At 40.1% G+C, this 57671-nt stretch carries 52 protein-coding genes and 1 pseudogene; 26 read left to right on the top strand and 27 right to left on the bottom strand.

Annotated elements, in window-relative coordinates; genetic code table 11:
• Positions 1-1369 (top strand): IS1634 family transposase (locus tag MTBBW1_RS22520; RefSeq protein WP_186441645.1); only part of this gene is annotated, 1369 nt, incomplete at its 5' end.
• Positions 1370-1475: 106 nt separating this feature from the next.
• Here the strand turns inward: MTBBW1_RS22520 and MTBBW1_RS22525 are convergent.
• The 8 genes from MTBBW1_RS22525 to MTBBW1_RS22560 all read right to left on the bottom strand — a co-directional run bounded on the left by MTBBW1_RS22525 (position 1476) and on the right by MTBBW1_RS22560 (position 11750).
• Entirely contained in the window at positions 1476-2657 is a 1182-nt protein-coding gene (locus MTBBW1_RS22525; RefSeq protein ID WP_080807586.1) for a glycosyltransferase, read from the bottom strand.
• A 23-nt stretch (positions 2658-2680) separates the two neighbouring features.
• Positions 2681-3856: an RNA-binding domain-containing protein gene (locus MTBBW1_RS22530; protein WP_080807891.1), complete on the bottom strand. Its 1176-nt coding sequence runs from the start codon at positions 3854-3856 to the stop codon at positions 2681-2683.
• Between the two features lie 8 nt (positions 3857-3864).
• The gene (locus tag MTBBW1_RS22535; RefSeq protein ID WP_080807589.1) at positions 3865-4971 is read right to left on the bottom strand and encodes a sialidase family protein; all 1107 of its coding nucleotides are present in this window, start codon (positions 4969-4971) and stop codon (positions 3865-3867) included.
• A gap of 16 nt (positions 4972-4987) precedes the next feature.
• A complete protein-coding gene (locus MTBBW1_RS22540; protein ID WP_080807595.1) occupies positions 4988-6859 on the bottom strand; it encodes an N-acetylneuraminate synthase family protein in 1872 nt (623 codons plus the stop codon).
• Positions 6860-6936: 77 nt separating this feature from the next.
• Entirely contained in the window at positions 6937-7563 is a 627-nt protein-coding gene (locus MTBBW1_RS22545; protein WP_080807598.1) for a winged helix-turn-helix transcriptional regulator, read from the bottom strand.
• A gap of 329 nt (positions 7564-7892) precedes the next feature.
• A complete protein-coding gene (locus MTBBW1_RS22550) occupies positions 7893-9017 on the bottom strand; it encodes a glycoside hydrolase family 3 N-terminal domain-containing protein (protein WP_080807601.1) in 1125 nt (374 codons plus the stop codon).
• A gap of 31 nt (positions 9018-9048) precedes the next feature.
• Positions 9049-10260, bottom strand: coding sequence for a THUMP domain-containing class I SAM-dependent RNA methyltransferase (locus MTBBW1_RS22555; RefSeq protein WP_080807604.1), 1212 nt, complete (start codon positions 10258-10260; stop codon positions 9049-9051).
• The gene (locus tag MTBBW1_RS22560; RefSeq protein ID WP_186441646.1) at positions 10257-11750 is read right to left on the bottom strand and encodes a 3-deoxy-D-manno-octulosonic acid transferase; all 1494 of its coding nucleotides are present in this window, start codon (positions 11748-11750) and stop codon (positions 10257-10259) included. Before MTBBW1_RS22560 ends, MTBBW1_RS22555 begins: the two co-directional genes overlap by 4 nt.
• 130 nt (positions 11751-11880) lie before the next feature.
• On the opposite strand from MTBBW1_RS22560, the gene MTBBW1_RS22565 reads away from it, so the two are divergent.
• The 14 genes from MTBBW1_RS22565 (at position 11881) to atpE (ending at position 21986) form a co-directional block, all read left to right on the top strand.
• Positions 11881-13593, top strand: coding sequence for an ABC transporter ATP-binding protein (locus tag MTBBW1_RS22565; RefSeq protein ID WP_245809523.1), 1713 nt, complete (start codon positions 11881-11883; stop codon positions 13591-13593).
• A gap of 158 nt (positions 13594-13751) precedes the next feature.
• On the top strand, positions 13752-13925 hold the full coding sequence (locus MTBBW1_RS22570; RefSeq protein WP_080807614.1) for a Trm112 family protein: 174 nt from the start codon (positions 13752-13754) through the stop codon (positions 13923-13925).
• Complete coding sequence (locus MTBBW1_RS22575) at positions 13922-14464, top strand: DUF4416 family protein (RefSeq protein WP_080807617.1); 543 nt, start codon at positions 13922-13924, stop codon at positions 14462-14464. The genes MTBBW1_RS22570 and MTBBW1_RS22575 overlap by 4 nt, the downstream gene beginning before the upstream one ends.
• Before the next feature lie 144 nt (positions 14465-14608).
• The gene (locus MTBBW1_RS22580) at positions 14609-15490 is read left to right on the top strand and encodes a YicC/YloC family endoribonuclease (protein ID WP_080807620.1); all 882 of its coding nucleotides are present in this window, start codon (positions 14609-14611) and stop codon (positions 15488-15490) included.
• A gap of 59 nt (positions 15491-15549) precedes the next feature.
• Positions 15550-15816, top strand: a complete 267-nt coding sequence (locus MTBBW1_RS22585) for a DUF370 domain-containing protein (protein ID WP_080807623.1) — start codon at positions 15550-15552, stop codon at positions 15814-15816.
• Positions 15813-16394: a guanylate kinase gene (gene gmk, locus MTBBW1_RS22590; RefSeq protein ID WP_080807626.1), complete on the top strand. Its 582-nt coding sequence runs from the start codon at positions 15813-15815 to the stop codon at positions 16392-16394. Before MTBBW1_RS22585 ends, gmk begins: the two co-directional genes overlap by 4 nt.
• A 249-nt stretch (positions 16395-16643) precedes the next feature.
• Positions 16644-17471 (top strand): 23S rRNA (guanosine(2251)-2'-O)-methyltransferase RlmB, encoded by an 828-nt coding sequence (rlmB, locus tag MTBBW1_RS22595; protein WP_245809524.1) that lies wholly within the window; start codon positions 16644-16646, stop codon positions 17469-17471.
• 17 nt (positions 17472-17488) lie between these two features.
• A complete protein-coding gene (locus MTBBW1_RS22600; protein WP_139786871.1) occupies positions 17489-18301 on the top strand; it encodes a ComF family protein in 813 nt (270 codons plus the stop codon).
• 111 nt (positions 18302-18412) lie between these two features.
• Positions 18413-18898 (top strand): D-glycero-beta-D-manno-heptose 1-phosphate adenylyltransferase, encoded by a 486-nt coding sequence (gene rfaE2 / locus MTBBW1_RS22605; RefSeq protein ID WP_080807635.1) that lies wholly within the window; start codon positions 18413-18415, stop codon positions 18896-18898.
• A gap of 35 nt (positions 18899-18933) precedes the next feature.
• Entirely contained in the window at positions 18934-19749 is an 816-nt protein-coding gene (gene pgeF / locus MTBBW1_RS22610; RefSeq protein ID WP_080807639.1) for a peptidoglycan editing factor PgeF, read from the top strand.
• Positions 19750-20219: 470 nt separating this feature from the next.
• Positions 20220-20438, top strand: a complete 219-nt coding sequence (locus MTBBW1_RS22620) for an AtpZ/AtpI family protein (protein ID WP_080807644.1) — start codon at positions 20220-20222, stop codon at positions 20436-20438.
• 31 nt (positions 20439-20469) lie between these two features.
• Complete coding sequence (locus MTBBW1_RS22625) at positions 20470-20874, top strand: ATP synthase subunit I (protein ID WP_080807647.1); 405 nt, start codon at positions 20470-20472, stop codon at positions 20872-20874.
• Between the two features lies 1 nt (position 20875).
• Positions 20876-21565, top strand: coding sequence for a F0F1 ATP synthase subunit A (atpB, locus tag MTBBW1_RS22630; RefSeq protein ID WP_080807652.1), 690 nt, complete (start codon positions 20876-20878; stop codon positions 21563-21565).
• Between the two features lie 151 nt (positions 21566-21716).
• Positions 21717-21986 carry an ATP synthase F0 subunit C gene (gene atpE / locus MTBBW1_RS22635; RefSeq protein WP_080807655.1) on the top strand — a complete coding sequence of 90 codons (270 nt, stop codon included), beginning with the start codon at positions 21717-21719 and terminating at the stop codon, positions 21984-21986.
• Positions 21987-22177: 191 nt separating this feature from the next.
• On the opposite strand, the gene MTBBW1_RS22640 is transcribed toward atpE, so the two are convergent.
• Complete coding sequence (locus MTBBW1_RS22640) at positions 22178-23293, bottom strand: aminopeptidase P family protein (RefSeq protein WP_186441647.1); 1116 nt, start codon at positions 23291-23293, stop codon at positions 22178-22180.
• Between the two features lie 147 nt (positions 23294-23440).
• Positions 23441-26020 carry a formylglycine-generating enzyme family protein gene (locus MTBBW1_RS22645; RefSeq protein WP_080807661.1) on the bottom strand — a complete coding sequence of 860 codons (2580 nt, stop codon included), beginning with the start codon at positions 26018-26020 and terminating at the stop codon, positions 23441-23443.
• 259 nt (positions 26021-26279) lie between these two features.
• Between MTBBW1_RS22645 and MTBBW1_RS22650 the strand changes: the two genes are divergently transcribed.
• From MTBBW1_RS22650 to MTBBW1_RS22675, 6 genes are all read left to right on the top strand, one after another.
• Entirely contained in the window at positions 26280-26822 is a 543-nt protein-coding gene (locus MTBBW1_RS22650) for a hypothetical protein (protein WP_080807665.1), read from the top strand.
• The gene (locus MTBBW1_RS22655; protein WP_087881829.1) at positions 26819-28423 is read left to right on the top strand and encodes a DNA topoisomerase I; all 1605 of its coding nucleotides are present in this window, start codon (positions 26819-26821) and stop codon (positions 28421-28423) included. Before MTBBW1_RS22650 ends, MTBBW1_RS22655 begins: the two co-directional genes overlap by 4 nt.
• Before the next feature lies 1 nt (position 28424).
• A complete protein-coding gene (mqnE, locus tag MTBBW1_RS22660) occupies positions 28425-29540 on the top strand; it encodes an aminofutalosine synthase MqnE (RefSeq protein ID WP_080807668.1) in 1116 nt (371 codons plus the stop codon).
• Positions 29541-29707: 167 nt separating this feature from the next.
• Positions 29708-30766 carry a cyclic dehypoxanthinyl futalosine synthase gene (mqnC, locus tag MTBBW1_RS22665; RefSeq protein ID WP_080807671.1) on the top strand — a complete coding sequence of 353 codons (1059 nt, stop codon included), beginning with the start codon at positions 29708-29710 and terminating at the stop codon, positions 30764-30766.
• 363 nt (positions 30767-31129) lie between these two features.
• On the top strand, positions 31130-32629 hold the full coding sequence (locus MTBBW1_RS22670; RefSeq protein ID WP_080807675.1) for an amidohydrolase family protein: 1500 nt from the start codon (positions 31130-31132) through the stop codon (positions 32627-32629).
• A complete protein-coding gene (locus MTBBW1_RS22675) occupies positions 32619-33455 on the top strand; it encodes a menaquinone biosynthetic enzyme MqnA/MqnD family protein (protein ID WP_080807678.1) in 837 nt (278 codons plus the stop codon). Before MTBBW1_RS22670 ends, MTBBW1_RS22675 begins: the two co-directional genes overlap by 11 nt.
• On the opposite strand, the pseudogene MTBBW1_RS30455 reads toward MTBBW1_RS22675, so the two are convergent.
• The 3 genes and pseudogenes from MTBBW1_RS30455 to MTBBW1_RS30460 form a co-directional block, all read right to left on the bottom strand.
• A pseudogene (locus MTBBW1_RS30455) lies at positions 33446-33613 on the bottom strand (toxin-antitoxin system TumE family protein); the annotation flags it as partial. The gene MTBBW1_RS22675 and the pseudogene MTBBW1_RS30455 overlap by 10 nt on opposite strands.
• The gene (locus MTBBW1_RS30235) at positions 33607-33798 is read right to left on the bottom strand and encodes an N-6 DNA methylase (RefSeq protein ID WP_342743954.1); all 192 of its coding nucleotides are present in this window, start codon (positions 33796-33798) and stop codon (positions 33607-33609) included. The pseudogene MTBBW1_RS30455 and the gene MTBBW1_RS30235, both read right to left, overlap by 7 nt.
• 77 nt (positions 33799-33875) lie before the next feature.
• The gene (locus MTBBW1_RS30460) at positions 33876-34079 is read right to left on the bottom strand and encodes a HepT-like ribonuclease domain-containing protein (RefSeq protein WP_080807683.1); all 204 of its coding nucleotides are present in this window, start codon (positions 34077-34079) and stop codon (positions 33876-33878) included.
• Between the two features lie 115 nt (positions 34080-34194).
• Between MTBBW1_RS30460 and MTBBW1_RS30090 the strand changes: the two genes are divergently transcribed.
• Positions 34195-34326, top strand: coding sequence for a hypothetical protein (locus MTBBW1_RS30090; protein ID WP_281255674.1), 132 nt, complete (start codon positions 34195-34197; stop codon positions 34324-34326).
• A 36-nt stretch (positions 34327-34362) separates the two neighbouring features.
• Here MTBBW1_RS30090 and MTBBW1_RS22695 read toward each other — a convergent pair whose 3' ends face one another.
• The 9 genes from MTBBW1_RS22695 to MTBBW1_RS22735 all read right to left on the bottom strand — a co-directional run bounded on the left by MTBBW1_RS22695 (position 34363) and on the right by MTBBW1_RS22735 (position 47571).
• Positions 34363-34653 carry a nucleotidyltransferase family protein gene (locus tag MTBBW1_RS22695; protein WP_080807901.1) on the bottom strand — a complete coding sequence of 97 codons (291 nt, stop codon included), beginning with the start codon at positions 34651-34653 and terminating at the stop codon, positions 34363-34365.
• Positions 34654-34999: 346 nt separating this feature from the next.
• A complete protein-coding gene (locus tag MTBBW1_RS22705; protein ID WP_080807692.1) occupies positions 35000-35257 on the bottom strand; it encodes a hypothetical protein in 258 nt (85 codons plus the stop codon).
• Positions 35257-35382, bottom strand: coding sequence for a hypothetical protein (locus MTBBW1_RS30095; protein WP_281255675.1), 126 nt, complete (start codon positions 35380-35382; stop codon positions 35257-35259). The genes MTBBW1_RS22705 and MTBBW1_RS30095 overlap by 1 nt, the downstream gene beginning before the upstream one ends.
• A gap of 45 nt (positions 35383-35427) precedes the next feature.
• Positions 35428-35529: a type II toxin-antitoxin system HicB family antitoxin gene (locus tag MTBBW1_RS30465; protein ID WP_425430024.1), complete on the bottom strand. Its 102-nt coding sequence runs from the start codon at positions 35527-35529 to the stop codon at positions 35428-35430.
• A gap of 44 nt (positions 35530-35573) precedes the next feature.
• Positions 35574-36068 (bottom strand): cyclic nucleotide-binding domain-containing protein, encoded by a 495-nt coding sequence (locus MTBBW1_RS22715; protein ID WP_080807695.1) that lies wholly within the window; start codon positions 36066-36068, stop codon positions 35574-35576.
• Positions 36069-36389: 321 nt separating this feature from the next.
• Entirely contained in the window at positions 36390-38348 is a 1959-nt protein-coding gene (locus MTBBW1_RS22720; RefSeq protein WP_080807698.1) for a peptide transporter, read from the bottom strand.
• A 33-nt stretch (positions 38349-38381) separates the two neighbouring features.
• Entirely contained in the window at positions 38382-40694 is a 2313-nt protein-coding gene (locus MTBBW1_RS22725; protein WP_245809525.1) for a DUF6785 family protein, read from the bottom strand.
• Positions 40691-46030 carry an ABC transporter permease gene (locus MTBBW1_RS22730; protein ID WP_186441648.1) on the bottom strand — a complete coding sequence of 1780 codons (5340 nt, stop codon included), beginning with the start codon at positions 46028-46030 and terminating at the stop codon, positions 40691-40693. Before MTBBW1_RS22730 ends, MTBBW1_RS22725 begins: the two co-directional genes overlap by 4 nt.
• Positions 46027-47571: a hybrid sensor histidine kinase/response regulator gene (locus MTBBW1_RS22735; protein WP_080807705.1), complete on the bottom strand. Its 1545-nt coding sequence runs from the start codon at positions 47569-47571 to the stop codon at positions 46027-46029. The genes MTBBW1_RS22730 and MTBBW1_RS22735 overlap by 4 nt, the downstream gene beginning before the upstream one ends.
• A gap of 95 nt (positions 47572-47666) precedes the next feature.
• On the opposite strand from MTBBW1_RS22735, the gene MTBBW1_RS28670 reads away from it, so the two are divergent.
• The gene (locus MTBBW1_RS28670) at positions 47667-47810 is read left to right on the top strand and encodes a hypothetical protein (RefSeq protein ID WP_186441649.1); all 144 of its coding nucleotides are present in this window, start codon (positions 47667-47669) and stop codon (positions 47808-47810) included.
• Positions 47811-47830: 20 nt separating this feature from the next.
• Here the strand turns inward: MTBBW1_RS28670 and MTBBW1_RS22740 are convergent, their stop codons facing one another.
• The 4 genes from MTBBW1_RS22740 to pgi form a co-directional block, all read right to left on the bottom strand.
• On the bottom strand, positions 47831-48463 hold the full coding sequence (locus MTBBW1_RS22740; RefSeq protein WP_080807708.1) for a response regulator: 633 nt from the start codon (positions 48461-48463) through the stop codon (positions 47831-47833).
• Between the two features lie 251 nt (positions 48464-48714).
• Positions 48715-49467: an ABC transporter ATP-binding protein gene (locus MTBBW1_RS22745; protein WP_245809526.1), complete on the bottom strand. Its 753-nt coding sequence runs from the start codon at positions 49465-49467 to the stop codon at positions 48715-48717.
• A gap of 145 nt (positions 49468-49612) precedes the next feature.
• Entirely contained in the window at positions 49613-50332 is a 720-nt protein-coding gene (locus MTBBW1_RS22750) for an ABC transporter permease (RefSeq protein WP_245809527.1), read from the bottom strand.
• A gap of 237 nt (positions 50333-50569) precedes the next feature.
• Positions 50570-52222, bottom strand: coding sequence for a glucose-6-phosphate isomerase (pgi, locus tag MTBBW1_RS22755; RefSeq protein ID WP_080807711.1), 1653 nt, complete (start codon positions 52220-52222; stop codon positions 50570-50572).
• Positions 52223-52581: 359 nt separating this feature from the next.
• Between pgi and MTBBW1_RS22760 the strand changes: the two genes are divergently transcribed.
• From MTBBW1_RS22760 to MTBBW1_RS22770, 3 genes are all read left to right on the top strand, one after another.
• Positions 52582-52959, top strand: a complete 378-nt coding sequence (locus MTBBW1_RS22760) for a 4Fe-4S binding protein (protein WP_080807714.1) — start codon at positions 52582-52584, stop codon at positions 52957-52959.
• Between the two features lie 459 nt (positions 52960-53418).
• Entirely contained in the window at positions 53419-55329 is a 1911-nt protein-coding gene (locus MTBBW1_RS22765; protein WP_087881831.1) for an aldehyde ferredoxin oxidoreductase family protein, read from the top strand.
• A gap of 2 nt (positions 55330-55331) precedes the next feature.
• Complete coding sequence (locus MTBBW1_RS22770; protein ID WP_080807719.1) at positions 55332-55580, top strand: MoaD/ThiS family protein; 249 nt, start codon at positions 55332-55334, stop codon at positions 55578-55580.
• Here the strand turns inward: MTBBW1_RS22770 and MTBBW1_RS22775 are convergent.
• The gene (locus MTBBW1_RS22775) at positions 55541-57052 is read right to left on the bottom strand and encodes a sigma-54 interaction domain-containing protein (RefSeq protein ID WP_080807722.1); all 1512 of its coding nucleotides are present in this window, start codon (positions 57050-57052) and stop codon (positions 55541-55543) included. The genes MTBBW1_RS22770 and MTBBW1_RS22775 overlap by 40 nt on opposite strands.
• Between the last annotated feature and the right edge of the window lie 619 nt (positions 57053-57671).

Genomic DNA, 57671 nt, shown 5'->3' on the forward strand with positions numbered 1-57671 from the left:
CATCCAAGTATATGAAATAGAGCCGGAAGTAATAAGATGTGACGCGACGACAGTCTCTGCAGATCAGGAAGTAACAGAGGCTGGCCTGGTTCAATTCGGACACAGCAAAGACAACGCAAAGTTACCACAAATTAAATTGATGTGCGCTTCATTGGATCCCATGGGTATGCCCTTAGCCTCAGATGTTGTTTCCGGGGAGAAAGCGGATGATGGCTTGTATATTCCCGTGATTGATCGTATCAATGAAAGTTTGAAAAAACCTGGATTGTTGTTCTCCGGTGATTGCAAAATGAGCTCGCTGGGAATCCGGTACCATTTGGTCTCTACCGGACATCACTATTTGTGTCCATTACCTTTGACTGGCAAGACAGCAGACGAAATGGAACAGTGGATTACCCAAGGCATTGAAAAAAATGAAGGGGACATTTTGACTTCCGTCTTCAGAGAAAACGATAAGGGAGAGCAGCTTCTTACCGCCAATGGGTACGAATTGGATCGTTTGCAGCTATTTGAAAAAGACGGTAAGGAAATACAATGGGAAGAGCGTGTTTTGGTCATTCACTCTCCCGCCCATGCCGACAGACAATCAGCAGGACTTGAAACACGTCTTGGCAAAGCCAAAACTAAAATTGAAGCATTGACGCCCCAGCGAGGTCGTGGCAAAAGACAGATAACGAATGAAACAGATCTTTTGCAGGCGATTACCAAAGTTCTAAAAGAATACCGGGTCGAGGATTTTTTGCATGTTGAATATGAAAAGCAGGTCGAGAGCACAACAAAGTTTGTTGGTAAAGGCCGGGGCTCAAATGATCGAGAGAAAAGGGTTCAAGAGAAGATTCGGTACCAGATAATCGCGGTTGTGAGAGATGAAGAAAAAATCGATGGGCAAAAAAAGAGATTCGGATGGAAAGCTTTCGTAACTGATTTATCAGCAGACAAACTCAGTTTAGAAGATGCGGTGTTATCCTATAGAAATGAATATCGGGTTGAGCGGATTTTCAACCGACTAAAAAGCAGATTCAATATTGCTCCGCTGTTTGTCAGAAAAGATGATCAGATTAAAGGGTTGACTTATTTGTTGACCCTGGGGGTCAGGGTGTTGACTTTGATTGAGTTTGTCATTCACCGGTCATTGAAACAGGACAATACCGGATTGGCTGGTATGCACCCAGAGAACCGTAGAAAGCTTGCAAGCAAACCTTCTGCAGAGAGGATTCTGAAAGCCTTTTCGAAAATCAATCTAACAATCATTCGAGATATGGCCGGGAACGTTATCCTCCGTTCTTTAACACCTCTCACCTCTTTACAAGAAGAGATCATGCAAAGGTTGAAAATCCATCCATCTGTTTATCATCAACTTGAAAATTAAAAATACTCTATCAAAAATGAGCGAATGGAGAGTTTTATCTAAATAAAATTCGGAATTTCTTTTTAATGTTTCAAAATCCTGTGTTCCGATGGGAAATTTCTTTCTCTCAGCCATGGATGGAGTTCCAAAAGATTAGTGAATTAGCCTTTTCCCTGCGGGAATTGTAAACAATATCATGAAGGGTTTTATTGAAAAAATGAGAAACAGCATCCTGTGTTAACAGATTGGACTGACGCCCTGGAAAATCAGAGTCCGAGCTTTCAAGAAGATCTGAATATGCCCTTGTAAAATGCTGAATGAGTTTTTTTCCATTCCAATTATCAAGTATCCACATTCGTCCAGCATTGCCAATGTCTCTGCATGTCTCTGGGTTGTCAAGTAGCCACGTAAGTACCTTCTCAGCATCTTCAAGGCGTACATTTATAAAAGGGCAATGATCTGAGCCGGAAATATACCTTAAAAGCTGTAACGATCTTTGATCCAGGAAACTGAGAACCGCCTTGCCCTGGGAAAGCCCTTCAAGACCCGTAAGGTGGTAACTGCCTGTTACAAGGTCATCCACTACAATATTTGATTGTTGTTTATGCTTTAGTACGTCACCAAGGGGTTTCCCCGTTACGGTGGTGCAGGTGCATCCTGTTTTTTCCACAACTCTTTCAAGAATTGCAATGGTTTCTGGAGCACCCTTGGTATCCCACCTTCTCTCAAAGGCTCCTACTGTTTTTGTATAGCTAAAAAAAATATCACAGTTTTCTTTTCTTGTAATATTTTTTACTTTGTCCATCTTAACATTTGAACCACCATCATGATTTTCTGAACCTGTATGGTAAGCAGGAAGATATAGCATGTCTGAATGGGGAATCAAGTTTGGAACCACCCTTGAATTTATGAAAAAACGCTCCGGATACTGGGCAATGACAAGGGAGGGCAGGGTACAGGCACAAAGCTCATCTTCTGATATGCCCATCACTTCAGCAATCCAGTCCGGTGTTGAATGGAAGTGGCGTACAATACGTTTTCCCTTTTTACGCAGTGTGGCAAAATCAATGGGATGAAACTGGGTTGAATTACAATCAAGGTAGTTGTGAAGATGGATAATATCTGATTCTTCTGCAAGATCCTTTGCCAGATCAGGTGTTTCTGAAAAAACCACATCGTGATCATAAAGATCATAACGATTAAGATCCACAAGTCTTGCATTGATTGAGGTTAAACGGTTCAAAGCCTGCACAAGGCGAATGGGTGCCCCCGCAAGGGGGGTTATGGAAAAGTGAATGACTTTTATCATTATTTCATGAGGAACAATTTTGTTTATGCTTCAGCTTTGAGTTTATGATATCTTTGAAAGATAACTCTAAACTCTTCGCTTGAAGTGTCATTGATCAGATCAACGTCGGGGCACAGCTTGACAATTCTGTCGATTCCGGTACCAAAGCCACTGTAATTTAGAACAAATGGTGCCAGAGAGTGAAATACAGGGTTGCGGGCGATGGATAAGCCGTTTTTTATCTTGTCCACTGTCAGGGAGTTGGCAAGTTTGCCCGGGTTTATGATTTCCACACGATCGGAATGGATCATGATTTTTATTGGGGCGTTTATGTAGTAATCTCTGTGTATCAATGCGTTTATTATGGCTTCTTCAAGTGCAGGGGGCGGAATTTCAAGGGTACCTGGTGTGTTAAATGTTTCCTTGTCCTGTCTGGTTAAAAGACTGGATTGCAGAAACATCATTGCCTGTTCATAAAGTGCCCGGAGATTGCCTGAAAAATATTTTTTGTTAATATAGCCTGACGTTGTGGTGTCGGTTCCGGAGGAGTGCAATGCCTGAAGCGTAAAAATTGGATAAAACTTCTGGGGATTGAAAGCAAAAAACATAATTCCGGCAAGGGTAAGGTACCCATCTGCATAAAGATTCATATTTTCAAGAACTGTGGTTAGATCAAGTCCGGTTTCTGCAAAATCCCTGTTTTTTTTATTAAGAAAGAAACGGTGGAACTCTCCCTGATCCAAATCCTTTATCGAGCTTTTGGTATGTATTATCTCATCTGGTGATAAAGCAGCACTTTCAGCAAAAAGTCTTCTAAGCTCTTCAGGGGATACCTTTCTTTTATCTGCACCTGATTTAGTAATATAAATACCTGAACTTGTAGCATATGGTTTGTTAAATCCCTTTTTGACATGAACCAGCATCACCTCTTTGTCATAGATGGTACTCACTTCAACCAGAGGATAAACAGGTGGTTTTACATTGTCATTGGCAGTATTGGATACAAGCTGGTTTAATCTGCCGATATCTTTCCTTGAAAGTCCGGAAACAGACCCGTCATCCCTCACTCCTATGATAAGTGTACCACCGTCTGCGTTGGAGAAAGCCACAAGCTCCTCTGCCAGTTTTTTAGAATCAAAGATGTTCTCTTTGAACTGGGTGTAGCTGTCTTCCCCATTTATTATGCGTTCTTCTATTTCAAGTAGTTGATTTCTTTTCATGCTGGGTTTTAAGAATTGTTTTCCATGAGCCATCCAAGGTCAAACCTTGCAATTGCCATGGAGCAGCATTCATCTGAAGAGTTGGGAATTCCTTCCATGGAAGGAGTTGTTTTGTACATAAGTAAAATCGTTCCATCATTTGCAACGGTCATGGAAGAGTAATCAAACCACTGGCCATAATCTGTTACTGCCCTTGAATATTTCCATGTTTCTCCACCATCAATACTTAAACGTACAACTCCATGCTCCCTGTTTGAGCCTTCTGTGTCAGGGTTGGCAAATAAAACAATGTCATTGCTTGGTATCCCATGGTTTGTATCCATGTTCAATAAATGCTGGGGATAACGTATCATTGAAGCATTGCAACCTTGAGGCACTTCTCTTAACTCTACATCCTCTGGTGCTTCCATAAAAGAGGTTCCCCCATCATGACTTAAAGCAACCCTTCGTTTCCCATCATTATAGTAGGCACGGGCATTAAAATATATATCACCGTTTATCCTTTCAATTAAGCAAGCCTCGCCTGTGCCTTGATGGAAAGAATTGGATCTGTATAGATTTTGGCCATGGTCATCGCTATAGATAACTGTGCTGTAGCACTTTTCACGGCGATCAGATATGCTTTTGTCATTGTATCCACTATCTGATATTATTATTCTTGCAGGCCAGACAAGACGATTTTTGTGTTTGCCATATTGAAGCTGAATGCCTGGAGTGCTGCCATGGGTACTCCCTATACCGTATTTAACACCTTCTGTTGTTTTATCTGCATGAAGGGCTGGTTTCCAGTCAAGCCAGGTATCGCCATTGTCAATGCTTTGCAGCCATCCACCGCCGCACATGAGAAGCACTTTACCCTCTGCCATGTCTGTGATGGCACTGCCCATATGCCATTTGGCTCCATCTTTTCTGCGAAGTTCTTGCATAGGAGACCAGGTTTTGCCATGGTCGATGCTTTTTGTCATAACAATGTGACACTCTCCCACGTCATCACATGGAGATTGCCATCTTTGCTCACAAAATGCCAGTATGGAACCATCAGGAGCTGTCACAATTGAGGGAATGTGGTAAAAAGAATTTTCCCTCTGGTTTATTATAATTGAACGTTTAAACATTTTTTTGATTTTTTGCCTATTTTATATATTGGGCGAGAATTGAGATGGCTTTTAAAAATCCACGGCCATTGTTAAGATGACCCCTCCAGATTTCCGGAACCCATGAGCCCCTGTAGCTTGAGAAAACCGGCATAACTTTGTCAAGATCAATATCCCCCTCTCCAAACTGAACTCCTTCACCGTCAAGGCCGTAGGCATCGGCAAGGTGAAGATGGCGTGTAAAGGGAAGAACGGTTTCAATATACTTATAAAGATCCAGATCCTTGGCATTGCAGTACATGGCAGCGTGTGAGAGATCAAAAACAATATTAAGCCCTGTCTCTTTGCATATTGATACAATTTCTTCAGCGGCCATGAAATAGTTTCCCTTCCATTCTCCGCCAAAAAACCAAGGGTAGGGGGGCATATTTTCCAGGAGAAGTTCAACACCGTTGTGATCTATTTCAGAGACAGATTTTAAAAGAGCTTCCCTAAGCTGGGATTTGTTGAGCTTTTCCTTCATACTCATGGCACCAGGGTGAGCAACAATTTTGGGAGTTCCTTTAAAAAATGGTGCAAGTTCCCTTGCAAGTATTATGGTCTCTTGAACCAGGGCCACAGATTTTTTTCTGAGATCTTCATCAAAGGAGCATAGATTCATCAATTCTTCATGGATATACTCAGGTGCATGTACTATGAGTTCCTGCTCATATTTTTTTGTGGGAATGAATTTTGTTCCAAAATCTTTTTCCGCAAGGTGAATCTCTATAATTTCAGGATCATAGGCAATTATATCTTCAAAGTCTGAGAAACGAGTAATAAGCCCCCATTTACTTTTAAAGGATAATCTTGATGGCTCAAGAAGTTCATCATTTTGATCTTCTTCAAGATCATCTTCATAGAACAATGAATTTTTATGGATATGGCGATTTGCCCTTTTTCCAACCAGTTCATCCTGCCTTGAAGTGGGAAGTCCCTTGCCAGGGCCTCTTATTGCTATTTTGTCTTCTGTAATCACAGAGCCTTTGGGGATATCCTCTGATGCTGCAAGGCTTTTTCCAAAAACTTCACGATTGACAACCTCTCCTCTTAAGAGAAAGCGTTTCTCATGCCCCATGGCCTGGTCTGCAATCTCAATATCCCGTACAAGGCGTTTAAAGGAATATGGGTCAAGGCTTATTTTATGGTCAGTTCCCTCCATTGTGGGATCAAGGGTAAGGTGTTTTTCAATTATACATGCTCCCATGGATGCTGCCACAAGGGGAATGATAAGTCCTATATCATGGCCTGAATAACCCACAGGTTTGTTGAATTGTTTCAACCAGTTGATCATTTTAAGATTCACATCCCTTGGCCACACAGGATATGCACTTCTACAGTGAAGTATGGCAAATTCTGCTCTTCGTTCATTCAGGAAATGGACAGTTTTTTTAATCTCATCCTTATATGACATTCCTGTGGAGATTATTATGGGTAGATCCTTTGAGGCTACAAAGTCAAGTAGAGGGTAGTTTGTAAGGTCTGCCGAGGCTATTTTAAAGGCGTGAATTCCTGCTTCATATATAAGCTTGGCACTTTTGATATCAAAGGGGGTACATATGAAATCTATGGGTTTTTCTTCTGCATATGCCCGAAGGTTAACATAATCCTCTTCTGAAAGTTCAAATCGCTGAAGCAGAGGAAGCATATATTGAAAACTCTGCTCATACTTTTCAGGATGAAGGAGCATATCTTCAGGGTAAAGGCTTGGGAGGTCTCTTTTTTGAAATTTTACGGCATGTGCCCCTGCATCTACGGCTGCATCCACAAGTTTTTTTGCCAGATCCAGGGAGCCGTTGTGATTAATACCAGCCTCTGCAATCACATAGGTGGAAAAGCTCTCTCCAATATTCCTGTTTCCGATTTTCATTTTCTTGATCTTTACCTGTGGTGTATGAATAGGACAATTCGGTTTATTATAAAAAACTGAATTCAATTAATTGGCTCTCATATGTTGGCAAGTTTAAGGATTTTGATATCCGGAGAACCGAGTTTTTCAATGTTTTCGTGAATTTCGTTTTGGCGGGCAAATGATGTGATCAGAACTGCGTCAGGTGCTATGTGGGAAAGGTTTTCAGGCGATTGTATGATGGTTCCATTGTTAAAAAGCTGCCCCTGTTTGGCAGGGTCACTGTCTATAACGCCTATTACAACAAGTCTTGTCTGCTGGATTGCAGCATTCACAATTTCAGCTGTATCAGATGCTCCGTAAAGCACAAGGGTACGAATGCCCCTGGATTCAAACTGCTTTAAAAGCCTTGTTATCTCTCTTTTTACAGAGGCATAAATCTGAACTGTTTCTGCAGAAAAAGCCAGAAAGTGTTTGTAGAGATATTTATTGCCCTTTTCAGTCAGATGATAGGAAATAGTTCTGTTTGAATTGCCGGAAACAGTAAGAAGTTCTTCTTCTGTCATCTCTCGAATATAGACGTTCACCATTGAGCTGCTTAGGTGGCTTCTGTCTGCAAGGGTATGTTGACTGATATTTGAGTTCTCTTTTATCTGAAGAAGAAGAGAAAGTCTTCGGAATTCTTTGCTAGGAGAAAGATATTTTGCGTTGTAGGGTTCAATCAAGAGGGCATAGCTCCGCTCCTTGGATTACATTGGGAGACTTTTGATATAACATAATAGTTGTTTGTCTCTTTGCCTTTTTCCATGAAACCTCTTTTGGGATGTTCATGGTGAATGGTGGTCTGCGAAAAACCATGTCTGTTTATACTGTTATTTTTCCTTATCGTCAACAACTATCCATACATTAAATGGTTTTTTCTTTTTTTAAAAAAATATTTATTACAAGTTAGTTAATCTGTAAAAACAACAGCTCAAAACAAAGATGTATGTCTCTGTTATTACTGATAATTATCGTAATAATAATTAATATGGTGCTTAGAAGAATTAAAAAATCAATGTAGATATTTTTTTTTCAAGGAGTAGATTCTTTGCCATGATTCAGTTGCTTTTTCCAGAAGAAGTTCATTTTTTGATATCAACTTCTTAATTAACATAAAGGCCTTTTCTATGTCCGGGCCTTTGTGGCAGATAAGGGCAAGATCCACCTCTGCATCAAGAATCTGGGTTATGCTGGTTCTGATGTCACACTTGATGGCTTTCATATCGAGATCATCGGTCATTACAAGGCCGTTGTATCCAAGTTCATCCCTTAAAAGCTTTTTGGCAATCTTTCTGGATAGGCTTGCCGGCCATTTTGGGTCAATTTTCGAATACAGGATATGGGAGAGCATTATGCCGGATACACCAGCTTTGACGGCTGTCTTAAACGGAATTATATCCGAGGATGCCAGAAGTTCCGGTGCAGCATCAAGTACTGGAAGATCAAGATGGGAATCCAGGGTGGTTCTGCCAATGCCTGGAAAATGTTTGGCAACAGCCATTACCCCATTATTCTGCAGAGTCGTTATAACCTGTGCGCCAAGTTCGCCTACCTGGCGAGGGCTGCCTTTGAATGCCCTCTCTTTCATGATGCTTTCAAAGGGCTTTTTTTCCTGAAGGTGGTTGAACTTTTTGGTCTCTTCAAATGTTTGTCCCTTGATACAATTCCCTTCTCCATTCTTTTCTCCATTACCTTCATCTTTTTCTCTCTTTATCTCTTCATTAAAGCAGGGAATAGAGTCCATGACAGGCGCAAAATCCATATTGATATGTACTTCTTGCAACTCTTGGGCTGTTATTGTGGCAAAATGAATTGCATCATCAAGGTTTTTTATATGAGGGTTGCCCGGAAATGATGTGAAATCCGGTGGTTTTAGCCTTGCAACAACGCCTCCCTCCTGATCAACTGCAATAAAAAGAGGAGGAAGTCCGCATGATGCTGCATAATCCTGTGCATCCCTGCAAAGTTTTTTGACCTGTAAGGCAGATTCTATATTGCCTGCAAAAAGGATGATGCCACCAACCTTAAGATCATTTATCAGATATTGAAGCTCGGAATTGAACTCTGTTCCATCAAACCCCACCATGAGGCGTTGGCCGGCAAGAATATTTATGTCAGGTGTTTCCTGTTTTTTCATGGAGATATTTTTAAACCTTTAAACTAATGTTTTAATAAAGTTCATATTTGGCAAGTTTGCCATCCAGCCCGCCTGCCTTAATGGGTATTTTCCAGGATGCCTTAAGCCCCATATGTTTGGAGTACTCAGGATCACCAAAATATATATAGGCTGTTGAGCCCTGGCATCTCTGCTTGAGAAAATCTCCAAGATTTTTATGGAACAGATTTAAATCCATGTTTTTGCCGATTCTTATACCATAGGGAGGATTTGCAACAATTACGCTGTTTTCAATGGCTGGAATATCCTGAAAATCAATCTGTTTTACTGTGACCTGGGCACCGTGATGCAGCCCCATTAGGTTGGTTTTTGCAGCATCAACAGATTCCTTTGATATGTCGCTTCCTGAGATTAATCCTGAATCAAGTTCCATTATGTTTGAGTCTGCCTCTTTTTTTACCTGTGCCCAAATTTCCGGATTGTAATCAGGAAGCATCTCAAACCCAAATTTTTCCCTGAAAACAGCAGCAGGGATGCGGCATTGCAGCATTAGCGCCTCGCACAAAAGTGTTCCTGAACCGCACATTGGGTCATAAAGGGGAACCTTACCGTTCCACTCTGAGAATTTTATTATGGCAGCAGCAACCGTCTCCTGCATGGGAGCTGTAACGGACTCTTCACGATACCCTCTTTTATGAAGCGCACCACCTGATGCATCAACACTGATATCTGCCAGGTTTTCACGGATATGAAGATTTATGATAATGTCAGGATTGAGGGTATCAACATTTGGGCGCTTGCCTGTTCTCTCCCTGAAGTAATCCACAATTGCATCTTTTACGCGTAACCCTGCAAACTGGGAGTGGTCGATATCGCTGTCAGAGACATTGGATACAATGCTAAAGGTCTCTTTGATACTCATCAGGTTAGCCCAGTTTATTTTTTTTGAAAACTTATATAGAGTATCTCCATCCTGACAGGGAAACGATTCAAGGGGAGCAAGTACCCTTGATATAACTCTTGTCATATAATTTATTTTGTAAAATACTGGTTTTTCTGCATTAAAATATATCCCACTATGTGATGGCTCTATGCATGTGGCTCCAAGTGACTGCAGTTCTTCTATGCCCTGATCACGGAGATTTTCTGCAATCTGGGCAAAATATCGGCTCTCCTTCTGATATCTGAATCCTGAAGCATATCGTTTGTGTTCACCGGCTTTTTTCCGTATAACCCTTTGATGGGTATTGTCTCGGTTGTTCATGATTTTCCATTCTTTTGTAGATATGTGTTGATCATTTGACAGGCCAATGTGCTGCCACCCTGTTTCTCACGGAGAGATTTGATTCCTTTTCTGATAACAGTATGTCTGTCCATAGGATGTTTTAGGTAATCAAGCATTTTATTAATTACTTCATTATTGTTAAAGGCTTTGCATATTATGTTTGTTTCAAAAATTTCATCTCCTGTCCAGGCAAAATCATCCAGAAAACTTCCTGTTACAGTAGGAACGCCTGAGATAATGGATTCAATGAAATTATGCCCGCCAAGGGGTTTGAGGCTGCCACCTACAAATGCTGCTGTGGCAATAGTATATGCATCTTTAAGGTCTCCAAACCTGTCCCATAATATAATGGTGCCAGGAGATACCTGTTTTGTGATTTCTGATCTTGGTTCCCATTTGATTTTTTTGTCAGGTCTTCCAAGGGCTTTTTTCCAGGCATCGTTTCTGTGCATGTGACGCGGAAAAAGAAGAATGACCTGTTCCGGCAATTTTGTTATCATATTCTCCATAATATTGAGAATATCTTTCTCTTCTTCCTTGTGGATGGATGCAAATATCGAAATTGGTACATCTAATGGGAGAAATTTGAAATCTTGGGAGATATTTTCCTCGTAAGTGGTGTTTTTGGCGTTACAGATCTTTTCTTCGTGAGGGGGATTATCATTGCTGGGGGTATCTTCATGTTTTACTGAAGATAAAATTGTGTCAAATTTCATATTGGGCATGAGGTCAATATGGGCTTCAGGAAAGATAGCTCTGAATTTTTCACAATCATTCGAGCTTGTTGCAAGTATAGCATCAGGGGCAACTGTCCGCCACAGCCATTTTGTCAATTTGTAATGTCTGTGGCTTTTTCTTGACAATCGGCCATTTATAATTAATACCCTGCATTGCTTTTTTCGGGCAGCAGCAAGAAGTCCAGGCCACAGTTCTGTTTCAATCAGTACAATGAGTCGTGGTTTTATACGGTCAATAACCTCTGTCATGAGCCTGGGGATATCAAAAGGAAACCATGCAGTTTTGATCTGTTCTGAAGAGCAGTAAGCGTTGGGTTGTGATAAAGGTTCTGTGGTTTTTATAAATTCCGGAAGTTTTGACTTCTCCTGCTCAGGCTGCCTCAACTTCTGCATGGTGTCTGTATTGCTCGGGGGATGAGCGTTTGTAGTGCTGGAAAATTGCATGGAGGTGTTCAGAATGTCAATTCCCTGGGAAGTGGTTGCAGTAAGAAGTATTTTGCCAGGTAGTTTACCATTGGATTTAACGAGGGCTTTGATAAGTGTTAATGAAAGATATGCTTCCCCTGCAGATGCGCCATGTATCCATATGTCACTTTGCTGAAGGTGAGAGCAGGATGTGCGCTGGATGATACCATGACTCAGCCGTGCATTTCTTTTAAGTAAAGGCAGCACAAGCTTCCAGACCATGTTGTAAATTTTTAAAAATAAAAATAGTATTGTACTCTGTTTCATATTAAAGTATGGTCTCATATTTTTGGAATATTGACAATACTTGTTGTGGGGGATGACCATAAAAATTTCAGCTTCGCACCGGGACCTGCTTAAACTTTTGGGGCAACATTGGCAGAGGCTTTTTTTTGCAATGATTTGCATGCTGCTTGTGGCAGCTACAACTGCTGCATCTGCGTATCTTGTTAAGCCTATGCTTGATGATATTTTTGTAAATCGCAACAGATCCGGTCTTTTAATTATTCCGGTCGCAGCAATCCTTATATTTTTTATAAAGGGAATTGCTGCTTACGGACAGCAGTACTGGATGAGTTATGTGGGTGAGCAGATTATAAAGGAACTTAGAAATTCCCTTTATGATCACATTATAGAGCTTCCAATATCATTTTTCCACAAGGAAAAAACAGGTGTATTGATGTCACGTATTACCAATGATGTCAATATTGTCAAAGCAATGGTCTCCACTGCTGTTACAAGCCTTCTGCTTGACCTTTTTACTGTGGTAGGTTTGACTTGCGTGATTTTTTATATGGACTGGAAGCTTGCAGTGGGTGCTTTTTTGATTCTTCCTGCTGCATTTTATCCTGTTGTGGCATTTGGCAGGCGTGTGCGCAGATTCAGTACAGGCTGTCAGGAGGCAATGGCTGACCTCAGCGTTTTTTTGCACGAGACCTTTTCCGGCAGTAAAGTTGTTAAAATATTTACCAGAGAAGCATATGAAAAAGATCGTTTCAGGTGCAAGACCGAAACTCTTTTTCGTCTTGAGATGAAATCGGTTATATCAAAGTCCCTATCTTCTCCTGTTATGGAGTTTTTTGGAGGTCTTGGTATTGCTTTTATCATCTGGTTCGGGGGTTCACGCGTTATAAGTGGCGAATCAACAACTGGTACTTTTTTCTCTTTTCTTACTGCTGTGATGATGCTCTATGACCCTGTAAAAAAATTGACAAAACTTAACAATACACTTCAGGAAGGGCTTGCTGCTGTTACACGTATTTATGATATAGTGGAACGCGAGTCTGAAATTGTGGATAATGAAGACGCTTGTACGCTTGAAAATGGGCCTGTTGGTGTAAAGTTTGACAATGTATCCTTTTCATATGATGGGAGAAGAACAGATTGTTCTCTATCTGACAAAGGGGATTCCCTTGTACTTCGTGGGATTAATCTTCATGCTAATCCAGGTGAAGTCATTGCACTGGCTGGTATGAGCGGTGGAGGCAAAACATCCCTTGTGAATCTGATACCCAGATTTTATGATGTAACAGAAGGGCGTATTGTGATAGAAAAGGGTGGGGTTGAGATTGATATTCGTAATATTTCTCTTCACTCTCTTAGAAGCAATATTTCCATTGTAACCCAAGAACCCATTCTTTTTAATGAAACTGTAATGGAAAATATTCGTTACGGAAGAGAGAGTGCTTCAAATGAAGAGGTTGTAGCTGCTGCCAGGGCAGCATTTGCCCATGATTTTATCATGGGGTTTCCCAAAGGTTATGATACTGTTACAGGGGAGCTTGGCAGTCGCCTTTCCGGAGGAGAAAAGCAGAGATTGTGCATTGCAAGGGCACTTATAAAGGATGCCCCAATTCTCATCCTTGATGAGGCAACATCCGCCCTTGATGCCGAGGCTGAAAAAATTGTACAAAAAGCCCTTGGTAATCTTATGAAGGGAAGAACATCATTTGTAATTGCTCACAGGCTTTCAACCATTCAGCATGCCAACAGGGTTATTCTCATTAATAAAGGCCAAATAGTTGAGCAGGGTACCCATGATGAGCTTATGCTGTTAAAGGGTGACTACTTCAAGCTTCAAAATATGCAGCACAATCCTTCTGATGATTGATAAAAAATAAACAGGCATGATTGATTACGTATCAATCACCTCTAAATATAAAAATAATGGTCATTGTCACGGTAAACGGGCATGATTGACTACGTATCAACCACGCCCAAGTATAAAAATGATAGTCATTTCCACGGTAAAAATAAGGAGAAATCTAAATGTCTGTTTCTCAGGAGCTTCTTGATATTTTGGCATGCCCTAAATGCAAGGGAGATATCTATCTGAACGAAAAAAAAGATGGTTTGATCTGTGATTCCTGTCAGCTTGAATATGAAATTAGGGATGATATTCCTATTATGCTTATTGAAGAAGCAAAGCCATTAACAAAATGAGTAAACCCGGAAAACCTGATCCTGCAAAACTTGTTATAAGCCTTTTCATGAACAGCAGGGAAATTTTTGACAAGGTTGCGCCACTTCTTGAATCTGAGTTTGGTGCTATTTCCATGGTAAGTCCCTGGTTTGATTTTGATTATACAGATTATTACTATCGGGAGATGGGAGCGCCTTTGTTCCGCCGTGTTGCTGTATTTAAAGAGCTTATAGAGCAAGCTGACCTTGCTCGTATCAAGCTTGTTACCAACGGTATTGAGAAGCATTGGGAAGCTGATGGAAGAAGGGCAATCAATATAGATCCCGGATATTTATTATTGTCCCGATTTATACTGGCCACTGGAAAGGATTATTCCCACAGAATTTATATTGGCAATGGCATTTACGGGGATTTGACGCTCATGTATAAAAAAGGGGGATTTCACTCCCTTGACTGGACATACCCTGACTATGCTTCCGCTGATATGCAGGCTTTTCTTCAAAAAGTCAGGGATGAATATTCCATGGAATTAAAGCAAGTTAAGTCCAGATTATCATGAACCAAAACCAGTACACTGGACAGAGAGTTAAGATATAACGTACATGGCGGACACCTGCCACAATTGAACGGATGAAAGCCATTATATATCAGCATGTTATGGAGACTTTCTAATAAAAAGAGAGAAGAGAGTAAGATATAAATTATGATAAAAAGCATGACAGCTTATTCAGCCGCATCCCATGAAGATGGGGATATCCAGTGTGATGTGGAGATTCGCTCATATAACAGCAGACATCTCGATATTGCCCTTTATCTGCCAAGGGCATTCAGTCGCTTTGAAGATAGCATCAAAAAAATTGTTTCAAACAGATTGTCAAGGGGGCGGATAGAAACCCGCATTGAAATCAGGGATCAATCCCTTGATGCTGTTCAGTTTACGGTTGATATCCCAAGGGCGGAAGCCTACTATAATGCCCTTCTTGAGTTGAAAGAAAAGTTTGGCTTTGGTTCCGATATAACAATTGAACAACTGCTGGAAGGCAGGGATATGATCAAGGCTTCGGAAAAAGAGCAGAATGACGAGCTTATTCAGGCAACTATTTCAAAGGCCTTGGACAAAGCCCTTGACGGCCTTGAAGCAATGAGGTCAAGCGAGGGCAGCAACCTGGCAGACGATCTTCTGCAAAGGCTTGACTCTATTGAAAACATCATAAGCCTAGTGGAAAAAGATGCAGAATCACTGCCTGCTTTTTACAGGGAGCGCCTTATGGAAAGAATTTCTGTTTTGACATCAGGTATTGACGGTCTTGATCCTGTAAGACTTTCCCAGGAAGCTGCCTTTCTTGCAGATAAAAGCGATATTTCTGAGGAGATTGTGAGAGCAAGAAGTCATATTGCCCTTTTTCGTGAGACCATTGCATCCTCTGAGCCAGGCGGCAGAAAATTAAACTTTCTGCTTCAGGAGTTTAATCGGGAATTTAATACAATGGGCTCCAAATCGGGAAGGGCTGAGTTGTCACACATGATTGTCTCCCTGAAATCCGAGCTTGAGAAAATAAGAGAACAGATTCAGAATATTGAATAGTGATGCTCTCTAATACGCTTGAGTATTGTTGATATTGTAATTGAAATGTATTGGATATTATGGAACAGGAACTTCTTAATATAGGCTTTGGTAATACTGTGGTGGCTGAAAAAGTTGTCACCATTTTGACCCCTAACTCATCACCCATGAAACGCCTCAAGGATGAAGCAAAGGAAGATCGACGTCTTATTGATGCCACACATGGAAGAAAGACCCGATCAATAATAGTTACAGAGAGCAATCATGTAATTCTATCCGCCATACAGGCTGAAACAATATCCCAGAGATTTGCTGCATTGCCAAAGGAGAAAAGTGAGGTATCATGAATTCATTACATCAAGAGAGAAAGAGGGGAGATATCTTTGTGGTTTCTGCCCCTTCAGGTGCCGGCAAAAGTACTCTCTGCATGAAAGTACTGGAGACATTTCCTGATATATCGTTCTCTGTATCCCACACCACCAGACCTCCCAGGCTGGGAGAACAGCATGGAGTGGATTATTATTTTATAAGTGTGGATGAGTTCAGGGAACGCATTAAAAATAATCTTTGGGCAGAATGGGCAGAGGTTCATGGAAATTATTACGGTACTTCATGTGAAGAGATAGAAGATAATCTCAACCATGGAAGGCATCTTCTTCTTGATATTGATGTGCAGGGAGCAGAACAGATCATGCGGGCATTTCCCGAAGCTGTAACAATATTTGTTATGCCGCCTTCAATTGAAATTCTTGAGCAGAGGCTTCGTAAAAGGGGAACAGATTCTGATGACACCATTGCAAAGCGCCTTGAAAATGCAGCAGGAGAGATTGCACGTAAGGATTTGTATCAACATGTAATTGTAAATGATAATCTTGAACAGGCTCAAAAAGATTTTTTGGAAATTTTCTCAATCACTCTCAAATGACATACAAAAAAAATATAATTTGGGGAATCTTTCATTTGCCAGGTAATAGGGTTTAATTAACTTACCCAAACTCCCCCTCTCCACTCATGGATAGGGGGTGAGGTAAACGGGTAAGTTGTTTAAAGCCAGTTCCCAGTTTACATTTTCCTGAACACAATGCCTTTACTGTTCCGGAAAGTATAAAGTACTTTTTGCATGATATGAAGGATGCCTTATTTGACATCAGATCGATAAAAACAGCAGGGTGGTATGACTTATAAAAAAAGGGTAAAAGAGAAGAGCATGGGCAGGTTGAATTGTGAGATTTTATGCGGTATTCATCCTGTTCTGGAAGCAGTTAAAGCTGAAAGACGCCTTTTTTTCAAAATATTTGTTTCCCGTCAACATAGTGGAAGAATAATTGAGATTGTTGATTTTGCAAAGAATCATGATATTGCTGTTGAATACACATCTGATGAACAGCTTGAAGAGATTTGTCTCGGTGTAAAACATCAGGGGGTTGCTGCTGAAGTTGGCAGATATCCCCTTGGAAAAGCCTCTGACATTTTTAAAGGAAAGATAAACAAAACGCACACTGCCGGATATGGCAGTGAAGAGGAAGAGATATTAGAATCTTCTAAAAAATTTTTTGTTATTCTTGAAGGTCTTCAGGATCCTCATAATCTTGGCGCAATCATACGGACAGCAATTTGTGCAGGGGCAGATCATATTGTTCTACCTAAAGACAGGTCTGTGCATCCTTCTCCGGCAGTGTCAAGGGCTTCGGCAGGAGCCATGGAACACGCAGATATTTCAATTGTTACTAATATTGCTATGTTTGTAAGAGAGTTGAAAAAAAATGGTGTGTGGATTGCAGGTCTTGATGCCGGAGGAGCAATTTCAATTTTTGATGCTGATTTTTCCGGTGATATTGCCCTTGTTGTAGGAGGAGAACATACAGGGATAAGGCCCCTTGTAAAAAAAGAGTGTGACTTTATTGTCTCTTTACCAATGGTAAAAGGTGTGACATCTCTGAATGCATCTGTGGCAAGTGGTATTGCCATGTATGAGATTCTTCGCCAAAGAATTTTTAAATAAGTCTTATGAAATCCCTGTTGGCTTTTCAAGATATTATCGGCAATATAGGAGCAGAATTTTTGGATTGCCTGTTTCCGCCCAAATGCCTTAAATGCGGTTTTATCATGTCCGGAAACAAAGCTTTTTCAAAGCATTTTCAAGCCAAAATTCCTTTCTCCTTTGAATCTGATCTGACTCAGTGGCAATATTTTGTGGATTCCATTAAATCCTGTTTTTGTGACAGATGTCTTGAATATTTGGGATGTTGTCATCTGTGCCCTGATACGGATTTTTCCCTTTCATCATTTAAAGCTCCTGAGAAGTCAGGTATCAGATATGCCTGGGCAGCTTCACGTTATCAAGGGATCATCAAAGAGTCTATTCACCTTTTAAAATATGATGATAAAACTGTTTTGGCAAACCGCCTTGGCAAACTTCTCTTTTTTATATTTGTAAGAAAATACAGCGGTTATGATATTGACCTGATTGTTCCCATACCTCTTTACCGATGGCGTATGGTTAAGCGTGGCTTTAATCAAAGTTTTCTTCTTGTGAAAGACTTCCAAAGATGGTGGTTCCAGCAAAAAGGTATTGAGCCAAACTGGTCTGTTAATTACAGATGCCTTGCAAGGAGAAAAAACACAAAATCCCAGGTTGGCTTTACCAGGGAGGAAAGGAAGTTGAACATGAGCAATGCATTTACTGTAAAAAGACCCGACGATGTTAGAAAGAAAAAGGTTTTGCTGGTTGATGATGTGCATACTACAGGTGCAACATCTTCTGAAGCAGCAGTAAGGCTTTATGATGCTGGTGCAGATTGTGTGGATTTGCTGGTACTTGCCAACGCATAGAAGTGTTCTTGCAAGGTTTGATTGTCGGGTATAATACGCTTTGAATATTTGAAATGTCTGAAAAAATGACCCGACTATTTAAACTTGAAGAGGCAGAAGGATGGTACTAATTTGAAAAAAATTCTTCCATATAATGAAGCCCAAGCTGTTGCTGCAACTTATAAAGCAAGTGGGAGCTCAATTGTTTTTACCAATGGATGTTTTGATATCTTGCATGCAGGGCATCTTTCTTATCTTGAAGAGGCCGCTCGTCAAGGAGACATTCTGATGATAGGTTTAAATTCGGATCTCTCTGTACAAAAAATCAAGGGAGAAAAGAGGCCGATCATTTCGCAGGATCATCGTTCAAGACTTCTTGCTGCCCTTGAATTTGTTGACCATGTTATTCTGTTTGATGATGCTGATCCATCGGAGTTGATAAATAAAGTAATGCCTGACGTACTTGTTAAAGGGGCAGACTGGCCTGAAGAGAAAATTGTAGGTGCAGACACCGTTAAAGCACACGGAGGCAGAGTGGAGCGGATTGATTTGTTACCTGGAATATCCACAACAGCGATCATTGAAAAAATTGTTGCTGTTTATTGCGGTGATCAGTAGTAATTATTGATGTAAGCGGGAGTAATCAACAGGAAATGGAAACAGGAAAAACAGAAAAAAGCGCTTTGGATTTGGAATATTATACGTTTGATAATCTTTCCCGATATAATGGTATATACCAGAGGGTTTTTACACGAAGGGGCGGGGTCAGTTCACATCCTTTTAATGAATTGAATGTAAGTTTATCAACAGGTGATAAAAGAGAAAATGTGCTGAAGAATCGAGAACTTATTGCTGCCAGCCTCAATGTCACTTCCCATAAAATGATATATCTGAATCAGGTGCATGGTAAGGATTTTTTGGTCTATCGAAAAGATGATAAAAAATCATCTTCTGTTGATTCATTGTCATCCAATATTGTTGATGCAGACGGAATTGTGACTGATGTGAAAGGCATTTTCCCAGTCATTCAGGTTGCTGACTGTCAGGCAGTGATTCTTTATGACCCTGTAAAAAATGTTGTTGCCAATATTCATTCTGGCTGGCGTGGCACCGTGATTGATATTATTGGCAATGGTGTAGATATAATGACACAGAGCTTTGGAACCAAACCCTCTGATATTTTGGCTGGCATTGCTCCATCCCTTGGGCCATGTTGTTCTGAATTTAAAAACTACAAAGATGAAATACCTGAAAATTTGTGGAAATATCGTATTGACACAGATTCTTTGGAGACAGGATACAACTTTGATTTTTGGAAAATAAGTTTTGATCAATTGACGGAAAAGGGTGTAAAGCCTGAAAATATCGAAATCTCAGGCATTTGTACTGTATGTAATACAGGAGAGTTCTTCTCATACAGAGGGGAGAACAGAACTGGCCGTTTTGCTGTTGTTGCAGGTATTGTATAACGTACATGGCGGATGCCCGCCACAATCGAAGGGATGAAAGTCGTTTTTAAAACAGCCTGTTACGGAGACTTTCATATAAAATTTTTGGGCATCATCCATTTACAGATTTACAGGTTCCGTGACACCATTCCCATTTGTCGGGATTTTTCAACAAAAAAGTGTAAAGTACTTTTGGCTGAATATTCAGGATGCCAATTTTTGTCATGCAAAGGCTCTCGCTCGTTTGCAGTTTTGAAATCCATTCGGCCTTATGCCCATCATGACCAGATGGTGCTTTTTCAATGTGTAATGCGTATTTTGACATTGACTTGAAATTCATCCTGTGCTAATTCCACTAAAATTGCTAAAACTGCTGGGACACCGGAAACTTTGTGACAAGACAGACGCACTATTGACTTCCGGCATAAATAACAGATACTCTGGTGCCAAACTATTACAAAGATCAGGAGTTAAGAGAGGCCTTGTCATCAATGGCAAAAAAGAAATTCAGCACAGTGCGTGAACTTGCATATTATAGCAGCCTTGGACTGACTGTTGCCCTGTCAATATTTATTGGTCTTTTTCTTGGAGTTTGGTTGGATGGTGTTTTTGATACAAAGCCTGTTTTGACCATGGTTTTTCTCGGCTTTGGCATAGCAGCAGGTTTTAGAAATCTTTTGATGGCTGCCAGACGAAGCAGAAATCTTTAGTTTGCTGTTAATTTACAGGAAAATATTTGGTATGGATATTCAACAGAGAATGATCAGTTTTGTGATAAAGTCAAATTGGTATCTCTTTGTTATTGTAACTCTTCTTGGTTTTATCAACACCCCTTTTAAATTTGCACTTGGAATTCTTTGTGGTGCTCTTCTTGTAACTATCAATTTTCATTTTTTGAGACATACTCTTTACAGAAGCTTTAAAGCTGAGAATGTACTTTCAGCAGAACCTCGTTCCATATTGAATGTGGTTCTTGTCAAATATTATATACGGTTTGCGATAAGCGGAATTGTGATATTTGCGCTTATAAACAGGAATATAGTTGAGCCGATTGGACTGCTTCTCGGTCTGTCGGTTGTGGTTGTCAGTATTATGGTGGCAACTGCGCTTGAATTAACAAGACTTATTTTCAAGGAGGCGGTTTAAGGTGGAACATCCGTATCTGTTTTTTGTAAAGCTATTTGAAGCGATAGGTCTGGATCATTTTGCTCATGCAAATGTGCATGTGATCTATATGTGGGTTGTCATGGCAATTTTGATTCTGTTTGGCTGGCTTGCAGGCAAAAAAACCCAGATGATTCCGGAACCTGTCCAGAATGTTTTTGAAGTACTTGTTTCAGGACTTGAAGAGTTTATGGTTGAGATTACCGGTGAAGAGGGAAGGTGGCTGTTTCCTCTTGCGGCATCCATATTTCTTTTTGTTTTCATTGGAAACCTCGTAGGGCTTATTCCAGGGTTTTTCCCTCCTACGGCTAACCTGAATACAACAGGTGCTCTTGCCCTTGTAACCGTGGTATTCACACATGTGATTGGTATTAAATATCATGGTGCAAATTACTATAAACATTTTATAGGCCCTGTATGGTGGATGATTCCCATTATTCTTCCCATTGAGCTTATTGGTCACGCGGCAAGAATTCTTTCTCTCTCTTTCCGTCTTTTCGGAAACATGATGGGACACGAGCTGGTTCTTGGCATCCTGTTTGCGCTTGCCGGAGCTTTTTTTGCTCCTCTTCCGATCATGGCTCTTGGAATTTTTGTAGCTCTTGTTCAGGCATTTGTTTTCTTTTTGCTTTCGGTCATGTACTTTACCGGAGCAATGGAACACGCGCATTGATTTTGTAACACGTACACTGAAGTTTTATGTTTTATGTTTTATGAGTAAGAGTGAATCAGCATTGTGCTGATGGTATATAAATTGCGGGTTTTTGGAAGAAGCCGCAGAGTTATTAATTTATTTCTTATTTTAAGGTAAAAAGGAGAAAAAAATGGATTTTTTTACCGCATGTGTATGGGCAGCAGGTATTGCAATTGGAATCGCAGCATTTGGTTGTGGTATTGGTCAGGGAATGGGTCTTAACGGTGCTGTTCAGGGTATTGCAAGAAACCCCGAATCATCAGGTAAAGTTACTGTAACCCTTCTTATCGGTCTCGCCATGATTGAGTCTCTGTGTATTTATGCACTTGTTGTTGCCTTGATTCTTATCTATGCACATCCCCAGGCAGCAGAGATTATCAAAACTGTAGTTGCTCACTGATATAGATAAAAAACTTGTCCACATATCTAATTGACATTTTTGTCAGTGAGCTTTTTTTGTATGAGATAGGTTTTTTCTTGTATGAGATAGGTTTTTTTGTGGATTAGTCCAGATAGAGAGCATTAAAGGAGCTTTTAGCCAATGTGGGTTGAAAGCTCCTTTTTTTTATATATTTTTTTGACATGCTTCATTTAAATGATATAATCGTCATAACTTATCTTATTAAGTACCTCTGAACCTTCATCTGTAACGCAAATCATATTTTCAAGTCGGATCCCACCCCATTCAGGTATATAAATTCCAGGTTCCACAGTCACTACCATTCCTGCCTCAAGCAAAGTATCATCAAACTTTGACAATCTTGGTGATTCATGGATTGCAATTCCGACTCCATGTCCAAGGGAGTGTCCAAATCTTCCAGTAAATTTTGAATTATCAATATAGTCTCGTGCTACTCTGTCTATTTCACTGCATTTAATTCCGGGTTTTATAGCTTCAACAGCAAATTTCTGGGCATGAAAAAGAGTATCATAAGCCTCCTTGAATGTGCTGTCAGGCTCTCCAATGACAATGGTTCTTGTTGTGTCACTGCAATATCCTTTTAACTTGGCTCCAAAATCAAACAGCAAAGGCTCATTGCTGTTAAATTTTCTCTCTCCCGGGATTGCGTGGGGCAGTGCACAATTTTTGCCTGATGCCACAATTGTTGGGAAAGACAGGCAATCTGCTCCATTTTCACGAATCATTTTTTCCAGAAGCCATGCAGCCTCTTTTTCAGTCATATCTTCATGAATAATGGTACGTAATTTAAGAAAAGCTTGTTCACTAATGGCAAGACTTTTCTTGATTGCTTCAATTTCATTGTTATCTTTTTTGATCCTCAAGGTTTTCAGAAATTTGTCAGCAGAGGAGGTTATTATTTCAGGAGACTCTTCTTTGAGTTTGGTCTTGATTTTGTCATAAATCTCAACTGTCAATCTGGATGTCTCCAAACCAACTTTTCTGGAGTTGACAGATTTAAGTAATAAGGGCAGTTCCTTTGAAATGTTTTCTTTATAGCAAGAAACATTATAAAGGGTTGCTTCCTGGGATGCCTGGGTATCATACCTTGAGTCTGTGGCAAGCAGTAGATCTGTTGATGTTATTATAAGAACACCTGCGCTTTCATCATAATTTCCATCTGAACCTGTAAAGCCACTGAGATACCTTCTGTTTTCATCAGAAAAAATTATGACGGTATCCGTATCAGCTTGTTGCATCTCTCTTCTTAAGTTTTCAATTCTCGTTTCAAGGTCAATATTTTTCAATCTTGTGATTCCTTTCATTTTTTTAAAGCCAACATGTTTTTTTTAAAGAATAGTATCCATTTTTATCGTGGATGTCGTAATAGATCACGTTGTGTCAAGACAGGAACTTATCATATCATTTTGTTGTGGTTGCATTTGCCGTGTGTGTTATAGTAAATATTCAGAAATACAGCGAAAACCTATAATGTTTGATGTGTGTCCTGTTTGGTATAAAGTTCTTGAGTCAATGCTGTTATTGTCACTTGCATTCCATGCAAATCCTTTTGCCACATGGAATGATTTTACAACATTGTCGGAGTATGGATTGGGCACTGTGTCGCATGTCCACTCCATTACATTACCTAAAAGATCGACAATATTGAGAGGATTACAGTATTTTTCATATTTGTCAACTGGTGTGGTTTCTCCAATGGATGAGCTTTCAATATTGCATGCATTTTTTTCCCATTGGTTCCCCCAAGGATATCGAAAAGAGAGATCTGTTCTGGCTGCTGCTTCCCATTCTGCTTCTGTTGGCAGGCGCCTGCCAATCCAGGACGAAAATGCCAATGCATCTTCAACACTTATCTGTACAACCGGATGATTCCTTTTATTGTGGAGAGAGCTGCCAGGCCCTTCTGGTTGATACCAACATGCATTTTTTACATTTGTGCTGCCAGAGCCCTGCTGCCATGTGGAGCGGGCTTTACCTTTACGGAATCGACCATAAAAAACATTACCAACTCCTTTTTTTTCTGCAGTAGTAACATAACCGGTTTCCTGTATAAATATTTGAAAAAGGGAATTTGTCACAGGGTATTTTCCGATATAAAACTTTTCTATTTCAATTTCCTGCAATTTTAATTTGTTTTTGGCTTTTTTGTTGCTGCCGACAGTGTAATGGCCGGAGGGAACTATTTGATATGTATTATATTTTTTATCTGAATCTGCGAGCAGGAGGTCAAAATGAGTAGCAAGCTCTTTTTGCTTTTGAAATTCTCTGAATTCATCAAGCTCATCATCATCAATTTCCAGTAAATCATCATCATCAACTTCAACAATATCCTCTTCATCAACTTCTTCGATCTCGGCAAGTTCTTCATCGTCTTCAACTTCAATAATATCATCTTCATCAACTTCTTCTATGTCATCCAGAAGCTCTTCATCTTCGACATCAATGATATCCTCATCCTCCACTTCTTCTATGTCATCCAGAAGTTCCTCGTCCTCGACATCAATGATATCCTCATCTTCAACTTCTTCGATATCATCCAGAAGCTCCTCATCTTCGACATCAATGATATCATCTTCCTCCACTTCTTCTATGTCATCCAGAAGTTCCTCGTCCTCAACATCAATGATATCGTCATCCTCCACTTCTTCTATGTCATCTTGGAGCTCCTCGTCCTCAACATCAATGATATCCTCATCTTCTACTTCTTCGATATCATCCAGAAGCTCTTCCTCCTCGACATCAATGATATCCTCAGCCTCCACTTCTTCTATGTCATCCAGAAGTTCCTCGTCCTCGACATCAATGATATCCTCATCTTCAACTTCTTCGATATCATCCAGAAGCTCCTCATCTTCGACATCAATGACATCCTCATCCTCCACTTCTTCAATATCATCTTGAAGCTCTTCCTCCTCGACATCAATGATATCCTCAGCCTCCACTTCTTCTATGTCATCCAGAAGTTCCTCGTCCTCAACATCAATGACATCCTCATCTTCAACTTCTTCGACATCAATGATATCATCGTCCTCCACTTCTTCTATCTCATCTTGAAGCTCTTCGTCCTCGACATCAATGACATCCTCATCCTCCACTTCTTCAATATCATCCAGAAGCTCTTCATCTTCGATATCAATGATATCGTCATCCTCTATTTCTTCGATATCATCCTGGAGCTCGTCGTCCTCTATTGCCAGTATTTCTTCTTCATCAAACTCTTCAATTTCAATATCCTCTTCAATTTCAATATCCTCTTCATCTTCAATCTCAACAAGTTCATCTTCTTTTTCAGCTTCAACAACGCTATCCTGATTTTGATGGAAACCGTCACCATCATTTCCATGACCGGATCTCTCTGAATCATCTCCTGGCTTGAGATTGGACTCATCATCGCTATCGTCTGCAGTTTTATCATGATCATTTCCGGGCTCGGTTTGAGCTTTTTCCTGGTCACCTGCACCATCTTCCTTTTGATTTGGTATAACGTAATCAGTAATTGATTTAAGTTTATCTTTTATTAATTCAAGGTTGCTGCTCTGTTTTTCACTGCTGGAAGCATCAATCTCCATATTTGAAATGAGATCGGTAATTGTAGATAAAATATCTGCAATTTGTCCGAGGTCAAGGTTACCACTCTTTGCAACATCAGAAAAAGAGCTTAATAATTCGCTCTTTGCCTCCTCTGTCATATCAAAAATATTATCCTGGGTGATGTTGATTTTTTCCGGATTTTCTGTCTCAGGAGATAATTTGGCAAGGTCAGCGTTTATGGATGATCGCAAACTGTAATAATTACGCCTTTTTGCTTTGATAATGGCGGGATTGTCATCAGTATTCCATATTTTTTTGATAATTTCATCAGTGTCAATACTTGATATTTGGTCATCAGTATTATCATCGGGATAAAATTGTTCAATTGCATGGATTAATTTGTATTTTATTGAACTTGTTTTGTAATTCAGGCTCGATATTGCCTTTTTAATACCTTCTTTTGTAACTGAAACAGCACCCACTGAACTACTCTCCTTGATGAACGAAATGGTATGGTATAATTTGCCATCTTATAAGTGATTTTGCCGGTATTTAATAGCGGTAATAGCTTTTCTCATGATGCCATAGCTGTTATGTAAACAGCAAAACAAATTATGGATCTTGATGTTTTTATTTTACATGATTGAAAAAAAAATAATTGATGATAACGTCATATTCAATCAGAATACTGTTAAAAAAGTACTATAGATTCATCATGGGATAAATGCCGTTGGGTGGTATATGAAAATTGTAAATTCAGACACAATTGAGTCAAGTGAGAAAGAGTTCATTGATACCATCAATGCTGAGCTTGATTGGGTTTCTATTGAAAAAATGATTCTTGAGAAACATAAACTTAAACTTCAGGATGAGGTACTTTATAAACAGGGAGATATTGTTATACATAACAATCAGATAGCCTATCGGCTTGATTTTGATATCATTGTCTCATTGTCTCTGACATTTAACAGGGATGGGGAGTGCCTGAATATTCAAACATCTGATGAGCCTGAAGAGATTGATGAAATTTTCAGTGATGTTGATTCTCAGGCAAATTCTGACACTGATGATTTAGATGCACTGGATTCCGGCGATGAGGAATTAAACCCTGAAATTACCTCTGATGCACAAAGTTATCTTGAAAATGACTCTGAAGTTGCTTTAAATGAATTTGAACAGTTGGAGATGGACGTTTCTCAGAATCTACCAGAGCAGAAGAATTGGTCAAAAATGGCACCGGAGCTTGCTGAAATGATAAACGATATTAATCAGGATAGTAGATGATGGATAAAATAATACTCGAAGAAAATGAATTGAACCCAACTTTTGTGAGAACCCAGCTGGATGAAATTCTTGCCAGAGAGATCATCTCACTCATAGAGATTGATTCCGAGTCAGCTCTTTTGACCTATAATCTCTCCACAATATCTGCTATTCTTGTGGCTGTTGAGCGTGACAGGGAAATTAAAAATGCCAAAGGATTTCCTCCGGAAAGATATACCATTGATTCTCTTACAGATGAGCTTGAAGAGATTGGTTTGACCCATGATGATACTTTGAATGACTCCCTTAAAATTATCCTGGATCAGGGTTATCTGACAAAAAATTCACATGGTGAGATCAAGGCAGAGGTCTCGGCATACACCATTGTTGGATTTCTTGACAGAATGTTTCCTGGGATGCAGGGAATTCAACTTGTTGCATTTGTCTTGCAGATGGCTGATGAGGTTCTTTCCAAACGTAAATCCCTGGATGATGCAAAGGAGAGCTTTGCACAGACCCTTAAAAACAGTGGAGTCTCAGTAACAAGGGAAAAAGCTGAAAAAAAGGCCCAGGAGATTGCTTCAAAGCAGTCAGACGGACAGATGAGAGAGATGGCCCTGAAGTTGAAGGAGGCAAATATAAAACGTCTTGCCCAGCAGCGCTTCAGGGAAAAAATGCAGATGAATAGAGATGGCGGAAAACCATCTTTCCATTTTGACGGCGGAAGCCGGTTGGACAGGGTTAAGATCACCTCTGTCTTTGATAACGGCCCTTCAAAAGAGGAACTTGATGCCATAAAGAAGGCTGAAGAGGAAAAAAAACTTCAGGAAGAACAGATTAGAGTTGCCGCACTTGCTGAAAAAGAGAAGAAACTGAAGGAAGCAGAAGCTGCTGCCATGGAGCTGGAAAAAAAAGCAGCAGAGCTTGCAGCAAGGGAACAGGAACTTGAAAATGCAAGGCTTGCTGCAATAAAAATTGAGCAGGCAGAAGCTGAATTGAAGGCAAAACAGGCTGAAATAGCAATGAAAGAGGCCGAGCTTAAACTCAAGGAAGAGCAGATTCGGGCTGAAGCAGAAGAAAAAGCAAGATTGCTGGATGAAAAATTGAGGCTTCAGCAGCAAAAAGAGGAAGAAGAGGAAGAGAAGCTGAGACTTGAGCAGGAAAAGAAAGCCCAGGAAGCGTTAATTGACAGAGCAAATGAAATATCGTCACCTGCACCAGATGACATTGAGGCCAGAATTGCAGCTTTTGAATCAGAACTTGCCACACCATGCCCTGTGTGCCATACAGGCAAGGTGAAAACTGAAACAACCGACGCCGGAAAGAGATATTATGTCTGCTCTGACAGTAGCTGCCGTTTTGTAAGCTGGTCGCAACCATATCATTTCTCCTGCCCTTTGTGTAAAAATCCGTTTCTTGTGGATTTTCAGATAAACCCTGTGGAAAAGGGGTTGAAATGCCCAAGAGCCTCCTGCTCCTTTTCCCAGAAGGATCTTGGGGATCCTGCATTGAAAATTCCCAATCAATCTGCTTCTACCGTCAGTAATGAATCGCATGATGCGGCATCTTCCCCTGCTCCCAAAAAGAAAAGACTTGTGAGACGAGTAAAAAGGAGGCGTTAAGTTGGAAGTAGCGTTTTTAGATAAACGGCTTGAAAAGCTTTATGAAAAAGTCAAAAAAGGAACCCGTCTTTCAAAGGAGGACGGGCTTCTTCTTTTTGAAACAGATGATCTTGTATCAGTGGGGATTGTAGCTGATTTTGTTCGTCGCAAAAAGCATGGAAAAAAAGCATTTTATGTTTATAACCAGCATATTAATTATACCAATATATGTAAAAACAGATGCCTTTTCTGTGCATATGCAGTTGATAAGGGAGATCCTGCTTCATATTCATGGAACATGGAAGATATTGAAAAGCGTTTGATGGATCGTATAGATGAGCCGGTAAAGGAGCTTCATATTGTCGGTGGTCTCAATCCGGATCAAGATTTTTCCTACTTTACCAATCTTTTAAAAACTGTAAAAAAGATACGCCCCAAGGCTTCAATAAAGGCATTTACAAGTGTGGAGATAGACTATCTTTCAAGGTTGTCCGGTCTGTCAGTTTCTGAAACTGTGGCCATATTAAAGGATGCAGGACTTGACATGATGCCGGGGGGAGGAGCTGAGGTATTAAGTGACAGAGTAAGAGAAAAGCTGTTTCCCAAAAAAATGGGTGCTGCAAGATGGCTTGCCATCATGGAAGAGGTTCATATGGCAGGGCTTACATCAAATGCCACAATGCTCTATGGCCACATTGAAACCATTGAAGAGCGGGTGGAACATCTTATGGCTCTTCGGGAGCTTCAGGATCGTACGGGCGGATTCTCTGCATTTATCCCACTTGCTTTTCACTCCAAGAACACAAAGCTTCATCATATTCCTCCCACTACAGCCTTTGATGATCTGAAAATGGTTGCAGTATCTCGTCTTATGCTGGATAATTTTGATCATATTAAGGCTTACTGGGTAATGATAGGGGAGAAACTCGCCCAGGTTGCACTTGCCTATGGGGCAGATGATCTTGATGGTACTATTATTGAGGAGCGCATAACCCATACTGCCGGTGCTAAATCTGCCAAAGGTCTTACCAGGGAGGAGATGGAAGATATGATAAAGGGTGCTGGTTTTGTGCCTGTGGAGAGGGACTCTTTTTATAATAACGTACATGGCGGATTACCGCCACAATCGAAGGGATGAAAGTCTTTATGAAAACAGATATTTGCGGGGACTTTCATATAAAATCCTCATGATTGCGAGGGCATCACAACGATGGATGAAAGTCTTTATATGTCAGTATGTTATGGAGACTTTCTAATAAAGTAGAATCTAACTGATTTGGTATCTGTTGCAGATGCGGAGTAGAGATGCAAAATATTGACACTGTTATTGAAAAGATTTCAAGAGGAGAGCGCATTGATTCGAATGAAGGGCTTGCTCTCTATCATGGGGCTGAGTTGCAAAAACTTTCAGCCCTTGCAAACCATAAGCGTTTCAGGCTTAATCCTGACAGAATTATTACCTATGTAATTGACAGAAATATTAATTATACAGATATCTGTATGTCTGGGTGTCGTTTCTGTGCATTTTACAAAAAGCCGGACAGTGGTGATGGTTATGTGATACCCCGTGAAAGCCTGCATCACAAGATTCGTGAGACCATTGATCTTGGTGGTACCCAGATTCTTCTTCAGGGGGGCATGAATCCAAATCTTGATTTCTCTTATTACCTTGATCTTCTGAGGGATATAAAGGAAAATTTCAGGATTCATATTCATGGATTCTCACCCCCTGAGATTGCCCATATGGCAAAGATATCATCTATGTCAATCAGAAGTGTCATAACAGAGCTTAAGAAAGCAGGACTTGATTCAATACCAGGGGGGGGGGCTGAAATACTGTGCGATGATATCAGAAAGAAGGTTTCTCCAAATAAATGCATGGCTGATACCTGGCTTGAGGTTATGGAGACAGCACATGAACTTGGATTGAAAAGCAGTGCAACCATGATGTTTGGTCATCTTGAATCACCGGAGCATATTTTTGAACATCTGGAAAAAATCCGTTCCCTTCAGGAGAGAACCGGCGGCTTTACAGCGTTTATTCCATGGACATTCCAGCCAACAAACACAAAAATCAATAGGAAGAAAACAGGTGCTGTGGAGTATTTAAGGGTGCTTGCATTAAGTCGTCTTTATCTTGATAATGTCAGAAATATTCAGGCATCCTGGGTTACCCAGGGAGATAAAATTGCACAGCTTGCACTTTTTTATGGTGCAAATGATATGGGCAGCACAATGATAGAGGAGAATGTTGTTGCATCAGCAGGGGTAAATTTCATGCTGCCTGAAAAAGAGCTTCGCAGACTTATTAAAAAGGCGGGATTTGAGCCAAGGCAGCGGGACTGTTATTATAATCTGTTGTAATAATTTTTTTGTATAACATACATGGCAGATTTCTGCCACAATCGAAGGGATGAAAGTCGTTTTAAAAACAGGCTGTTACCGAGACTTTCATATAAGACTTCCAGAAAAATATTTTGGCATTCTCAATTCTGAAGTGCAACCACAAGGGATTGCCCCTAAAGTGCTTGCCAATTTAATTATCTGGAACAGTATATATGAGCCCGTTGATTTAGTCGATTTTTCAAAAAATCACCACAATATGATGTGTTTCTTGATTGCTTCAAAATCATTATATTGTGGCAAAATCAAATATGTAAATACTTAATCAACAGAGTCATATATTTGGGACGATATGAAGAATGCCCTTTTTTATGGTAATAAATATTGAAGACTTACGGCTTTTCTAACAGTTCCACTCATCCTTATCATGAGTTCCACAGAGCAGGGTTTATTCTTGTCTCCCCATGGAGGATCATTGAGAATGGTTATATCAGGGTAAAAAACGGCAAGATTGTTGAGCTGGGGAGATACCGTCCTAAGTGTGCCTTTCCGGTTGATGTCTCTGGAGATGGTGATGTTCAACACAATGGGGCAGGGAGTGTAAAAGATTACGGATCAGGTGTAATAATACCTGCACTTGTCAATGCTCACACTCATTTTGAACTCTCTGCTCTTCGTTCCAGAATTCCTTTTAATTTGGGTTTTAATGGCTGGGTCAGGGAACTTCTTGTGCAGAGGGAAAGGTGTGGGAAAGAGCTTCTTGAAAGAGAAGCCTGTAAAGCAATGGATGAGAGTGCTGCAACAGGGACAGCATTTGTTGGAGATATCTCAACCCTTGGTATAACAAGAGATATTCTAACTAATCGTGCATCAGGTATGCCCGGTCATGGTAACCTTGATAGTTGGGAAACAGATGAATCAAAGCTTGATATTCTGAATAAACGGCCATGGCGGCATTACCGCCACAATCGAAGAGATGAAAGTCGTTTTAAAACAGCCTGTTATAGAGACTTTCATATAAAACAACAAACAGAGCTTTCAGGCATTTTTTTTCAGGAATATCTTGGAAATGAAATACCCATAAATGTTTTGAAACCATTTGACTTTTATTCACAATCTTTCATTAACAGAAGAGCCTTTTCATTGGCGGGTCATGCGCCACACACCACATCCCCTGGGCTTTTAAGAGCATTAAAAAAACAGACACTGAAACACAATCTCCCATTCTCCATACACCTTGCAGAGTCACATGATGAAACAGAATTTATAACAAAAGGCAGGGGCAGGTGGGCATCTTTTCTTGAAGAGAGGGGAGTTGATTTCTCTGACTGGCCCCTTCAATCAGGAAGTCCTGTTAAATATCTTGATGATATCGGGGTTCTGGACAGAGACACTCTTGCTGTACATCTTTTAAATAGTGATGAAACAGATCTTGATCTCATTGCAAAGAGAAACGCTATTCCTGTTGTGTGTCCCAGAAGCAACATGAATCTTCATGGCAAACTGCCTGACTTGCCGCTTATGCTCTCATATGCCCAGGGCATATTGAAACCAGCCCTTGGAACAGACAGTCTTGCCAGCACACAAAGCTTGAACATGTTTGATGAAATGGCTTTTGTTGCAAAGCATTATCCCCAGATTCGTCCCAGTGAAATTCTGGCAATGGCAACTGTTAACGGAGCTCAAGCTTTGGGGTATGGGGATGTTGCAGGTACCCTTGAAGTTGGAAAAGATGCTCGTTTTATCTATATCCCGCTGAAACATTTCAATATTTCAAACAATAAATCTGGGAGAAAATGTCAAAATAGAACATTAGGGTATTCCCATAAAGGCAGTGATATTGAAAATATTATAATGGAAATAATAACTTATCATGAATCATAAAAAAATATTGATGGGAAAGATTGACTATATCAATGCTTTTCCTGTTTATTACGGCCTTGATCACGGAATGCTTCCAAAGTGGATTGAGATGGTACCAGGGCCTCCTGCTGTTTTAAATAAAATGATACAGGAGGAGCTGCTGCATGTGAGTCCTGTATCTGCTGCTTTTTACGCAATGAACCACAGAAAATTGCTTGTTTTACCCGATCTTTCAATTTCCTGTTATGGAAAAGTTTTGAGTGTTGTCTTGATGACAAATTTATCACTTGAGGAACTTCACAGGAAAAAAGTTATTCTTACACATGATTCTGCCACAGCATCAGCGCTTGTAAGACTGGTTTTTTCCCAAAAAGGTATTGAGCCGGTTTTTTTTACAGGAAAGCTAAGGGAGTTAAATGATGTGCCAGGTGATGTGGATGCAGCAATGATTATTGGAGATGCAGCCATGACAAAACCCTGGGAAGATAGATTCCTGAATCGAATTGATCTTGGGGAGTTGTGGTATAATATGACTGGTTTGCCTTTTGTGTTTGCATTGTGGGTCTCACCTGAAAACTGTATTGACCGATACAGGGATGAGCTGAAGGATGCCCTAACTCTTTTTTATGAGTCCAGAAAAAATGGATATGAGAACATTGACAGTGTCATAGAATCAGGTGCTTCAAGATTGAACCTTGATAAGGAGTATGTGCGCAGATATTTTGAACTTCTTCATTGTAACCTTGATATGAGAAAAATTGATGGACTCAAACACTTTTTTTCCCTGCTCCATGAGCATGGACTGCTTAAAGAAAAGGTAAATCTAAGACTTCTTGATTATCCATGATCGTTTTGTGGAGTAGCTGACCGGCATATTCCTTTTTCATGTTTATGATGAGGAAAAGTATTAATATTGGAATGATGAGGAGCATTATCATAGCGGAAAATTTGTGCCATTAATTCGTAAATATAGTGATAACGGTACTTTGTTTTTGATTTTAAATCGGTATTTTTGACTTCTGTAAAATGTTCTTTTCCTGATCGTAAATTTTACCGACACTACCGTTATTATCCCTGATGCGTTTTCGGACATTCAACAATAATGAAGCTGAACCACAGGCAAAATCCAATATTTTATCTAATTTGCTTTTTTTACCTGTACCTGGGTCTTGACAGTCAAGGGTGACAATTTTGTTGTTGTTCGTTTTTTGTCATAATGTTCACGTTTGTTGTAAAATTAGTGACAATCGAGTTGATTGGCTAATTATTATCGATTCTTTTGTAAATCATCAGTTATTTTTTTTATTATTTCCGATAAATCATCAATTTTTGTGTCACATACATCATAAATTACTTCAGCGTCAACATCAAAATAGTGATGACAAATGATATCTCGCATACCTGTTGCTTTTTTCCAATCGATTTGAGGATAACCAACTAATAAAGATCTGTTTGTAACTTTATCTAAAATTTTTAAAGATTCTCGGCATCCTTCATATCATACAGAAAGTACTTTACACTTTCCGGTACAGTATCCCCGAAAAACGGACATTCTGTTCGTGAAAGTGTAAACTGGGAAATGAAAGATGCCAGATTCACCAATAGCTATTAACAGCATACAAATGCTATCAAGTTTTTCGACACCATATTCTGAATCAGTAAAATCACTTACTGTTTTGACAGAGGAAAAACGTTTTATAATGGTTAATGTTGCTTGATAAATTTGAGATAAAATATCTATTGCAAGATCTTTGTCATACATATATTGCCTCTAAATTAATTCTACGTTTTAATGCATCATTCATTTTATCTCGATACCTTACGATATCTATTGGCATATTAAATGTGGCTTCTAAATCCTGTTTTATACCAATCATATAAAACAATTCTGGTTTTTCAAGTTCTACAACTATATCAATATCACTTTGTTCATTCATGCAATCTTTAGATGCTGATCCAAAAATTCCAATTTTTTTAATTTGATATTTATTTAAGTTTTGTTTTTTATAAAGGCTTAGTTCTTTTATGATCGTTTTTTTATTCATTATCATTATCTTATTTCACCTATATTTTGAAACAATCCCTGCATTAAACCTTTTTTATGCTGCTGTAACTGGTTTATTTTTTTCGATTGTGCTGTTATTAACTCATCCAAAGACGAAAGACAGGATGCGATTTTTTGTTGTTCTCCTGTTTCTTTCTTGGGAAATAAAACAATTTTTTCTTTAAGAATAGAAAAATGTCGTTTGTAATCTTCTTGTTTTACTCCATTATATTGAAGGTATTGGAATCAATATTCAGTAGTAATTGTGTTTTTAGGCTTTAATATTTTAATACCATCAGAACCTTGAGCAAAGGTCTCCTTTGCCATTTTTAGTATGTTTTTCACCGTCAAAAATCATCCGGTTCATCCTTTGGTTTAAAGCATATTTGAGGAATAGATTGATCTGCAATCTCCTGGAGTCTGTTGATATAGTCCTCACCACGCAGGAAATCAACAATACTCCGGTGCAATCTGGAAGCATCAACAGGGGTGGCGTCAATAATCTCTCTCAGCACCTGCACCTTGTTCCATCCTTTGATCTTTGCCTCTTTTTCAAGCAAATCCCACAGGAAATAAGGCAATTCAAATGATGTTCGTCCTGACATTATGCCGCCATTGCCTGAGATGCAATCTCTACAAAAGCAAACACATCACCGGAATCAGGATCAATTTCATCTGCGTGTTCAATAAAATGCCTTGCAACAGGAAGGGGATCTCCATCTTCAATCATACTTTCAAAATGGAAATCCAGTGCCTTTCTCATTTTTTCAATGGTTTAATCAACTGTTTTTCCGGTCGCAATACACCTTGGAACATCAGGAGCATAAGCACTGCAATTATTTCCACCTGTTTCAATAATAATAAGAAAACGTTCCATGTTCTCCTCCATAATACTCCCTTTTGAGTAGGTATAATATCCCTTTAGATGCCTAACCACCCTAAAACACCGTTAATCAAGCCGGCCGGCTTGTTACTTTCAGCTTCAGAATCATCTGATGTCATGCTTTTGAGCCGTGTAGTCATCAATTCGATAAGTTTATCTTTTATGATATCGCGAATTTTAGGTGGCAATTCCTGGAGCGAGTTACTACTCAACTGCATTACCATCACATCACTACATGCTGTTACATTGGCAGAACGTGGCTTTCCGGTAAGATAACTCATCTCTCCGAAAATATCTCCGGGGTTTAAAATGGTTACGATTTCATCGGGTGAGTTATTAAATGTGACTTTTGCTGTACCTTTGATTAAAATGAAAAAAGAAGTACTTGCAGAACCTTCTTTGATAAGAATGTCATCTTCTCCAAAATAATCAAAAATATAATCTATACGACTTGAAAGATAACTCATATCTGATCTGGATAGAGTTGCAAACAATGGAATAGAGGAAAATAACTCATCAAGAAAATATCCCATGTGATTCTCCTTTAAAAATATTTTGATCGTTTAGAAAATGATGCTCAGAGTGTTTTTGTTTTTCAGGCGTCTTATTTCGTAAAGTGTAAAGTACTTCTGGGATGATATGAAGGATGTCTTTTTTTACAGTGAAAATGACGATCATTTTTATGGTTGGGGGTTATTGATACACAATCATGCCCATTTAGCGTGAAAATGACGATCATTTTTATATTTGGGGGTGATTGATACGCAATCAATCATGCCCGTTTAAGGGTAAAGAGATATTATCACTATTATAAACTGAAATCTACTATTCTTGATGAATATCCTGCCCTTTCCTCAATACGCAAGACGGCTAAGTGATTTTAAAATAAGTGCAAAACCCATGGCAAACATGCCGGTAAGCCCCATGCCGCATGAAAATCCAGCTAAAAGCACAGGTGCATATTGTCGCCATTTTGCTCCATATCTTTTGAGGAAAAAATATCTTCCAAGAAGAGCTCCGATAATCTCAAGTATAATGCCGTGGGGTGTACTTTGTCCTAATCCCCTGACAACACCGTAGATCAAAAGTATGGGAAGGCCAAAGAAAGAGAGTAGCATGTAGGTGACAACTCCGAATCCCATTCCCGAAAGCACATAAGTTCCATTCAAGGCCTGGTAGAAAAGTGAATTCCCTTCAATTGTTGAGGTTTGCATAAGAAGGGTATTGAGTGCCTGAAGATGCCACATCTCTTGGGCATATGGATAGCTTCCGGAGGGGACAGGGGCAAGTTGCCATATGAACTGTGAAAATAGAAGGCTTGCAATCATGACAACCGGAAAGACAAAGAATTCTGATTTTATTATACCTTTGATTGAGGTTCCGGTAAGTTCAATCTGGCGGAACTGGACAGCAGTTTCTCCATAGTTGTGTATGGGGATAGGGGCATACCAGATTTCAATGCCATGGTATCCGAAATAACGGGAACCTGCAATAAAACTTGCTTCCCTTACAAGGGGGAGATTTACAAACTGGCCGGCAACTCCCTCCATTCTGGCAGTGATATATGAGATAAGAGGGGTGTATATAAAGCCGTAGGCCAGGAAAAATCCCCATGGGAAATTCGGGACAAGCCAGAGACACAGCCCCACATAGGAGAGGGTGGAAAATATGTATATGGCAATGGATATCCAGAAGCTGAAATCGCCCCTGCCTTCTGGTGGGTTAAACAGATCTTTGAAATTTATACGGTTTTTTCTGCTGTGCTTTAATGATCTTATGACTGACCATATTCCAATGATTCCAATGGCAAGCCCAAGACCGATTCCAAAGCTCATGTAAAAATCAAAGTTGTTGGCAAAAACAGTGTCAACAGTGCCCATTCCTTCATGCCAGCGGTGAAGAATACCGTTTTTGTGGAGAATTGGGTTTAAAATAATGGTTATTATAAGCCCTATCAATCCGCCAATCACTGCCCAGAATGGCAGCACCATTCCAATGAAAATAAGCCCCATGTCAAGCTGGATTCCTGTTGCAACAGCAGGAAGAATAGACTCTGTGTGACGTGTCAGCTCCACCCAGGGGATAGGGATCACGCTTACGGGCTCTGTAAATATAAGTCCAGAGATAACCGGCAGAAGCACATAGATTGCCCCGAATGCAAGGCCTGTCACTCCACCCACGGAAAATACCCGCCATTTCCATCCTGAAGCCTTTTCTTCACGGGATTCGGCAAGTGCCATGGTGCCAAGTGCTCCCACTGGTGCCATGGGAAAGGGGAGTTTTTCAAGGTCGGAGGTGATGCGATAGAGTGCATACCCAAGGCCGAAGTGATCAATGCGCTGTATAATCTGGGAACCCACAAGCAAAAGTATGGGAATCATCCAGTCCCTGTGGTAGAAGGTGCGCTCCAGCATTGATTGCGATTCAGCTCCTGGGGCAACCCATTCCGGAATGAACTCGCTTAATCCCAGCATCATTGCAGCATCGGACTGTACAAGATACTGGTTCCACAAAAGCCCCTGAAAAGGTGATGCAAGTGCTGCTCCTGCCATATAATAGAGAAGAAAAATCTCCTGCTGTTTCAGCTCCTGCTGACTGCGCTTTGCGATTTCCGCAAAGAGAATAATGGTTACCCATCGGGCAGCAGGGCCTATTCCTGCTCCAAGTACAAGTTGCAGGTACATGCTTCCCGGCATCATGAGGAAACCTATAAAAATGGCGCCTATTATTGTTTTCCAGCCAAAGCCCTCTTCAAATTTTGTGGGGGGCTGAAGAAGATTTCTATACTCATCCAGCTCTCTATCTTTGTACATAAAAGGTCTGCTCTCCACTTTTGATTGTGATGATCAACCAGGCAATACCTGATAGCTGTTATGGCTGAAAAGCCCTGCAAACGCCCATATGCCACCCATCAGAAAATCTCCGATTATTAATCCTATGAAAAAGTAGCGAACTTTCCTGAAAATAGTCACACCACCATAACGTATGCAGATGGTGTTGAAAAACCATCCAATAAAAAAGCTCACCCAGAGGATTCTCATTGCGGAACTGTAGGCCGTCAGGTATCCAAGAGGGTGCAGTGGCCACCAGTAGAATCTTTTGTAGCATATCACGAGAATCATCATGACAAGGGCACCAGCTATGGAAAATATCACTATCCACTCTCCGGCCGGGTTTGGATTATCAATAACCTGAAATATTTTTTCATATACTGAAAATGTTGTACGGGCTGCCCACTCCATCTGAAGACCCTGTAGTCCATATTTGTGGCAAAGTGCAAGCATGGCAGTCAATGATACAATTATAGATACTGGAAGCACAAGAAGGATGCCTGCAATTATTATGCGTCTTGATCTTATCTGTTCATGTATCTTTGCAGCATGGAGAAGGGAAGGCATCAAGGATTCTCTGAGGTCAAGAAAGAGCATTTTCTGCATTACCCCTGCAATCAGGATACCTGTTGATGTAAAAAATCCAGGGCCGAAAAATGCAATAATACCATCTATTGGAGCCGCAGTAATTGTGAAATAGGCAACTCCTCCCTGGGCAATGATTCTGGTTGATACCAGCATTACCATGAAAAAAGCACCCATAACAAGTATGGCTGCTCCCGGGGTCATACCAAACAATATACACCATATTATTAATGCAGCTATACCTGCAACTCCTCCCCATGCAGAAAGGGATGCATTGAAAAGTTCCGGATTATCTGTTGCATCCTTTATGGTGGGTGAAGGTTTTGATATATTCACTGATGGAGTTATAATGTTCTTTGAAGAGATAAATCTCGATAAGATCCTTGTCAGGAAAGATGTTGATTTAATATTGGAAATGCCCTGTAAAAATGTTCCTTTTATGTGGGTTCTTGAAAGCCAGATAATAAAAATAAAAAATACTCCATAGGCTCCTATCATCTGTGTCTCTTCAGGCAGTGTTAAAGTTGGTCCGAAGGTTGTTCCAAGTGAAGAGGAAGGAATATTGTATCCCATTACAGCAAGAAGGCCTGATAGAAGGCCACATAAAAGAAACATGAACCAGAAGCTGAAGGATATCTGGCGGGATGTTATAAATGCAAAACCTATGAAAGCAGGATAAAAGTATAACTTTAGTTTGTGAAAGCCTGCAAAAATACCATATTCAGGAAAATATGGTCCTGCCAGCACCAGGGTGGGAATCTCGGGAACAGATGGAAAATAGAAGTGAAAGCCGTTCAGTGTATGGAGGAAAAACGGAATCATAAGGCCGGCAAGCAGGAATCCGTCTGAAAAAAAAGAGAATATGGCCTGTCTGTCCAGAGCATCACATAGAGTCCGGGGTACACTAAGAAGGGGAAAGTTCATGTTTTCATTCTGCACCCACTGGCGGCTCAGAACATTGATCATGCATAGCATCACCCAGTAGCAGAGCATAATAAATATACCCCATAGCATAAGCGGTGTTAGCCATGTGTGCCAGGGGATCTGTTTGATTACGGAAAGCCAGTTCATATCCTGCCCATGCTTAAGACCGGTATAAAGAAGATTGACCGAGTCCATGGAATCTGGATATAGACTTTTGGGCAAAAGTGGCTGTAAAATATCTTTCCAACGATTTTCAACAGTTGCAAAACGCAGTGGAACCGTAAGGTTAAAAAAGAATGTTCTTGCAAGTCCGGTGTATGCAATGCCTGAGCCTGTTACCATTAGTATCCAAGATAGAAAAAGCTCTCTTCCGGTAAAAATAGAGGGCGATTTTTTGTGTGATATCATTTTGCCCAGAAGTGCCGTAAAAAGGGTAAGCCATATGAAAATAAAAAAAGGTGCAAGGGGAAAATGGCCGCCGCCAAGTGGCGTTGCATTTCTGAAGGCATTGTTGAAAGGGGTTACAGCACAGATAACTGCTGAAAAAAAAAGTCCTATAAACACTGCCCGTAATCGTATGGGATGAATTTCTTTACCAGAGGTAGTGTCTGAAGCTTTTATCCCGTGGGAATAATCCTGTTCATTAACATTTTCAGAAGTGATAGAAGCATTCTCAGAAGTGACAGAAGCATTCCCAGAAGTGATAGAAGCATTCCCAGAAGTGACAGAAAGATTTTCAGAAGTGATAGAAACATTCCCAGAAGTGACAGAAACATTTTCAGAAGTGACAGGTGTTGGGCATGAAGGTTTGGTATTCACATATCCTCCATTTTTGTCGTTGGTTTTGTGATGTCCTGATCTCTTTGCTCATCCTGAGAGCTGCTTGTTTTATGAGATGCCTGAGAGCTGCTTGTTTTATGAGATGCCTGAGAGCTGCTTGTTCTATGAGATACCTGAGAGCTGCTTGTTTTATGAGAACCCTGCGAGTTGTTTGTTTTATGAGATATGGGATCTGGCAGCGGGGTTGGAATGTTTCTGTTGCTTTGTTCGTCAAGGGAGCGCCATATGAGAAGCTGCTTACGCAGTTCAAATAGAAATCGTTTGTTCAGACGAAGCCAGATGTCTGCTTCACCTGATTCTCGTTCTATTTCAGTTTTTATCTGAAGGTATGTTGAATCTGTCATGGATTGAGTAAATGTGATTGTAATCTTCTGCATCATGCCAAGATCAAAAGGGGCAAGCCATATTCGGCTTACTATTTTTTTATATTTGTGTGCCTCTGTTGAATGTAACCATGAATGTTGATTGGGATAATTTTCAGAACAGTCATATTTAACTTCTCCTGTTGAAAAAATGCCGTGTGAGTAATCCTGATGCTCTCTAAACCAATTGTATAAAAAAACTGAAATACTTTTGTGTTCATGCATTTTGAGTAAAAACGGCAGTGTTATTTCCAGGCAGTTGCCTTTTGGTTCAGGTAGTTTCCAGGTTTTGTTTACATCAGGGATTGCAATTCTTGCAGCCATTTTTGAAGGATATATAACAGATATCATGACGACTGCAATTACAAGAATCATTGCCCCTGCCCCTGCTATGGATGAGTAGTTTACAGTTATTCCTTCCCACATGGGCGTGTTTGCAAAAAAATGTGCCGAAGCCTGGGCTGCAAGATAGCCAAGCACAACGCTTATGACTGCAAAAGCCATTGCCTCTGCAATGAAAAGAAACGCTACATGGTTGGGTGCAAGTCCAACAGATGTGTAGATGCCGATTTCCCGTTTTCGTTCATGTACGCTTGATATCATTGTGTTAAGTACAATCATTATTGATATAAGAACTGGTACCAAAATATTTGGTACACCGCTGTAGTTTATGCTGTCATTTGCGTTATAGACAAAGGAGCCATCTTCCGTTCCTGTGAAAAGAACCATTTTAAAACGATCGGTTACTTCCCTTGCAAGTAGCTCAACAGCTTTTGATGAATCAATTGTCTTTGGTGAATCAACAGCTTTTGACGGAAGACTTTTTTTCTCTGATTGGTCTTTAAATTGCAGGTCAGAACTGGTTTGTTTAACATTGCCGCCTGTAATAGGAGTACCTGTAATAGGAGTACCTGCAAATCCCTTTAGTTTGCCCCCATATGCAAGAAGGGTTTTAGCAGGTATAATAACGGTTTTTTCAGTTGGAATATGGGTATATCTGCTCTCAAAAGAGGAAATATCCTCTCCTGACTCCAGAGCTTCCATCTCCACCTCCGTGAGATCCTGTGTTGTTTCATCGGGAAAAATGGCAGGAGTCATTATTTCGCCATCAAGATCTGTAATGGAATTAAAGATTTTGGGATCAAAAATGCCTTTGACACTGTATGGAGTTCCCCTTATGAGAAGTGTGTCTCCTGTGGCAGCGGAGAGTGAATCTGCCATTGGAAGGGGAATTATGACAACATTTTTATCATCAGCATCAAACCATCTGCCTTTAACAAGAATACGATCAATGGCAGTTACAAGACTCTCATCAGAGTCAAAGCCGACTATTGCGCTTGCCTGTGCTGTTTTATTTGTATGATTCCATGAAGTATTAAGTTCTTTTATGACAGATATAAGAGGTGCAGAACTTCTCTTGTGATTCTCTAACCAAACCCTTGGCACAATAACAGCTTTTTCTGAAAATGTATTTTTTATGACCCCAAGTGATTCATGGGGAAAATCCTTCCAGTTAAGTTGCTTCATTAGAAAACCATTGTACCCTGATGCGCTGTCAAGCCTTGTATTGGTGTGCAGTCGTATGGATTTTACAGAGGTAAATCCCATGATTGTAAAGGTCAGGATAACAAGTGTTGTGCATGTTAATGCCGTTCTTGTGCGTCGCCGTTTAAGGTTGCTTACTCCAAGATGGAAGGCTGCTGTAAATGCCTTTAAACTGCTTATTTCCTCCTGGCGCATATGGGAGGTTTTCCTCTGTATCAGAACCATTTCACGTTCAAATCTTAAAAAAAGGATCATGGAAACAACTGTTGACAGGCCAATAATAAAGAATGCAAGTATGATTACAATTGGAGAGTAAGCAAGCTGAAATGCAGGATGAACATTATATATAATGGTAATCTGAATTATGAGTATGGTGATGAATGAGATGATCCTTTTATATATATTGGCAAAACCAAAGAGAAGTCTCTCCATGCAAAATGCAAATGGAACAAATAGTGCGATATAAAAAAGTACACCAAACAGCACATCCTTTTGTGTTTTTTCAACATCTTCATAAACCTTTGATGCAAGAGCCCAGGATGCTGTGGCAGCAGCCTGGAATTTGTCATACTTCATTTGTTCAAGGGCAGACTCTGCCGTCTTTAAATGGAGGGTACCTTTGTTTTGAAGTTTTCTTATGGATGCATTAAAAATGCCGTGACTTTCAAGGGTATCAACGCGTGGCGTTATAAGGTTCCACATGTCAGTTGCAACATGAAAGGAAGTGTTATTTATGGCTGGCCATTTTTCTGTAATGTAACCTGTGCCCTGGGGCTTTTCAGGTGAAGCATTGGTTAGGATAAGCTTTTTTTTTAAAACTGAATCTGAAAGGGTAAGTTTGATAGGGGTTCCAGGTTCTGTGAAGATCGAACATATTGTTGAGCTTCTTGTATCAATCCTGCTGTACCAGTATTTCAGGGGAAGTGCGTCGCGGCGGCCGTCAAAAATATCAATTTTTGTCATGTAGTTGAAGTTGCCGGGTTCCATGAGGTTGAAAATAGTTGTCTGTTCCGCATTGAACATTATGATATCAGTTGACATCTCCTTTCGGTTCATTTTCAGGCGGTAGGCTGATTTTCCGGTCTGTTTTTTGTCAATTGCAAGCTCCACCCTGCCGTCAGATTCATTGAAACGGTAGCCCTCAATTATCACTTTGTCCAGAACATGTTTTTTGTCTGCAACTCCTTTTATAGTGAAGCTTCCGGTGGTGTCGGAAATTGCATAGTAGTTGCCCTGGCCCTGGGATGCAAATATTAGGGCATCTGTTGCAGGGTGAACAGCAAAAAGCTCTCCGTGAAGCAATCGTTTGCATCTCCCTGTTATTGTGGCAAATCCGTTCCTGGGGTTCTTCATTTCAGGAATCACGGGAATATTGCAAAGTTCTGCAATGATATGACATATTTCAGAACTTTGGCGTGCTGCATATCTGTTGTTAGTGTTTTCCGGGGTGTCAGAGGGAGTTCCCCAGTTGGAGCGTGCATCATTGAGGGTTGCAAAGGTAAAACCAGGCATTCCGGCAAGTGCCGTGACTTCTCCACCAAGGGCAGGTCTGTCAGGAAAATAACTTTGCCAGGGTGTGAGGCGATTGGGTCTTAAAGTCTCCTGGTAGAGATGTGGCAGGCCAGTTGATTTTGCAAGTAACATTGCGCTGTTTTTAAAAATGGAGTTAAGGTAGCGATAATCCTGGGAGCGGTTAATTCCTGATTTTAAGGGATAGAGCCACCCTTTATCAAATCCTCCAAAACCTGTTCCATGGCTGGAAAGATGAAGTGATATGGCTGCCTTTATCTCATATTCATCCATTTGGCTTCTGAATGATAATGCATGTTTTATAAGATTTTTCTGCTGTTTCAGATCTTTTTGCCTCTCTTTGAGATCGGCAAGGGAAAGTTTTATAATCCTTGAAAGCGCAGTTTTCTCCTCAAAGGAGAGGTTAGTGTAATCAGGTGTCCATTCAAGCTTTCTGAGCATCAGCCTTTTTTCAGCCACGGACTTGATCTTCTCTTTAATATTTGTACCGTGAAAAAACATTCTGTTTTCATGATCGGGGGTGGCCGAAATCTCATTTGGCCATGAGGGTTTACTGTGAAGATTGTTTTTTCTATTTTTATTGTCCTCCGGAGCAGGAGTGGACTTGGCGTGAAAATATTCCCCATTATTTTCATTGTCTGGGTTGATTGTTGAAATCGGCAATGAAGGTTTAGAATTTTTTTTTATGCGAAGGGTTATTAACTCTCTTGAAAGATCATCAACTTCAGTGGCAATACGTCCCGAAATTGCCTGATTGAAAATGGTTTTTTCTCTTATGCTTTGAAATGTGGCATCATCATCGTTTTTTTTAGATAAGTGATTGTTTAATAAGTAACTGTTCAGGCAGTGTATTTTATCCTCTACATCTGAGATCTGCTCCTCAAGTTCACTCTTTATATTTTTAATAACCTTTTTTTTGGTACCAAGGCTCCAGACCATCTCCCGCCACCCTGCAAGGGCAAGCTTGTGGCCTTCGGTGGCAATGAGCATGACAGATCGTGAAGGTGGGTTTTTCTGCAAAACCTCTGCAAGATCATAAAGCGTATTGATGCTGCAACTCTGATCTGAACCTGAGTCAGGAGGGACAAATGCTTCAACAATAATCATCTCACCGGAAAGTTGAGCATTATTGCCTTTTATTATGGCGTAGTGATTTTCTGCTGTTTTTTGTTTCCAGGCAGCTTTAGACTTTATGGTTACATGTAGATCGGCAAGGGTCTCTATTTCTACAGACTCAATTGATGCAATACCTAAAAGTTTTTCAAGTCTGTTTTTCTCCATGCGGAACATGGGAAAGTTGAGGGGCGTAACTTCCCTTTTATCCTTAAATGTCCAGCCTATAGAGTCCCCAGGGTCATAGAAAATAAGTGCAGATGCTCCAAGGTTAGCAGCGTTAAGCCAGTTCTTTCCGGAGTTTATATCCATAAGCACAATGGCTTTTTTGATATTCTGGTGGTTGAACATTTTCAGCTCACCATTTCCTGCAAATACAAGATGCCCCTCTATTCCTTCCGGAGGGGTTGATTGGGGAGAAATTGCATTGTAATGGAAAGGTTCTATGGGAAAGGTTAGGGGGGGGATATTACAGGTTTCGTAAGGGGTAGCTGGTGTTCCGTTGTTTGGAACCCAGGTATTAGGAGCTAGAGTATGATGGTGGCGTTGTGTTTTTCTGTGGGGTGTTATTGTTATTGTGGAGTTATCTGTTTCAAGTGCCGGAATTTGAAAGGGATAAGTCTGAACTTCATATATACCAGCAAGCATTTTATGGAATGAATTTTTTTCATCTGCATTTGATGTGCTGGTAAAAGCGAATAAAGATAGAAAAATAATTATGAAAATCAGCAGTTCATTCTGTACACAATAGATTTTTCTGGTCAATGGGGTTTCCATGCAAGCACTTCTGATATTTTTGCAATCGAAAATGGTTTTTTGATATAGGCATCTGCTCCCTGTTCCAGATAGCCCTGTGCCTCTCCATTAAGTGCATAGCCGCTGCATATTATGATTCTGGCATTGGGTTTTTCATTTTTCAGAAGGGGCAGCAATTTTTTAGCTGGCATATCCGGAAGAATAAGATCAAGCAGTATAATGTCTATTTGGCCATGGTAGTTTTCTGCAATGTGAATTGCTTCGGTTGCAGTGCCTGCACTGAGAACATGATAGCCAAGGATATCAAGAATTGCAAAGTTGACATCCATGACCATTTTTTCATCTTCAATTACAAGAATTGTGCCTTTTCTTCTTTGTGGATCTCCATGTTCCAGAGATTGTAATGATTTTTGTTCGTCATCAGTAATAGCAAGTGGGAAAAATGTGGTGACGGTTGTACCTTTGTCAGGTTCTGACTCTATATTGATCCAGCCTTTATGATGCTTCACAATGCCAAAAGCTGCGGCCATTCCCATGCCTCGTCCCTGAAATTTGGTGGAGAAAAAAGGCTCCATTACCCTGTGCCTTGTCTCTTCATTCATTCCTGTACCATTATCACTTATTTTAAGAGATGCATGTGCCCCGGGCTTAAGTCCTGGGTGGTTGAGAATGTTTGATATGGAGACACGGTGAGTATCAAGTGTAATTGTGATTTTGCCATTATCCTTCAGGGCTTCGCAGGCATTGGAGTATATTGCAGAGAAGAGCATCTCCAGTTGAACCTTGTCCAGATTAACAGAAAGCTCTTCTTCACAGATATTGAAAACAGTATTGCACTCGTTTTGTTTTTCTGGGTCATTCAAGATATTCTGTTGCTGTTTTTTTAGGAAGTCAGTCAGGGAGATGGGGGAGTTGCGATGTTTTCCACCCCTTGCATAGGTGAGAAGCTGTGTGGTAAGGCGAGTCATTTTTTCAATGGATTTTTTTATCTTGCCGGATCTGAGTAGAAGCTTTTCTTCGCCTGAATAGTCCATCTTCAGCAACTCAATGTTGCCAAGTATCTCTGCAAGGGCGTTGTTAAACTGATGAGCTATACCGCCTGCCATGGTTGAGAGCGCTTCAAATTTATGGAAAATTTTTTCCATGTTATGTACTGCCTGTTCTGTTTTGGCAGCAAGTTTAAGAGTCTCAAGCTTTTCAAGGCACTTTGCAACACGGGCACACAAAATAGATGGTTCGGCAGGTTTTACAAGAAAATCATCTGCACCAAGACGCATTGCGTCAACAGCACACGAAAGTTCCCCATGTCCTGTGAGCAGCATGACCATGGTTTCGTTGAAGGTGTGTTTTATTTTTTTAAGAAGTGTCAAGCCGTCAATTTTATCCATTACAAGATCTGTAACGACAAGATCAAATGTCTGGTGCTGGATAATTTCAAGGGCTTCTTCGCCGCTGCTGGCGGTTGTGATACTATAACCTTTTTGTTTGAGCAGAACTGCAATGGCATTTAGAATAATTGGCTCATCATCCACAAGCAATATTTTATTCATTTTTTATAATGTACCTTTGGGGTAATGTGTCCAGTGCCCGAGCATGGAGAAGTTGAAATCTTCAACCTTATACGATTATGGAGTAATCATGTTGTATGAGTCATCATATTCGTAAAAATTACCGGATAGAAGATGTTCCGCCGGACAGGAAAACCAGCTTAAGATACATGCCATGCATTTCCGGTGGTGTCAAGTGCTACATTGGTACAACTTATAATTCCACCGGAAATGCATTTTAAATGATATTTATGTAATATAATTATGCTTTAGATGCTGCATAGGCTCTTCTGCGTTTGGCTCTTATGTGATCCTTTATCCAGTGCAGATCCCTGAGAAGATCTTCTGCCTTCTCAACCAGTTCTTCGTTATCCACCGGTTTTTCCATAAGGTCATCTGCACCGGCATCAAGAATTTCATCTTCATTTTCCTGTGATGCATGACCTGTGAGAATAAGGATTTTGATATGGGATGTTGAGTCATTTGTTTTGATGAAACGGCATGCCTCAAAGCCATCCATGTTGGGCATCATAAGGTCAAGTATAATAAGGTCGGGATTGAACTGTTTGGCCTTTACACCTGCTTCAAAACCATCCTTGGCAGTTTCAACTTCAAATGTATTTTCAAGGAAAAGTTTCTCAAGACCTTTAACCACAAGCTCATTGTCATCAACAATAAGAACCCTTGCCGGTGCATCAATCTGCCTGATCATCATTTTCATTCCCTGGGCCTTCAGGGATTTTTCAAGGTCCGACTTAATTATGCGGTGATGTCCACCAGGAGTGACGAAAGAATTTATTTTTCCTGCTTTTACCCAACGCCACATGCTCATACGTGTAACACCACAATATTTTGCTGCCTGGGGAATTGTCAAAATGTCTGGATTTTTACTCATAATTATCCTCTCTTTTTGTTTTTTTGGTGGTTTAATACCACTTTGGTTAAAAAATACTTTTATTTACTATAAGCAACTTGGTTTAATCTGAAAAGTTTGGTTTGATCTGAAAAAGTCAGATCGTGATAATTTTAAGGAATGAGTACGAAATAAACACTCATGCTTGTGTATCAGTCACCCCCAAATATAAAAATGATAGTCATTTTCACGGTAAAAAAATCATTACTTATACCTCATTGGTTGTTCATGGTTTAGTGTCTATTGCCAATGGAGATCTCTCCAAGTGATATTGAAAGCTCGTCTCTGTTTTCTATCTTATCCACCTGCCCATCCCTTATCCAGACTACCTGGTCTGAAACATTGAGCATTTTAAAATCGTGGGTGGCGGAAATAATAGTTATGTTTTTTTCCTGACTTAATTGCTGAAGAAGAGATATGATCTCTTCTCCTGTCCTGAGATCCAGGTTTCCAGTAGGTTCATCTGCCAGAATAATACCTGGATCGTTTGCAAGCGCCCTTGCAGCAGCAACCCTTTGTTGCTGTCCTCCTGAAAGCTCGGAAGGTTTGTGGTTATATCTTGATTCAAGCCCCACCATCTTAAGCAGGGTCATGCCCCTGTCATTTGCATCATCACTGTTCACTCCTGCAAATGTCATGGGCAAGGTAACATTTTCAAGGGCAGTCATCAGCGGAATCAGGTTGAATGTCTGGAAAATATAGCCGATTTTTCTGCATCTCAACCATGCAAGTTCATAGGCATCAAGCTGGGCAATGTCCACTTCATCTATGAAAACCTGACCGGATGTTGGTTTGTCCAAGCCGCCTATCATGTTGAAGAGTGTACTTTTGCCTGAGCCTGAAGGTCCCATGATGGAGATATATCTGCCAGCAGTAATATCAAGATTTATTCCCTTTAATACCTGTACTTCCATTTTACCCATATGGAAATTTTTGGTCACATTGGATACGCGTACGATTTTGCTCTCTTCATGATTTTCGGGCACTTTCCATATTCCTTACTTGAAAAAAGAGTTGGGAATGGGGTTTAAATAACGTGACCGTTTATATCCGTGAGCAGTGATTCCCGCCCGCTTTTTTAAATCAAAATGGGGAAGTTATTTTGTACTCATTCCTTAAATCGGGAATTCATCAGTTCTCCATTCTCATTGCTTCAACAGGCTCCATACGGGCTGCAACAATAACTGGATAAATCACTCCTGCAAGGCTTAGGATGCATCCTGTTATGAAAGCTTTGCCCATTGACAGTAAAATATCCTGAAGCGGAAGTGTATATATTACTGTGGAGCCGTATTGAAAAAACGATGTCAACAGTGCAAACAATGCTCCGAAAACTGCACCTGCTGAAGCACCAGCTCCTCCCTCCATCAGCGCCTCCAGCATGAAAAGCCTTACAATAAAATGGTTCAGTGCCCCAAGGCACTTCATGGTTCCGATCTCCCTGAATCTTTCAGTCACAGCCATCAACTGGGCATTAACAATTCCAACCACACAAACAAGCAGTGAGAGAGAGACAATCCATTTTTGTTTGGGGCTGTTCTTGATTGCCCATTTATTTGTCTGTGTTGTCTCTTCTTTTGTATCAGGTGCAGGATCATATCCTGCGGCAGTTAGTTTTCTTTGCAGATCGGCATTTTCAAGGGATGCAAGGCTATTTGCAATATCACTTGTGACCTGTGTAAAACATAAAAAAGAGACAGCAAGTACAAGGCTTATGGTTGTTATAATGGATCGTAAAAAACGTGCCTTAATGCTTCTGAAAGCAATCCCGACAGATTTTGTAAAAGGCATTACCACATGATGCCGGGTTAATTGTTTTTTTTGTCTTAAAAAGGATGTATTGTTCTCCACTTTGAAATCCTCTGAAGGAGGTTTCTTCTACAATTATTTTATATAAAAAGCAGATTTTTTTTAGTAATAAACAAATTGTGCGAAACAAATAAAGCCAGTTTTATAAGTCTTGATTTGAATATCAAAAGTGCCTGTATAAAACAAGTACAATCATAACTTGACAAGGTCAGTGATAGCAAAAGAAAAATGTAAAGGCAAGGGTAAAAAGTAATTTTATTCAGAAAAAGTGAAAATTTTTTAAATCATGGTTTTAAATGTATTTATAAGGCCATTCGTTGAGCTGTCATGTGTATCAGTTTTGTGACTATTTTTAATTTCTGGGAGAATTTTTCTGGCAAGCTCCTTTCCAAGCTCAACTCCCCATTGATCAAAACTGAAAATATTCCAGATGACTCCCTGTACAAAAATTTTGTGTTCATACATGGCAATGAGGGAACCTAATGTACGTGGTGTAAGTTTTTTGAAGAGAATGGAATTTGTTGGCCTGTTTCCTTTAAATACTTTATGAGGAGCAACCCTTTTGATCTCATCGTCTGTTTTTCCTTCATTTTTCATAATATCCCTTACTGTTTCATAATCTCTCCCTTGCATGAGTGCCTCTGTCTGGGCAAGAAAATTGGAAATCAGAATATTGTGGTGATCTCCTGAAGGGTTGTGACTTCTGGCAGGTGCAAGAAAATCGGCAGGAACAAGTTCTGTGCCCTGATGAATAAGCTGATAAAAGGCATGTTGACCGTTGGTGCCAGGTTCTCCCCATATTACAGGGCCTGTTGACCAGGATATTTCATTGCCGTTACGGTCAACGCTTTTGCCGTTGCTCTCCATATTTCCCTGCTGGAAGTAGGCCGGAAATCTGTGCATATACTGGTCATATGGCAGAATAACTTCACTTTTGGCTCCAAAAAAATTTGTGTACCAGATTCCTGTAAGGGCAAGTATCACCGGAATGTTTTTGTCAAAAGAGCTATTTCTGAAATGAAGATCCATATCATGGGCACCGGAAAGAAGTTCTCGGAAGTTGTCAAATCCCACTGAACAGCATATGGAAAGTCCTATGGCAGACCAGAGGGAATATCTGCCTCCTACCCACTCCCAGAACTCAAACATGTTGCTGCTGTCAATTCCAAAATTCTGGACAGCGTCTTTATTTGTAGAGATAGCTGCAAAATGGTATTTGACAGCACTTTCATCACCATTTGCATATGCAAGAAGCCACTTGCGCGCGTTGTGAGCGTTTGTCATGGTCTCCTGTGTGGTAAATGTCTTTGATGCAATAAGGAAAAGGGTGGTTTCCGGATTCAGGTGTTTTAATGTTTCAACAATATGGGTGGCATCTACATTGGACACAAAGTGGGCAGATAGATTTTTTTTTGCATAGGGTTTAAGGCACTCTGTAACCATTAAAGGGCCAAGATCTGAGCCACCTATGCCGATGTTGACAATATCTGTTACAGGTTTTCCGGTATATCCTTTCCACTTTCCAGAGCCTATGTCATCTGAGAATTTTTTCATTTGTTCGAGCACTAGATTTATTTTTGGCATAATATCTTCACCATCAAAAATGACAGGGCTGTTTTTTATATTTCTAAGAGCTGTGTGGAGAACTGCTCTGTTTTCTGTGCCATTGATTCTGTCTCCAGTGAACATTTTTTCCATGGCATCAGGAAGCTCTGTCTCCTTGGCAAGTTCGACAAGATGGCAGATTGTCTCATCGGTGATGATATTTTTTGAATAATCAACAAGTATATCATTGAAACGTATGGAGAAACGGCTGAAACGTTCAGGATCTTCTGCAAAAAGTTTTCTCATGTGTATGTTACGCATTTTGTTGTAGTGCTCTGTGAGTTTTTTCCAGCTTTCGGTGTTTTGGGGATTTATGTTTGCAAGCATTTTGACCTCCTGAATCATTTTTTTTGCCACAGTTTAATGAAAAATGTCATAGGTATAATTTTTAACTGTTGATAGTATAACACCATATTTATCAATTTAAAGTTTTTTACATGTTTATCAAAATAAATTTATAAAAAAATATTGATTTTCCAGGAACAGTTCATTTTGCAATTTAGATTTATTGATGGATATTATGAAGGTTGTTCCTTGTTGATTGCTGTTTGAACCAGTAATAAACAGTTGTTTTGCAGTTAAAAAAATAACTTTGGTATGTGCTTTGCATATTTTTAGGATTAATTTTTTAATAGTTGAAAAAAGTTTAAAACATCATAAATGTTAATTTGAATTTGGGAGCTGAAATGGGACTTGTTTTTAATAATGAAACCTGCTCGGGCTGTAAGGCCTGCGAGCTTGTTTGTACCTTGCAGAACTTAAATGAAATCAATCCTTCAAAAGCAATGTTGCATGTTTATGGGAAATTTCCTGAACCTGGAAAATATTTTGTGGATATTTGTGATCAGTGCGGAGCATGTGCAGAGGCTTGTCCTGTAGGTGCAATTGAGCTTAAAGGAAAAACATATCGTATAAATAAAGATAAATGCGATAAATGCCTTGCATGTATATCTGCGTGTCCTGTGAATCTTGTGAAAGTTGATGATGACGGATATCCTTACAAATGCATAAACTGCAAGCAATGTATAACTATCTGTCCAAGGGATGCATTAACATTTGAATAGGTTCTCAAAATCGACATCTTATTGCTTTTTCAGAAGTTATTGCATTTGTCTGAATCAGGATAACCAGGATGGATAGGATGTTCAGGATAGATAATCCTGCCTTATCCTGTTAATCCTGGGAATCCTGATTCAGACAGTGTTGACAAGGCTTACAAGATCATATGTGTTGACTTTGAGTAGGTTGGCAGCAGGAGATTTCTCTGACTATCAGTGATTTGTGCATGAAAGTCATGATATATCAGTATTTTATGAATATTTTCTAATATGCCCCCATGTTTGCTGACGCATCACAACGAAACGTGAAAGTCGTTGTATATCAGCATGTTGTGGAGACTTTCTAATAAACCCCCATGTTTGCTGACGCATCAGAACGAAACATGAAAGTCGTTACATATCATTATGATGTGCAGACTTTCAAAAAAATACTTTTGCCATTTTTAATATATTCTGGAGGGAAAGATGCTGTACGGATATGCAGGTAATACATTGAGAATTGATTTGGATAGCCAAAAGACAGAAAAGGAGCCACTTAAAAAGGATTGGGTGGATGATTTCATTGGCGGTCGAGGCTTTACTGCCAAAATTTTATATGATGAAAACCCACCAAATGTTGATCCCTTTGACGGCGAGAACAGATTCATAATTGCCATGGGGCCTTTGAGCGGGCTTTTTGTGCCGGCAAGTGGAAAAACCCATTTTTGTACCAAGTCTCCTGCCACAGGAGGCTATGGAGACAGCAACATGGGTGGGCACTTTGGGGTCAACATGAAGTATGCAGGATATGATGTAACCATCATCAAGGGCAAGGCAAAGGAGCCTTCATATATATTTATTGACAATGACAATGTTGAAATAAGACCTGCGGCACATTACTGGGGAAAAGGCTCAACAGAAGTTGAAGAGTTGATGAAAAAGGAGGTGGGGGAAGATTTCCAGATTCTGACCATTGGAGAAGCTGGTGAAAACCTTGTAAATTTTGCATGTATTTCCCATGATTTTGGCCGTCAGGCCGGTCGAATAGGAATTGGTGCTGTTCTTGGTTCAAAAAATATTAAGGCCATTGCTGTCAGGGGAAACAAAAGCATTCCTGTATTTGATCCCAAGGGGCTTTTAAAAAAAGGCAAGGAGACCTATGCTGCCTGCCGTGAGAAACCCGGGTTTAAGGGGTGGACCCCTGAAGGAACAGCCGGAATAACCAACTGGTGCAATGATGTTGGAGCACTGCCCACAAGAAACTTTAAGACATCCAATTGCGATTATGCTGACAAGATTAACGGAAAGGCCATATTAAAGGAACTTAAAATTACGGACAAGGGCTGCTTTTCCTGTCCCATTCCCTGTGGAAAATATGGTCATGCCAGAACCAAACTTGGCAATGCATATGTAGAAGGGCCTGAGTATGAGACACTATCTCTTCTGGGGAGCAACTGCGAGCTTGACGACATTCATGCAATTGCATATGCAAACTATATCTGCGATGAGTCAGGTATTGACACCTGTTCTGCCGGTGCAGTGGTAAGCTTTGCCCTTGAGTGCTATGAAAAGGGATATATCTCTAAGGAAGATATGGGAATGGATGTGAAATGGGGAGATCTTGACTCCATTGTTCATATTTTAAAGATCATTAGCAAAAGAGAGGGAATAGGAGATGTGCTGGCCCTTGGAGTTCGGGGGGCGGCAGAGAAAATAGGGTATGACAGCCACAGGTTTGCCATACATGTAAAAGGTTTGGAGTGGACAGGATATGAGTCAAGAAATGCTCCTGGCATGATGTTAGGTTACATGACATCAGACATAGGAGCACACCATGGGAGGTGCTGGGTACTTGGCTCCGATGTGGCCACGGCAGTGGGTGGTGATAAAAATGCCACTGTGCATGATCTTATCTCTGGAAACTCAAGCTTTGATACCATTCCCAGGGCAGATCACAAGAATGTTGTGCCTCTTGTACTGAAATCCCAGCATCTGCGGCCAGCTTTTGATATACTTGGTACATGCCGTCTTCAGTATATGGAGATTGGCCTTGAGACCAAATATTATGAGGAGCTGTACTATTATGCCACCGGTAAAAAGATGGATTTTGAAAAGGATCTTCTGCTTTTGTCAGAAAAAATATGGCATTTGAACCGTATGTTCAATAAAAGGGAGATTCCTGATTTTGGCAGAAAATATGATTATCCGCCTGCACGATTCCATGAAGAGAAGATACCTAACGGCCCTAACAAGGGCCATGTGATGTCCCTTGAAGTTATTGAAGAGATGCTTGACACATACTATGAGGCAAGGGGCTGGGACATGAACGGTATCCCCACAAGGGAGACACTTGAAAAACATGGCCTGAACCAATGTCTTGAATTTATGGAGCTTTAGGAATGATTACAGTTACACTAAGGCTCTCTGAAAGTCTCCTGTGCATACTGAAAGATATAAAAAAAACAAAACATGAAACATACAATATTCAGGTCAAAAAAGGCACAACCATAAGAGAGGTTCTTTTAAATGAAGGAATCCATCCACTGCTTGCTCCTATGGTGGTTATTGATAACACCAGGGTTGACATAAATACTGTGCTTGAAAATGATCAGGTGGTTACCCTTTTTGGCCCATTGTCAGGTGGTTGAACAAAAAAATTTTTTCTGTCTATATTGTATTTTTTCAGCTTGTAGTGAAATGATTGTGGAGAGATGCCAAGGATTCTTGCAGCTTTTGCTGCATTGCCAAGTGTCTCTTTTAATGCACAACATATGCTCTCTTTTTCATTTGCACACTGGGCTTCAGATAGAGTCAATGGCCTCTGCTTTGAGCTTTGGGCTGTTTTTTGCTCTGCCGGGCTTATGGTACTATGCAAGGTATCCTGAAAATGCGGAGCAAGGTCAAATCCCCTGGCAACATGTGGAGGAATATGTCTCATGCAGATCTGTTGATCTCCATTTACAAGATTCATGGCTCCTTCAATGACATGTTCCAGCTCCCGCACATTTCCAGGCCATTGATATTGGTGAAAAAGTCTGTTGACTCTGTCAGAAAGCCCTTTGACCTTTTCACCAAGGGTTCTGTTAAATTTATGGATAAAGTGGGAGACAAGTTTCGGCATATCATCAATTCTATCCCTCAAGGGAGGAATAAGTATGAATACAACACCCATTCTGTAAAACAGATCCCTTCGTAACAGGTCTGAGCTGATAATCTGGTGGGGAGTTTTGCTCACACTGCTTATGATCTTTATATTAAGGTCAATCTCTTCAAGTGAGCCAAGTCTTCTCACCTTTTTCTCCTGAACTACCCTGAGAACTTTGGCCTGGAGTGCTTTTGGCATTGAATCCAGTTCATCAAGAAAAATCGTGCCTCGGTTTCCCTGTTCAAACAGGCCTGCCTTGTCTATGGAGCCTGTAAAAGCCCCTTTTGATGTTCCGAAAAGTATGCCTTCCAGAAGGTTTTCCGGAATTGCAGAACAATTTATTGGAATAAATTTTTCCATTGAAGCTGCTCTGTGATTATGTATGGATTGGGCAAACAGCTCTTTTCCAGTACCTGTTTCACCGGAAAGCATTATTGGCGATGGAGAGTCTGCTGAAAGTTTTGCAGCATTTACAGCCTGTAAAAGTGCATTGTTGGAACCTATCAGATCATTAAAAACAAACCTTGTGCCATTTTCCCTGTTTCTGGGATTCTTTTTAGTTGAATCTGCATTTTTAGAGATCATGCCTTCAAGCATCTGGTAATCTTTTGTGAAACTTATTGCCCCTGTTACCTCGCCATCTTTTAACAAAGGGAATACATTGCTTATTGTGTTGGCCACTTTACCAAGCTTTGTCTGATATACAATGACATGGTTTCTTACGGGCTTGCCGCTTTTCATGCATTGCATGGTGGTGCTGTCATTTTCATCAAGATTGTATATATCTATGATTTTTTTCCCCAAAGCAAAATCAATTTCCACGTCATCAATTTGTGACTGGGTAGCATTATAAAAAAGTATTGTTCCTTCATTGTCTGCAATCAGTACCCCTTCGTGCATGTCAAAAAGAATTTTTAACATTTCCATGTCATCAAAAACAGGATGTTTTTTTAATACGTTTTGTTCCCATGTCATTTTAATAAGTCCTTGAAATTGATATTATTCAAAGCCGACACCTATCCTCTTTTGACCCTTGTCACTACTGTTTGAATCAGGATGCCCAATGATATTGATTTACAGGATAAAAATCCTGAGCATCCTGTAAATCCTGGTTATCCTGATTCAGACAAATTCAATAAATGCCGAGAAAGCCAACAAGATTGAAACTGTAAATCTGGAAATGAAATATGCCTGATTGGAATAGATATATTCAGGTGTGGCACAAAAATTGATTTAAAACTTGGTCTGGTATGAAGTTTTTGCGAAACAAATTGTTCTTTTGATTGAAATATAAATGCAGATGCATCTTTTTTCCAGTAATTTCAAGTAAGATAGAAAAAAATGGTCAGACTCAGGTTTTACAGTATCATGAAATAAATCAAGAAAACAGAGGGAATGAATAAAAATTTTTTTATTCTTCCACATCTTTCATATCAAATCCAAAGTACTATACAATTTTTTGAGAAAGACCCCTTAAAATTAAGTTTGCTTCCCCTTAGATCGTAAAAAGGTAAGGAATGCACGCGAAATAACTTTACAATTTTCATTGAAACAAAGAGTACGTGAAATAATTAATAGATATTTTGGCATTTTT

The organism is Desulfamplus magnetovallimortis (assembly GCF_900170035.1).
GTDB lineage: Bacteria > Desulfobacterota > Desulfobacteria > Desulfobacterales > Desulfobacteraceae > Desulfamplus > Desulfamplus magnetovallimortis.

Excerpts from the sequence above, each read along its gene's own strand:
- MTBBW1_RS22740 (WP_080807708.1), bottom strand. The coding sequence starts at position 48,463 with ATGAGTAAAAATCCAGACATTTTGACAATTCCCCAGGCAGCAAAATAT.
- MTBBW1_RS22720 (WP_080807698.1), bottom strand. The coding sequence starts at position 38,348 with ATGTACAAAGATAGAGAGCTGGATGAGTATAGAAATCTTCTTCAGCCC.
- MTBBW1_RS22620 (WP_080807644.1), top strand. The coding sequence starts at position 20,220 with ATGGCAAAAAAGAAATTCAGCACAGTGCGTGAACTTGCATATTATAGC.
- MTBBW1_RS22555 (WP_080807604.1), bottom strand. The coding sequence starts at position 10,260 with ATGAACAACCGAGACAATACCCATCAAAGGGTTATACGGAAAAAAGCC.
- MTBBW1_RS22570 (WP_080807614.1), top strand. The coding sequence starts at position 13,752 with ATGTCTGTTTCTCAGGAGCTTCTTGATATTTTGGCATGCCCTAAATGC.
- pgi (WP_080807711.1), bottom strand. The coding sequence starts at position 52,222 with ATGCTTGCAAACATAAATCCCCAAAACACCGAAAGCTGGAAAAAACTC.
- MTBBW1_RS22540 (WP_080807595.1), bottom strand. The coding sequence starts at position 6,859 with ATGAAAATCGGAAACAGGAATATTGGAGAGAGCTTTTCCACCTATGTG.
- MTBBW1_RS22585 (WP_080807623.1), top strand. The coding sequence starts at position 15,550 with ATGGAACAGGAACTTCTTAATATAGGCTTTGGTAATACTGTGGTGGCT.
- MTBBW1_RS22715 (WP_080807695.1), bottom strand. The coding sequence starts at position 36,068 with ATGGGATATTTTCTTGATGAGTTATTTTCCTCTATTCCATTGTTTGCA.
- MTBBW1_RS22675 (WP_080807678.1), top strand. The coding sequence starts at position 32,619 with ATGAATCATAAAAAAATATTGATGGGAAAGATTGACTATATCAATGCT.
- gmk (WP_080807626.1), top strand. The coding sequence starts at position 15,813 with ATGAATTCATTACATCAAGAGAGAAAGAGGGGAGATATCTTTGTGGTT.
- rlmB (WP_245809524.1), top strand. The coding sequence starts at position 16,644 with ATGACTTATAAAAAAAGGGTAAAAGAGAAGAGCATGGGCAGGTTGAAT.
- MTBBW1_RS22535 (WP_080807589.1), bottom strand. The coding sequence starts at position 4,971 with ATGTTTAAACGTTCAATTATAATAAACCAGAGGGAAAATTCTTTTTAC.
- MTBBW1_RS22565 (WP_245809523.1), top strand. The coding sequence starts at position 11,881 with ATGATTTGCATGCTGCTTGTGGCAGCTACAACTGCTGCATCTGCGTAT.
- MTBBW1_RS22695 (WP_080807901.1), bottom strand. The coding sequence starts at position 34,653 with ATGAATAAAAAAACGATCATAAAAGAACTAAGCCTTTATAAAAAACAA.
- MTBBW1_RS22705 (WP_080807692.1), bottom strand. The coding sequence starts at position 35,257 with ATGTCAGGACGAACATCATTTGAATTGCCTTATTTCCTGTGGGATTTG.
- pgeF (WP_080807639.1), top strand. The coding sequence starts at position 18,934 with ATGGAAACAGGAAAAACAGAAAAAAGCGCTTTGGATTTGGAATATTAT.
- MTBBW1_RS22655 (WP_087881829.1), top strand. The coding sequence starts at position 26,819 with ATGATGGATAAAATAATACTCGAAGAAAATGAATTGAACCCAACTTTT.
- MTBBW1_RS30095 (WP_281255675.1), bottom strand. The coding sequence starts at position 35,382 with ATGATTGAAGATGGAGATCCCCTTCCTGTTGCAAGGCATTTTATTGAA.
- MTBBW1_RS30090 (WP_281255674.1), top strand. The coding sequence starts at position 34,195 with ATGCCAGATTCACCAATAGCTATTAACAGCATACAAATGCTATCAAGT.
- MTBBW1_RS28670 (WP_186441649.1), top strand. The coding sequence starts at position 47,667 with ATGAGTCATCATATTCGTAAAAATTACCGGATAGAAGATGTTCCGCCG.
- mqnC (WP_080807671.1), top strand. The coding sequence starts at position 29,708 with ATGCAAAATATTGACACTGTTATTGAAAAGATTTCAAGAGGAGAGCGC.
- atpE (WP_080807655.1), top strand. The coding sequence starts at position 21,717 with ATGGATTTTTTTACCGCATGTGTATGGGCAGCAGGTATTGCAATTGGA.
- MTBBW1_RS22575 (WP_080807617.1), top strand. The coding sequence starts at position 13,922 with ATGAGTAAACCCGGAAAACCTGATCCTGCAAAACTTGTTATAAGCCTT.
- MTBBW1_RS22525 (WP_080807586.1), bottom strand. The coding sequence starts at position 2,657 with ATGATAAAAGTCATTCACTTTTCCATAACCCCCCTTGCGGGGGCACCC.
- MTBBW1_RS22775 (WP_080807722.1), bottom strand. The coding sequence starts at position 57,052 with ATGACATGGGAACAAAACGTATTAAAAAAACATCCTGTTTTTGATGAC.
- MTBBW1_RS22770 (WP_080807719.1), top strand. The coding sequence starts at position 55,332 with ATGATTACAGTTACACTAAGGCTCTCTGAAAGTCTCCTGTGCATACTG.
- MTBBW1_RS22735 (WP_080807705.1), bottom strand. The coding sequence starts at position 47,571 with ATGAATAAAATATTGCTTGTGGATGATGAGCCAATTATTCTAAATGCC.
- MTBBW1_RS22650 (WP_080807665.1), top strand. The coding sequence starts at position 26,280 with ATGAAAATTGTAAATTCAGACACAATTGAGTCAAGTGAGAAAGAGTTC.
- MTBBW1_RS22550 (WP_080807601.1), bottom strand. The coding sequence starts at position 9,017 with ATGAAAAAACAGGAAACACCTGACATAAATATTCTTGCCGGCCAACGC.
- MTBBW1_RS22580 (WP_080807620.1), top strand. The coding sequence starts at position 14,609 with ATGATAAAAAGCATGACAGCTTATTCAGCCGCATCCCATGAAGATGGG.
- MTBBW1_RS22760 (WP_080807714.1), top strand. The coding sequence starts at position 52,582 with ATGGGACTTGTTTTTAATAATGAAACCTGCTCGGGCTGTAAGGCCTGC.
- MTBBW1_RS22625 (WP_080807647.1), top strand. The coding sequence starts at position 20,470 with ATGGATATTCAACAGAGAATGATCAGTTTTGTGATAAAGTCAAATTGG.
- MTBBW1_RS22560 (WP_186441646.1), bottom strand. The coding sequence starts at position 11,750 with ATGAAACAGAGTACAATACTATTTTTATTTTTAAAAATTTACAACATG.
- MTBBW1_RS22530 (WP_080807891.1), bottom strand. The coding sequence starts at position 3,856 with ATGAAAAGAAATCAACTACTTGAAATAGAAGAACGCATAATAAATGGG.
- MTBBW1_RS30465 (WP_425430024.1), bottom strand. The coding sequence starts at position 35,529 with ATGGAACGTTTTCTTATTATTATTGAAACAGGTGGAAATAATTGCAGT.
- MTBBW1_RS22765 (WP_087881831.1), top strand. The coding sequence starts at position 53,419 with ATGCTGTACGGATATGCAGGTAATACATTGAGAATTGATTTGGATAGC.